Origin of the sequence: Photobacterium sp. SKA34 (genome assembly GCF_000153325.1) — a bacterium.
GTDB lineage: Bacteria > Pseudomonadota > Gammaproteobacteria > Enterobacterales > Vibrionaceae > Photobacterium.
Map to the genome: position 1 here is coordinate 522,067 of NZ_CH724143.1, position 57,671 is coordinate 579,737.

Genomic DNA, 57,671 nt, shown 5'->3' on the forward strand with positions numbered 1-57,671 from the left:
AATTCGTGTTCATCTACTTCTTTTGCTTGGGTATGGTGGCGTATAAAAACAACATCTACATTTTTATAGGTACGGTTTAAAAAGAGATAAAGCAAAATATAAAAACGTTTAGCAATATCTTTTGTGGCTTGATCCATCGAGCCTGATACATCCATCAAACAAAACATTACCGCTTGGCTTGATGGTTGTGGTCGGCGTTCATAATTTTTATAGCGAAGATCAAAGGTATCAATAAATGGTGTTCTATTTATTTTTTGTTTCAATGACTCAATTTCTCGCTTTATCCTTTCTTCTTCAAAAGGTTGAGCAGGTTCGGTGTTAAATAATAAAGTGAGCGCTTGCTCTAAATCACGCAGTTTTCTTCTTTTTCCTGCGGTCATTGCGGTACGTCTCGCTAATGAATTTTGTAAGGTTTTCACAATGGCAATATTTGCGGGAACACCTTGTGATTTATAGCCTGAACGGAAGGTTTTCCACTCGACTATTTTGTTCATTTGTTTTTTTTGTAAATTGGGTAATTCAAGATCTTCAAATAAAAGATCAAGATATTCATCTTTAGATATTTGGAAAACAAATTCATCATTGCCTTCGCCATCAGGACTTGCATCTCCTTTACCAGCCCCACCTTGACCAGCCCCACCAGGCGGTCGCTCGATACGATCGCCTGGTGTGAATTGGTCGTTGCCAGGGTGGACAACATCACGTTGTCCACCTTTACCTTGATGAAAGCTAGGTTCTCGGATGTCACGTGATGGGATAGTGATATCTTCACCACTATCAACATCCGTGATCGAGCGTTTATTTACCGCATCAGCAATAGACTCTTTAATTTGCTGCTTATGGCGGCGTAAAAAGCGCTGGCGATTCACCGTACTTTTATTTTTACCATTGAGCCTGCGGTCGATAAAATATGCCATAGCTCCCCCTTATCTCATTTGCAGCTGGTTTACGACGATTTACGTACGCGTAAATACCATTCAGACAATAAACGTACTTGCTTGCGGGTATAGCCTTTTTCCATCATACGAGCGACGAAATCATCATGTTTCTTTTGCTCATCTGTTGATGTTTTAGCATTAAATGAAATAACAGGAAGTAGCTCTTCAGTATTAGAGAACATCTTCTTCTCTATTACTGTTCTAAGTTTTTCATAGCTGGTCCAGTTAGGGTTTTTGCCTGCATTATTTGCTCTAGCACGTAAAACGAAGTTAACAATTTCATTTCGGAAATCTTTAGGGTTACTGATCCCCGCCGGTTTCTCTATTTTCTCTAATTCGTTATTGAGTGCTTCGCGATTGAAGAGTTGTCCAGTTTCAGGATCACGGTACTCTTGGTCTTGAATCCAGAAGTCGGCATAACTGACATAGCGGTCAAAAATGTTTTGACCATATTCGGAGTAAGATTCGAGATAAGCAGTTTGAATCTCTTTACCAATGAACTCGACATACTTAGGTGTAAGGAAGCCTTTTAAATGTTCAAGGTATTTTTCTGCAATATCTTGTGGGAATTGTTCACGTTCAATTTGTTGCTCAAGTACGTAGAACAAGTGAACAGGGTTTGCAGCAACTTCTGAATGATCGAAGTTAAATACCCGTGACAAAATCTTAAAAGCGAAACGAGTTGATAGCCCATTCATACCTTCATCGACACCTGCGTAGTCGCGATATTCTTGGTACGATTTTGCTTTTGGATCGGTATCTTTTAGAGTTTCACCATCATAGACTCGCATTTTTGAGTATACACTTGAGTTTTCAGGCTCTTTCAAGCGAGAAAGAACGGTGAATCGAGCAAGAATCTCAAGCGTACTTGGTGAGCAAGGTGCGGCTGATAGCTCACTGCTTTCAATTAGTTTTTGATAGATTTTTATTTCTTCAGAAACCCGTAAACAATAAGGGACTTTTACGATATAAACACGATCTAGGAAAGCCTCATTCGTTTTGTTATTTCTAAAGGTTTGCCACTCTGATTCATTAGAGTGGGCAAGGATCATTCCATCGAAAGGTAATGCGGATAGCCCTTCAGTACCGTTGTAGTTACCCTCTTGCGTTGCGGTAAGAAGTGGGTGAAGTACTTTTAACGGCGCCTTAAACATCTCAACAAACTCCATTAAGCCTTGGTTAGCTTTACATAGAGCGCCTGAATAACTATAAGCATCAGGATCGTCTTGAGAAAAATGTTCAAGTTGACGTATATCTACCTTACCAACTAATGATGAAATATCTTGGTTATTTTCATCACCCGGCTCAGTTTTTGCGATACCCACTTGATCAAGAATAGAAGGACGAACTTTCACAACTTTAAATTGTGTAATATCGCCCCCAAATTCATGGAGTCGTTTTGCCGCCCAAGGCGACATGATGGTATTTAAGTATCGTGACGGAATATTGTATTCATTGGCAAGAAGATCACCATCTTCTGATTTATCAAATAAACTGAAAGGGTGATCATTAACAGGACTGCGTTCCCCATTTGCAGTCAGAATATAAATAGGCACTTTCTGCATTAAACTTTTTAATTTTTCTGCTAGCGATGACTTACCACCGCCGACAGGGCCCAATAAATAAAGAATTTGCTTACGCTCTTCAAGCCCTTGGGCTGCATGTTTTAGGTAAGACACGATTTGTTCTATTGCATCTTCCATACCATAGAAGTCTTCAAACGTTTTATAACGAGAGATGACACGGTTAGAGAAGAGACGGCTAAGATATGGGTCTTGTGCGGTATCAATCATTTCTGGTTCGCCAATCGCCATTAATAGACGCTCTGCGGCGTTAACGTAGGCGCTGCGATCGTTACGACAAATATCAAGGAACTCTTGTAATGAAAGTTCTTCATCCTTGGATTCTTCATAGCGATGACGATAGTGGTCAAAAATACTCATGGTATGCCCCCTGAATCGTTCTTTGATCATTTAGACAGGACGAAAATCAACCTCTTTTGCATCCCTTACTCTAAGCCTAGTCCGAACTAATCAATTTGCTGTACTGAGTTAATGATTTTTAAATAAAAATACCTTGTGATAACGGTTTTAAACTGGATGTTTTTCAACCGTATATTTTTACTATCCTCTTATGGGATGGGTTCTGCAAGCGCTTTTGACGCTAAAACATTTTTGTTTTTTGTTGAGGATATGCAAATCCACTGTTAATTATAGTAATTAATGAAGAATCTTGTTTTTATAGGCTATGTTGAAGTAAAAGACCGTAAAAGTTTTTTGTGTTGAATTATTATTTTGATTAATTGTCTTTGTTTGGTTTTATTGGTTTTTTTTTGAAATTTTGATAGAGAAGGATAATTATTGAGAATTTTTTTGTGTATTTGAACCTAAGATATTTTTTTTCCACGAAACAGCTTTCTCTGACATAAGCTGAAAAGAAGTCCTAAAAATTGTATAGGTAGGTGGTTTTATGACAATTTCACGTGTCGATACTGTTTCTATTCCTGTTTCGGATCAAAATCAGGCTTTGAAGTTTTATCGAGATGCACTTGGTTTTGAATTGATCCGAGATCATTGTTCGAATAATCAAAAACGATGGCTGCAATTAGCGCCAAGAGGTGCAGAAACGACAATCAGTTTAGTGACGCCATTTGGTGGAATGAAAGCAGGTACGGTGCAAGGGTTAGTGGTACAAACGGATGATATACAGCTAACGCATAAAGAGCTCAAGCAACGTGGTGTATTATTATCAAGTATTGTTAATTTAGTAGGTGGCAAGTTTGCTACGTTTAATGATCCCGATGGAAATGGCTGGGTATTGATTGAAGCTTCTGCAAAAATGTATGCTTGAACCACGAGCAATAATATTGCTCGTGGTTCGTTTCTAATTAACGGCTAGAAATCGTTGTCGCTAAAGTATGAGACTGTCCTGGCGCTAGTTCAATATTTGGCTGGTGGATTGTTGACTCTACGCATACCATGGTTTCAAAACTATTATCAGCCATATCACTCATACTAATAGATAGCGCTTGCCAAGGGTTCCAAATTACAGCGGCATTGTGACCTTCGTTAGTGACCAAAATTTCACGATTATTGTTTTTATCATTAATAGTGATAGTGGATTCTGGCTGAGTATATACACGATCAGTTTCGCTGGTGAAGGTCAGTGTAGTACCACCTTCACACGCTCTACCTTGTTGTGTACTATCAAGGTAGTTTGGTCCCATTCCTGTAATATCAATATTGTTAATATTGGCAATATCGAGGTAAGTATGCAATGCGCCGCTGTACGACCATGGTTGATTGTCGGTATTCGTTGATGTCAGGCTTACTTTGAGATCTTGACCGACTTCAAATGTTAGGACGTTTTTAAACTTATGCGGCCAAATAGCGTAAGTTTCTTCATTATCTTCCAGTGCTAGACTGACAATAACGACATTTTCGTTTTCACGGTGTTCCAATAATGACCACTGTGATGTGCGGGCAAAACCATGAGAGGGAGTGCCAGCTTGGCCAAACCAAGGCCAACAAATTGGAATACCGCCACGCACCGCTTTTGACTGATCAAAAATGGCTTTTTCACTTAACCAAATAATGTCTTTCTCACCTTGTGGTTTGAACCATAATAGGTGGCCACCATGCAGTGAAATTCCGGCTTCAGCAAGAGGGTGGATCACTCGAATGATATTAATCCCTTGATATTCACAAGCAGTGACGTTGTCGGATAAAGCGTTAACAGTAGAAAGTTGACGTAGATTCATCTTCATTCCTTAAAAGTTAAAAGCAGGAAGTGCTCATTTGTTTAGCGCTTATTAGAGCATTAAGCAATAAACAAAAAAGTACTTATTTTTCGCTTTAAAATATCAAAAAATATGAAAACTAATTTGTGAAGAGTTCTGATTGTTTTTTTATCATTTATACTAGATACAAAAAAGGCGCCGCAAAATGCGCCGCCTTTTTAATTGCTTACATTACTTAGAGATGTGAGCGATTAGGTCTAGAACTTTGTTTGAGTAGCCGATTTCGTTGTCGTACCAAGATACAACTTTAACGAAGTTATCAGTTAGTGCGATACCAGCTTTAGCATCGAATACTGAAGTTTGAGTTTCGCCAATGAAATCTTGAGAAACAACTTGATCTTCAGTGTAACCAAGAACGCCTTTTAGAGCACCTTCTGATGCTTCTTTCATAGCAGCACAGATAGTTTCGTAAGAAGCACCGTTCTTAAGATTAACTGTTAGGTCAACTACAGAAACGTTAGCAGTTGGTACGCGGAAAGCCATACCAGTTAGTTTGCCGTTTAGCTCAGGAAGAACAACACCTACAGCTTTAGCTGCACCAGTTGATGATGGGATGATGTTCTGAGAAGCACCACGACCGCCACGCCAGTCTTTAGCAGAAGGACCGTCAACAGTCTTCTGAGTAGCTGTAGTTGCGTGAACTGTAGTCATAAGACCAGATTCGATACCGAACTTGTCGTTAAGAACTTTAGCGATAGGTGCTAGACAGTTAGTCGTACAAGAAGCGTTAGAAACGATATCTTGACCTGCGTAAGTGTCTTGGTTAACACCCATAACGATCATTGGAGTTGCGTCTTTAGATGGACCAGTAAGAACAACTTTCTTAGCACCAGCAGTGATGTGCTTACGTGCAGTCTCGTCAGTTAGGAAAAGACCAGTTGCTTCAGCAACAACGTCAACGTTGATTGCATCCCACTTAAGATCTTCTGGGTTACGCTCAGCTGTTACACGAACAGTTTTACCGTTAACGATTAGGTTACCGCCTTCAACTTCAACAGTACCGTTGAAACGGCCGTGAGTTGAATCGTACTTAAGCATGTATGCCATGTACTCAACATCGATAAGGTCGTTGATACCAACAACTTCAATGTCGTTGCGCTCTTGCGCTGCACGGAAAACAAAACGACCGATACGGCCGAAACCGTTAATACCTACTTTAATTGTCATTACAGTTGCTCCACAACTTAATTTCTAATGAAAGATAACTGGTAGTAAAATTACATAATACTACGTGACCCTGCAAGCAAAAAAATCGTTTAAATTGCTTAAAATCAAAAAAAAGATCGGATTTTATTTACATTTCGACTACACCGGCGGTAAATCATACAAATATTGTGTGATTTAACAGCGTCGTAATTTTAAACTTTATATTGCTGATAAATACATTAGACGGTTTTTTTTAAAACTGTGAATTTTTAAAACAGGCATATGTGTTAAAATCACTATAAATAAAAATAAGTTTTTAAAATTAATATTGAGGGAAATAAAGGACGGCGGAAATGAAAAATAAATCTGATGCTTATTGGCAAGAGAAATTATCAGAAATGGCTTATCAAGTTTGCCGACAACAAGCGACTGAGCCACCCTATAGCGGCAAATTACTTCATAACCATAAAACAGGTATTTATTCATGTACTTGTTGTGGTTCGTCGTTGTTCTCTTCTGACAGTAAATATGACTCAGGCTGTGGTTGGCCTAGCTTTGATGCACCACTGAATGATGATTGTATCAGCTATATTGAAGATAATAGTCATGGTATGAAACGAATAGAAATTCGATGTAAGTCTTGTGATAGTCATCTTGGACATGTTTTTAATGATGGTCCACAAACAACAGGTGAACGTTATTGTGTGAACTCGATATCATTAATATTTACGGACGAATAAAGCGTATGAGTGACGGTAATATATAATTATTTACCGTCACTGTAATACATATCTAAAATGGTACTTTAAAACAAAATAATTTTAACGATTAAACCCTATATGTATCTATTATAAATTTATTTGATATTTACAATAAAATTTTAATTAATCATATTTCGCTCGTAGCTGCCATTTTGTAAATTATCTAAAATATTGACTGCTTTTTTATTTAAAACCTTCTGTTCATCTTCTGTTAACAAAAATAAGCGGGCAATATTTTTCGCCTTTACTACGGGCATATTCATATCATTAGCAATTAATACCCATATATAAGCTTCTTTCAGTTTTTTTTGCTGTTGAGATAATGTTGCTAATGATTTAATTATATCTTGGTTTACGTTTTCATTTTTCTTATAAAGTGAAAGCGCATGATGGAGTAATTGATAGGTTTTATCTTTATCTTTGCTGATGTAGTAGCTAGCAAGTGCTAACTGAAGATCGGGCGTTTCTAATTCCTTTTTACCTTCGAGAGCGAGAAATTGTTGTTGTGCTTGTTCATCACCTTGACTCCAGCGATAGTAAATAATTTCTGGATCGGTCGACAACGATAGCTCTTTGTTTAAGCGTGTTACATTGTGATAGCTATCGTATAGTGCGTTCATACGAATAGTCTTTCGATCTTTTAGCTCTGTTGGTTCAATACGAGCTGCATATTCCAAGCAAAAAATATACTTTTGCGTCGCTTCAAGTTCTTTAAATTTTTCTTGATCGGTTGGATTTTTCAACACATCATAACGTTGCCAAATTAACCCTGTTCGTTGAATACGGCATTGACCATCATTGACGTTGAGCTGGGTACACAAATCAGGGTAACTTTTACATAAGCTATCTGTGGTACGGTGGCGTTCAAAACAACCAGTTAATAATAAGCTAATACTGATCGTTGTGAGAAGACGTTTAGTACTGTTTAAGAGTAACCTTGTCGGTACTACTCTTTTTGATGTTTCTTTAATTGAGAAGTAATACGCCATAGTGACCTACATGTTGGTTACGAATAATGATAAATATAACGATGTCATGTGTTGTTATCGACGGATGCTCTCGAAAATGGTGAATTTATTTTGATAGACCTATCAACCTGTGATCGCTATTACAGTTTAAGGGGAAAGCATTGACTGTTATTACGTATTTAATAAGCTACAGCGATGTATTTAAACAAGCCTGTTAGTATCAAAATGAGGAGTGGGTATGGATGTGTCGCAATTATTGAAGGCAATGACGCCAGAAGTCTTTGAGCGTATATCAGCCGCAGTAGAAACGGGGAAGTGGCCTGATGGTACAGTATTAACGGCTAATCAAAGAGATTCTGCGATGCAGGCTGTGATGCTTTATCAATCTCGCCATAATAGTGATGCGCAACATATGACGGTTGCGGAGGGTGGCGAAATAAAATTTAAGAGTAAAGCTGAATTAAAACGTGATTTTGCTAATCAAGGTACTCTTGGTGAGTCGCCAGAGATAGCTCGTTTTGAACATGATGATATTTAACGTTAGACCTTCTCATGCAGGTTAGGCAATATCATAGCTTCACAATAGAAGCTTTGTAATTGATGATCTTCTTCTGACACAATATTGGCTATCCATGGCTCTTGCTCTATACGCTGTAGATAGTGGTGTAGAGTCGGGTAATGGGGTTGCAATCGTAACCCTGCCATCCACCCCGTTCTAAAAATACTCCAGATACTTATTTCAGCCATGGATAAATGATCGCCAACATACCCTTGCTCGGGTAGTTGTTCTTCGAGGTATTTCAACACATTGGGCAGGTGGTGAGAAAGGCATTGCTCCACCGCTTCTTCATCACATGGCTTATTTTGCATTTTATCGCGTAATACTTTTTGGTAAAACAAAACGCCACCGAGTAATGATGTCACACGTGTCGCTGCATAGGCTTCAAACCAACGAATTTTTGCACGTTGTTTGGCATCGCCCGGATAAAGTGGGGGAACGGGGTAGGTATCGTCAAGATAATGGGCAATAACAGTTGAATCAATGATTGTTGTATCGTTATGTTCAAGTACAGGGACTTTTCCCATTGGGTGGCGTTTGTGCGCAAGCTCTTTTTCTAAAAAGGGGTTGAGAGGCTGGAGTTCATAACGTATCCCTTTGTAATTAAGTGCCAACATGATTTTTCTGACGAAGGGCGAAATAGAGGCACCATGTAAAATCATCATTGTTCCAACCCATGAAGGTAGATTGCTATTAGCTGTAATTGTAGTTCGGCTGGAAAATTTTTGGGGAGTGGTGTTTTTATTTTATGATAGCTAAAAATAAAAAAGAGCCTGTTCGGCTCTTTTTTTTATTAAACAAGTACTACTAATTACAAGGTTAACTCACCACGGAGATCTTGTTGCATCAGCGTACGCATTGTCTCAATCGGTAAATCTTGGCTGAGTAAGTAATGTAATTTAGCTAATGCCGCTTCAGGTGTCATATCATAGCCACTCAGCACGCCAGCATCAGCTAGCGCACAACCTGTTGCATACCCACCCATATTAACTTTACCTGATAAACATTGGGTTAAGTTCATGACAATCACACCACGATTTGATGCTTCTTTTAACTGATCAAGTAGTTCTTTATTTTGAGGTGCATTACCTACACCAAAAGTTAGTAGGATCATAGCATTAACAGGTTGGCGTAGGGTATTACGTATAACCTCTGGTGAGATCCCAGGATACATGGTGATCACACCAATAGGTTGTGGCGTGATGGTATGAACTTTAAATTCACCATCCGGTTTTTTGTTTAATTCCGTTCCGCTATTAATGGTGATGTTAATGCCTGCTTCTAACAATGGTGGCAAGTTTGGTGAAATAAACGCACCAAAACCATCGGCATGAGCCTTAGTACTGCGGTTACCACGGATCAATTGGTTGTTGAAAAATACCGTCACTTCATTGATTGGGTAATTAGCAGCAATATGTAACGCATTCAATAAGTTGCTTTGACCATCAGAACGAAGTTCAACTAATGGAATTTGAGAGCCGGTTACAATGACAGGCTTATCTAAATTCTCGAACATAAAAGACAAAGCAGAAGCGGTGTACGCCATGGTATCTGTGCCATGAAGGATCACAAAACCATCATACTTATCATAATTATCTTTTATATCGTCTGCAATGCGTTGCCAATCCGAAGGTGTCATATCTGATGAGTCGATTAAAGGCGAATACTCATGGATAGTGAACTCAGGCATTTCTGGGCGATGGAATTCTGGCATGCTAGCTAATTGCTTTTGCATAAAGCCTGATACAGGAATATAGCCGTGATCAGATTTTTGCATACCAATGGTGCCGCCAGTGTAGGCGATATAAATATGTTTTCTTTCCATTTTTCAGCACAGAGTTAACGGTTGGTGTGCGCATTATACGCAAACTGTATGAAGATGCGAGTTAAGGGATTTTTAGAGGGATACTTCTTGCTTTGAAATGTGAACTAAGATTGATGTGCTTATATTTTGAGTTATTGTGGATTTTATCACTGATCTAGATTGGTGGGGTTATTTAAGCATTGTTACATAATAAAAAGCTCGACATATAGCCGAGCTTTTTAACTATTTATTACTGATAACGTTTTTGTTACTAGTTAACAGTGCTGCAATTTAAGCAGAACGCATAACGACCATTAGGATCGTTAAAGTTACTAAGAGAAGTCAGATCTTTTGCAACTTTAGTCACTGGAGCTAATGCATTTGGTGTGTCACCAATAACCATCGCCACAACCTGTGCTTTAACTTCACTCGACATTTCTTTAAAGAATTGCTGGATAGGAGAAAGAGGCTGTTGCATCCATACTAATTGGTAATCATCAATTTTTGCAAGTGACACGGCTTCAGTTATTGCAGTATCAAAATCACCGAGCTCATCGACTAAACCGCGTTCTTTAGCGTCTTTACCTGTCCATACTCGGCCTTGAGCAATTTTATCTGCTTGTTCAAGTGACATGTGGCGGTATTTGCTGACTAAACCAATGAAGCGCTGGTAGCCATTATCAACCCCAAGCTGGAAAACTTTGCCGATATTTTCAGGAAGTGCACGTGTTACGCCGACACCCGAGAAAGGAGTCGTTCCAACGCCATCACTGTAAACGCCTAACTTTTCCAAACTTTTCTCAAATGTGGTTAAAATGGCAAAGATACCAATAGAGCCTGTAATGGTTGTTGGTTGTGCGATGATCTTATCGGCACTTGAAGAAATCCAGTAACCACCTGATGCAGCAACACTCGACATCGAAACAACAACAGGTTTCCCGGCTGCTTTTAAGGCATCGACTTCATTACGGATCACTTCAGAAGCAAAGGCGCTGCCTCCTGGGCTATCGACACGTAAGATCACAGATTTTACATCGTTATCAAAGCGAGCTTTACGAAGTAGTGCTGCAATCGTGTCACCACCTGCTGTACCTTGGCTACTCTTACCATCAACAATAGCGCCACTTGCAACAATGACAGCTACTTTGTTATCGGATGGTTTTTGATCATCAACCAGCATAGATAAGTAATCGTAGTAGCTGATCTGTTTAAAGCTGTGTTCACCATTATCACCAAATTCTTTCATTAAGATTTGGCTTAATTGAGGACGAGTTACCAACTCATCAACAAGACCCATCTTTTTACTCAATTGCGCAAAATCACCATTAACGGCTATAAGTTGTTCAATAAAGCTGTTCATTTCAGGAGTCAGTGTTTTTGCATCGATATTACGATTTTTTGCAACATCAGACGTATAAGCATCCCATAGTTGATCTAACCAAACCGTATTGGCTTCTTTCGCTGGGGTTGACATGCCATCGCGGATATAAGGTTCGACAAATGATTTGTAAGTACCTACACGGAAAACATGCGTGGTGACATCTAGCTTTTCTAATAATGTTTTATAGTAAAGCGTATAGGTGCCATAACCCTTTAACATGATACCGCCATCAGGTGACATAAAGATCTTATCGGCATAACTTGCAAGGTAGTATTGGCTTTGGCTGTAATGACCACCATAAGCATAAACAGGCTTACCAGATGCTTTAAATTCTTGAATGGCTTTTGCAATATAGCGCAGTTTAGTCAGACTCGTTTCAGGCATGTTTTTAAGATTTAATACAAGGCCAGTAATAGAGCTATCGGTAGTTGCAGTGCGGATGGCTTCGACAATATCAAATAAAACGTTTTGCTCAACAGGTGGTTGCCCCATCACATCACTAATAACGCTATCTAATGGATTGTCATAGTTTTTCTGCTCAACAATCGGACCAGATAAATTAAGCACAAGTGCCGATGCCTCTGGTTTTTCAGGACTTTCATCATTGTCACTAAAAGCAAAAATAATGGCACCTACAATCAGTAGGAAAACTAAGTTAAGAATAAACTTACGGGCGAAGTTGATTAACTTCCAGATTGTTCTGAAAAACGCTCCAATCCCTGTGAATATGGCTTTCATGGATGCTCTCTTTAATGATTCTTGAGACATATCGTATCGTACTCATTAACTAATTTCAGTAAATTTACTATTAAGAAGAGATATCAAAACAAGGTATTGAATAAATAGCCGTGTTGTTAGTCATCGAAGTGATAAGAAAAGTGCGCGAAAGCACAATTGTTAACTTAATGTAAACAAATAATTGAAATGGCATAGCAGGGTTAATATACTGGTCAGACCATAATAAAAAGAGAAGCAAAAGCCATGGACAATAAAGCATATCCTCATTTGTTAGCGCCATTGGATCTTGGTTTTACTACCCTACGAAACCGTGTGTTAATGGGCTCTATGCACACAGGGCTTGAAGAATCACGAGATGGATTTAAAAAGTTATCTGCGTTCTATGCAGCACGTGCGCGTGGTGGTGTAGGATTAATTGTCACTGGCGGTTTCTCTCCCAATTTTCGTGGGCGACTACATCCGTTAAGTGCTGAATTTAGTTCATCACGTGCAGCTCGGGCGCATAAAAACATTACAGATGCAGTGCATGATGAAGGTGGAAAGATAGCGCTTCAATTACTACATGCAGGGCGTTATGCAATGTCGCCTTTTGCAGTGAGTGCCTCTGCTATTCGTTCACCTATTTCTAAATTCACACCAAGTGAAATGTCTGAACGTCAGATTTTAAAAACCATCAATGCTTTTGCTAAAAGCTCAGAGCTTGCTCGCGAAGCTGGCTATGATGGGGTTGAGCTGATGGGATCTGAAGGCTATCTGATTAATCAGTTTATCTGTCAGCGTTCAAACTTACGTTATGACGATTGGGGTGGGAGTTATGAAAATCGAATTCGTTTCCCATTAGAAGTTGTGAAAGCGGTTCGTGCGCGGGTTGGACGTGACTTCATAATTATCTTTCGTCTTTCTATGCTGGATTTAGTTGAGCAAGGCAGTACTCATGAAGAAGTAGTGATGCTCGCTAAGGCTCTAGAGCAAGCTGGCGTAACCATTTTAAATACGGGCATTGGTTGGCATGAAGCACGTGTTCCGACGATTGCTACGCAAGTCCCACGTGCCGCATTTGCTTGGGTTACAGAAAGGCTCAAACAAGAAGTCTCTATTCCTTTAGTTACCTGTAATCGTATTAATACCCCACAAGTGGCTGAAGATATTCTATCTTCAGGGCAAGCTGATATGGTATCGATGGCACGACCATTCCTTGCTGATCCTGATTTTGTCGAAAAAGCAGCGCAAGATCGTGCTGATGATATTAATACCTGTATTGGTTGTAACCAAGCCTGCTTAGATCATGCTTTTGTTGGAAAACGTGCCAGTTGTTTAGTCAATCCCCAAGCGTGTTATGAGACAGAACTGGTATTAACTCCGACAGCACAAAATAGAAAAGTGGCGATTGTCGGAGCTGGGCCTGCTGGAATGGCATGCGCTGTTGCTGTTGCAGAGCGAGGTTTTACCGTCGATGTATTTGAGAAAAATGATCACGTTGGTGGACAATTTAACCTTGCGATGCAAATACCAGGTAAAGAAGAGTTTAAAGAAACGATTCGTTATTTTACCCGTCGTTTAGAGCAAACAGGTGTAAACGTAAAACTTGGTTATGCTGCAACAGAAAACGACTTAGCTAAATATGATGAAGTGATCATTGCAACCGGTGTTAAACCACGTATTCCGCCTATTCCTGGCGTCGATAATCCTAAGGTTATCGATTATCAAACTTTGATCAGAGATAAAGTACAGTTAGGACAAAAAGTTGCCGTTATTGGTGCTGGTGGTATTGGGGTGGATGTATCTACCATGCTAACGGAGCCTGAAAATCAAAATCTTGATCAATGGCTTGAAGAGTGGGGGATTGATAAAACATTAACGCATGAAGGTGGTTTATTGCCGCATGATGAATACATTAGCACGCGACAAGTATGGTTAATGCAGCGAAAACCGGGGAAAGTAGGTAAAGGCCCTGGCAGAACAACAGGCTGGATCCACCGTAGAACATTAGAAAAACGCGGTGTTGAACTGCTTGGTGGGGTGAGTTACGACAAAATCGATGACGCTGGTTTGCATATTACCGTTGAAGGACAATCTCGAATATTAGATGCCGATAATATTGTTCTTTGTACAGGGCAAACATCGGTTGAAGAGCTATCCGACAAGCTCATAGAGCAAGGCATTAATGTTCATGTTATTGGTGGGGCGGATGTTGCCGGGGAGGTAGATGCTAAACGTGTAATTCGTCAAGGTGTTGAACTGGCGGCAAAGCTATAAGCTGTAATTAAAGCATTATTGAGCTAACAGGTGAGATTAAAATCTCACCTTTTTTATCTGTCAAAATAAAGAATCGAATTTTAATTATTTTAAGAGGTATGTTACTGGTTTTACTTAATTGTCATGTTGATGTGTTTTTTTTGATTCTAGATTGTATTTAATTGGTTTTTGTGACGTTGGTTCTTAAATGTATATCTATACACTATGCAATATGTTTTTATCATTACTATTTGGTATGGTTGTTGTCTTTATCGATTTATGAATGTTTAAATAATGCCCCTCTATAGATGCAAAGTTTTACAAAATGTATGTTTAGTTACTTTTTTTTGTCTGTTTTTTCTCTCCGGTTGCAGTATGCCTGGAATGCATTTGAATATAAAAAGTAAAGGGCTAAAAAATACTAAAAATGAATCCATTTTGAGCAAGGTAAATGTTTATTATTTAGATAGTAGTGTAATCAATAAAATAAGAAAAAAAGAAGTCAAAGCTAAGACGAATGAAGAATTACAAACTGATATAAATAATTATAGTTATATTGTTGGACCCACAGATGTATTAAATATCACCGTTTGGAATCATCCAGAGCTAACTATTCCTCAGGGACCAGATCGAACGCCCGAAGAATCGGGTACTCGCGTGCATGCTGATGGGCGTATTTTTTATCCTTATGTTGGCTTTATTCATGTTGCAGGACACGAATTATCTTATATACAAAATGTGTTAACAAATAAGTTAGCTAGATACATTGAGATGCCACAAATTGAAGTTTCAGTAGCTGCCTATAAATCAAAGCAAGTTTATGTCACCGGCTCAGTGAAGTGTCCTGGAGAACAAGCTATTACAGATAAGGCATTAACGTTATTGCTTGCTATTAATAAGGCTATGGGGTTTAGTGCTGATGCCGATTGGCATAATGTTACTGTCACAAGAAATAATAATGTTATTCATTTATCGGCTTACGATCTTATTCAAAATGGCGATTTAACCCAGAATATACTATTAAAGAATAACGATATTATACATATAGCTAATAATGACGATTTAAAAGTATTCGTAATGGGGGAGGTGAACAATCCTCAAACGCTTCAAATTGACCGCTCAGGAATGAATTTAACTGAGGCGCTTAGTACTGTTGGCGGGATTAATGAAATCAGTGCTGATGCTGAAGGTGTCTTTGTTATTAGAATGAATAACGAGAATAAAAATAATAAAGTTGCAAATATATATCAACTGAATATGAAAAATGCTGCTGCTATGATTCTTGCCAATCAATTCGAATTAAAATCTCAAGATATTATCTATGTTACCGCTTCACCCATGGGAGGGTGGAATAGAGTGATGACACAGGTTCTACCAACCATTACAAACTTTACCACACTCACTCAAGGTGTGAATTATTATACGGATCTTAAATAACGTAATTAAATTAGGGATGAAATGAAATGGATGGTAACAGTAATTTAAATCTTGATGACATTAATCTAATGGATTTATTTAAATCGCTGCTTGAGTCTTGGAAGCTGATTTTAAGTATCACGTGTTTCTTTATGATATTAGGTGTGCTCTATGTGAAGTCAACACCTTTAACTTATCAGGCTGAAACAAGACTACAAGTAGAAACACAACATCAGCACTTAGATTTTCACGTGAATGATATTTCAAACTTATTTATTTCACAGTCTACAGCAAAGACAGAAATAGAAATTATTAAGTCTCGTATGGTGCTGGGGAGAACTGTTGATAATCTAAACCTAACTTTATATTCATCACCAATATTTACACCTATCATAGGTAAAAAGATCGCGTATTTCTTAGGTAATGTGCCTGAGATTAAAGTTTCATTATTGATAACACCTGAAAATGATAATAAATCAAGTGGCAATAGCGAAGGTAACTATATTGTAAAAATAAGTGATGATAAAAAAGGGTTATACGATTTTTTAAATGAAGACAATAAACTGATTTTCTCTGGTGAAGTTGGAAAACTAGAAAATAAAAATGGATATGAAATACTTATTTCAAAGCTGGATGGAAAGTCTGGGCAGAAGTTTATCATTAAGAAACTTAATCGTTACAATACAATATCATCGCTTAGAAGTCGTTTATCTATAATGGAGCCTGGAAAAGATACAGGTATTTTATATCTCTCATTAAAAGGTAATAATCCTTTACGAATGGAAGCTATTTTAAATGATATCGTTAATAATGAATTGACACAAAATATCGATCATAATGCACTAGAAGCAGCTAAAAGTTTAGTTTTTATTGAAAATCAGTTACCTGAAGTTAAACGGGAGTTGGATATTGCTGAAAATAAACTAAATACATTTAAAGTGTCTAGCGATTCTGTTGATATGGATTATCAAGCTAAGTCGACGCTTAATATTTTAGCATCGGTTGAAAGTAAATTAATCGATTTAGGTTTCAAAGAGTCTGAACTATCTAAGTTATATACTAAAGAACATCCTGCATATGTTGCGTTATTACAACAAAAAAGATCACTATTAAAAAGAAAAGTTGAACTAGAAAATGAAGTTAGCACGATGCCTAAAACAAACCAAAGAATAATTACGTTAAATCGTGACGTAATGGCAGCTCAACATATATATATGTCGTTAATAAATAAAGTTCAACAATTAAGGATAAGTCAAGCAAGTACTGTAGGTAGCGTAAGATTAATTGATTCAGCAGAAGCCTCACCTATTCCGATTAAACCAAAAAAAGCCCTTATCGTTGTTCTCGCTACCTTGTTTGGTGGGATGCTTTCTATTGTAATTGTTTTATTAAAGAAAAATTTTATAAGTGGTATTGATGATCCTCGTCAAATATCATCATTAGGACTCCCTCTTTATGCAACTGTGCCATATTCCGATAATCAAAGTAAATTGCTTAAAAAAAATAAAAACAGTAGTGAATTTAATAAAAAGGGTATGTTACTTGCTTGCCTTTACCCAAATGACTTAGCGATAGAGGCGATTAAATTGTTAAGAACCAGTTTGTATTTTTCAATGTCTACTGCAGGAAATAATATATTAATGATTTCAGGTTCAAGTCCCGAGCTTGGTAAGTCATTTTTATCTGCAAATTTAGCGATAGTATTTTCTCAAGCTAAAAAGAAAGTATTATTCATTGATACTGATATGCGTAGAGGGAAAAGTGCAAAAATATTTGATTTAAAGTGTGAAAGTGGACTCTCTGAATATTTAAGTTATCAATTGGATTTAGATGAAACTGTACAAAATTCGAATATTGATAACTTAGATGTTATTTCTTGTGGCAGTACACCACCTAACCCTTCTGAGTTACTGATGGGCAATAGGTTATCAGACTTAATGCAGTGGGCTAATGAAAATTATGATATTATTATTGTAGATACCCCATCATTATTAGCGGTGACTGATGCAGCATTAGTTGGTAAGTATGCGGGGACCAATTTCTTAGTTGGTCGATTTAAAAAGACATCTGTACATGAAATTGAAGTCGCAAAAGAGCGATTTAATCATGCTGGCGTAGGGATCAACGGCTTTATATTTAACTCGGTAGAGAAAAAAATCAGTAATACCTACGGATATTATAATTATAGCTATGCTGATAAATAAATATTTTTAAATAGTAACGTACTAAATATTCTAAAAAAGGATAAGGTAAATTTCTTATCCTTTATTATTTTACTCTACGGTTACTTTCACATATTTGATGTATGCATTTCTTAAACGTTGAATATTCACTTTAAAGTAAGCAGGAGAAAGTCGGCCACGACTCTCATATTGACGAACAATATTATGTTGAAGATCCGATGAAGCCCCTAAACCAGAGTTTAAGTTATTGTGGCTTTCACCGATGCGTGTTTGCAATGAGTATACAAACTGATCGATACCACGAACTTGTATATAGTCAGGCTTCATATCACGCCAAGGTGTTAATGAGATAGCAATACTCACGGCAACAAAGTCTTCATATTCACTGCTACCTTTTGCTTTGGAGGTCAGGTAGTTAATACTTAATTTAGTATCTCCTAACCAGTGATTAGAAGTTACACGCGCACCAATATCACCTTGGAAATATTCGCCAGCCTGAAGCCCTAATTGCCAATTATACTTTGGAAGTGAATAGGTATAGTTAGCTAATAGACTTTGTTTATCTGTAATCTTTCTTCCTCGAGTATCATATTTATCTTTAGATATGAATTTACTCGCTTCAAAACCCAGCATGTGATCGCCTTGTGGTGAGTACCATTGAGTTTCATTTATTCCCCCCCAGTAACCGCCCATCATGTAGCCACCACTAAATTGAGTAATGATATTTTGTGGTAGTTTAAATGCTTGATGAATAAGTGCGCGATCAAGCTTGTTTTCAAACGCTTGTTGATGCCATAAGCCACCTTGGTCAAAATCGTCACTATTATCAATGGGCGCCATATAACGTAGATCAACAGCAGCACCTTGCCATAGTGGTGTATAAAGGTTGGCAGCAAGTGCTAAAGAATAATCAAAGAAGCCGTATTCTGTTGCAGTTCGGTGATTTAATGCGGGAGATAAGATCACTTGGCTACGACCAAAACCGCTATTCATGGTTTGGTATAACCAAGTCGTTTGGTCAAAGTTAGGCTTTGCACTTATGGTGTTAAAGCTAAGTTGCTTACACGGGATATCTGATTGAATGAATTCACGATAACATTGTGTTTCCGTGTTTACTGCAAACATTGGTAATCCGTTAGTCAGTAAAATTAGCTCAACATTTTGTTCTTGGTTTTGTTGGATGTTAGCTTTGCCATCTGATTTTTTGATGAGTTTAGCAAGATCACTAAAGACGCCATCGCCAGCTTTGCTAGCAATAATACCCAGAGCAACACCCACACCATCTATTTGGTTATGGTTATAACGGCGATTTTCTAACGCAATAACCATTTTATTATTACGATAGCCGACATTTAAATTAACAAAGCCTTCTTCTTTTAACGCATTGATTAAGTTTGCAAGGCTTGCAGTACTCGCCTGCGCTAATTGTTGGTTAATCTTTTTGGCTAATTGCTCATTCTTGTTAATGGTAAGATTAAGTGCTGTATTATCGTTATAACCCATTAAAGGAACAGAAAAATTAACGCCCCATACATCCTGTTTACTGTGTTCATGCCCTGTATAAACTTGGTAATCAAGGCTTAATTGACTGCCCCAAGGTAATAATCCCTGAGGTATAAACAACTTAGCATTGCTATTAAATTCAGCGGCATCGTATTCCGCTGTGAATTGCATAAATGAAAGCGGTTGCCATTCAGCGCCAGCAAAAGGGCCATTCATAATGCCGTTAGAAAGTACTGAACTGCCGTAACCACCACTCAAGCGCAGCGATAAACTGTCAAAGGTTTTATCGGCCACAATATATTTAGTATCAAAGTTATTGGCAGCGCCACCAATATCTTGCGCACCAACAGCGACATTGAAACCTGTAAAGTCATAAACATAAGGTAATTGAAATTTTGCTGACGCCGATAAATCACGGATCCCACCGTCTTTTTCTGTATATAAATTAGTATCGTAAGTTTTGGTAACAATACGGCCGCCTACTTCTAAATAAGGAAATAATCCTGTAGCAACGAACCAGTTATCGAGCTGGCTAATGGACTGACGATAAGGCACACCTTGGTGGAAAGAAAGACTAATGTCGCCTGTTTTAATCACTTGAGCATTAGGTGTAAACATTAAGCCAGTATAACCTTGGCTTGATGGGAGAGTATCAACAGATGAAGCGTGAACCTTTGGTGAGGCGAATGCTGCCAATATGCTTAATGTTAATAATGAATGAGGTAGAAAAGGGAGTGAATTCATGATCGACTTCCGTGTAGCAAGATAAATATATCGCATATAAAAGAAACAACAAAAGGCACCCGAAGGTGCCTTACTTTTTTATAGTAATGATTAGTTACCAGTACCACCGCCTGATGAACCGTCACCACCGCCAGTACCACCGCCAGTACCACCGCCAGTACCACCGCCAGTACCACCGCCAGTACCACCAGTAACGGGTTCACCTGTTTCTGGATCTCGTTCTTTGCCAGTACTTGGGTTAGTTACTTTATCTTTTAAAGTATCAGGCAGTTGTTGTTCAGGATCTGCAATTATCTCAAAACTACTTTTCAAGTCTGATACAAAACTATCATTAATTAGCTGTCCATTACTCGAAGACTTAGGAAAATTTGGATGTGCAGAAATTAATGCTTCCGTGATTTTCTTTGTTGCTATTGCCATATCTTTGATGGTTGATGTTTTACCCTTTTGAGATGTTAATACATCAGAAAGAACAAATATTTTAGCTAATAAATCTTTGTGAGCATCAGGAGCAGCGGTCGCTAATTTTTCTAATGCAGCCTTAGGGGATTGCAAAAATTCAATGATATTTAAATTGTTTGTATCAATCTCTAATAGGCTAAATACTTCAGAAGCTGTTGAGTTATCAAACTCTGCAATTTGATTATCTTTCATATATTTTGCTATTAAAGAAGAAATCGGTGTTGCAGCAGCAGGTTTACCCGCAGCCATTAATCCTTTTGGAATTGAATAGCTAACGTTAGACATATCCTTACTGTTAGACATGTCGATAGCTCCCGAGGTCGGGATAAACTCGACAGTACATTTTTCAGGCTCTGTTGATAGTGTGTTATTTGAAACGTCAGAATTACCATAACCATTAGTCTTAGCAACTTTTCCAGTTTCACCATTGGCACAACTAAATGTCCCTTCAATACCTTTAACGGCACCATCGAAAGCTTGCAAGGTATATGTTTTCACTTTAGGCGTTGTAACGCTGTTGTCATTGTCACTACCGCAACCAGCAATAATTAGGCTTGCAATAATTGTCGATAATAATTTGATCTTCATATCTATTCCTTATTTATGAAGTGATACATTTAATTAAATGAGTAATGGGATTATTCCGTAATTACTTGCGTTGAAGTTTCAATATCAAGCGATGGCGAAATAATGTCGACACGGCGGTTCTGCGAACGACCATCCTCGGTTTGATTTGATGCAACAGGATCGGATTCACCACGGCCTTGAGCAATAATGCGTGAGCTATCCAGATTTAGATGCTGGCGAAGTGTGTCTGCAACAGCTTCTGCACGTTTTTCTGATAAGGTCTGGTTATAAGATTCAGATCCACGACTATCGGTATGACCGACCACATAAATTTTTGCCGTATCTTGCTCTTTTAAGCGCTGTTCAAAAGGCGCAAGTTTTGCTGCGTCATCCGTTGTGATGGTGCTGCTATCAAAAGCGAAAGGTACTGTCAGCCTAAGTTCTTCAAGCGTGACTATAGTGACTTGATTAACATTGATTGTTTCTTTAATTTCAACGGTTGCTGGCGCGCCCCAATGAAAAGCTAAACCTAAACCTGCAAAGTGAATATCAGGGCCAGCAACATCGTTGTAGTATTGGTACTCTAAACGAGTCGAAAAGCTTTTATTAATAAAATACTCAAGGCCAGCTCCCGCTGTAGATGACCAACCGTTATCACTTTTGATTACACCAGAACCAATTGCATTCCAGTCGTAATAAAAAGCCCCCGCTTTAGCGAAAATATCAACGTTATCAGAAATTGCATAAGAGAACTTAGTAACAAGGTCAGCACCTTGCGCTTCATAACTCCCCTGCTTGTTATCTAGTTTGGCATTACCTAAATGGGTGTAGCCCGTTTCTAAAGCAAACCAGGGTGTGACTTGATAACCCGCAAACACACCACCTGTAAAATTTGTATCTTGAATTTCGGATACAGAGGTCACAGCGTCATCCATGTTAGTCAGGAAGCTAGCACCAGCGCGAGCACCTATATACCAAGGGTTATCTGTTGATGCGTGTACGGAATTAGATACAGAAAATGCAAGTGGAATCATCAAGAAGATTTTTTTCATTATTGCCACCGTATTTGAAAAACAAATAAATAGAGAGATAGTTATTAATGCGGGAGTATATATTTGTTGCATATGGTGGTGTATGTATTTTTTTGCTGTTAATCATTTTTTACTAAAAAGTGATATATGAATCACAGTAGAAAACTGTATGTAACGTAGGTTAATTAAAGTGTAACAAACTGTAATGTTTTTTATTTTGTTTTCATGTCAATGCTTTAGGTGTGAGTTGATTTATTAAAATATTAAAAGTGTGAAGTGAAACGCGTTTGTTTGATTTAATTGATCTTTGTTTTCTCTTGTGTGTGATTATGAATTAATATGCGCCAAAAATTCTATTTTATTGATTAAGTGGGTGTAATAACTTTATTTAATCATCATTTATAGCAAATGAGGGGCTGTAACCTTAGGGCGGTAGCTTGCCCTTTTGCCTACTTGCCTACTTGCCTACTTGCCTACTTGTCTAGGCCTTTATCTTTTGCTATTGCCTATAATCTAGCTGTGAGCTAAGCATGACTTTATCAATAAAAATAATATCGACAGTATCCATTTCACTACTTCTTTCTGGTTGTAGTGTTCCAGGTTCTAATATCAATATAGATAATAAACAAGTAATAACTGCAGGAACTGAAGATTCTTCGCTAGATAATATTAATGTTTATCCCTTAACGGCTTCGACTGTTTCCCAATATAAGAAAGCGCCGATTTCTGCTCAGGTTAACAGTAATCATTGATAATGAGCTGAAAGATTATGAATACCATATTGGTGTTGGTGATATTTTAAATATTACTATTTGGGATCACCCTGAACTAACAATACCTGCGGGCTCTTATCGTAGCGCAAGTGAGGCGGGTAACTGGGTACATGCTGATGGCACTATTTTCTATCCTTATATTGGTAAAGTGAAAGTTATAGGTAAAACTGTTACCCAAGTACGTAAGGAAATTGCCCGTCGGTTAGCCGCTTACATTGAAGCACCGCAAGTCGATGTTAACGTAGCCGCTTTTCGTTCCCAGAAAGTATATGTTACAGGTGAAGTTAACAAACCTGGTCCTGAAGCTATAACCAATATTCCACTAACATTATTAGACGCTATTAATAGAGCTGGTGGTTTGGCGAAAGATTCTGACTGGCGAAACGTAACTTTAACTCGCAATGGTAAAGATCAGAATATATCTCTATATGCGCTAATGCAGCGCGGTGACTTAAAACAAAACCGATTACTAGAAGATGGCGACATTGTTCATGTTCCTCGTAATGATTCACAAAAAGTGTTTGTGATGGGCGAAGTGAATAAGCCACAACTGCTTAAAATCGATCGTGCAGGTATGAGCTTAACTGAGGCGTTAAGTGATGTGGGCGGTATTAATGAGTTAGAGGCTGATGCAACAGGCGTATTTGTTATTCGTTCTAAAGATTCTCAAAAAACAAGTGATCCAATTGCTGATATTTACCAATTAAATATCAAAGATGCGACAGCGCTGGTGATAGGCACCGAATTTGAATTACAGCCTTATGATGTTGTTTATGTAACCGCAGCACCAATTACACGTTGGAACCGCGTAATCAAACAGTTATTACCAACTATCACTGGGTTTAATAATTTAACTGAAGGTGTTCAACGTTTTGTCGATTTAAAGTAGACAAGATTTTATCTTAATAATTATTGAATAAAATATGACTGAAATGGAATATTATTCATGAGTTTAACTCAAAATTTAACGAACAAAGCAGCACCTAATAATAGTGATGAAATAGATCTTGGTAAGCTATTTGGCATCTTAGTTGATAACCGTTGGAATATTATTGTTATCACCTTATTCTTTACTTTTATTGGTATTGCTTACGCACTTCTCGCTACACCAATTTATAAAGCCGATGCCTTAATTCAAGTTGAACAAAAAAGCACAGGAATGCCAGCCCTTGGTGGTGACATGGCTGATCTTTTCTCTTCTGAATCAACCGCCACTACTGAAATCGAAATTATTAAGTCTCGTATGGTATTAGGTGAAACCGTCGATAAACTAAATTTAACGATTGTTGCTACCCCTAATTACATGCCCGTTATCGGAAAAGGCTTGGCAAGACTTACAGGAGACAGCGAATCCATTGCTGTTTCTCGATTCCTTTTACCTGATTCAGCGCTACAAAATGGTTATGTATTAACGGTTACTAACAGTAAAGACGGTGATTACACGTTAGCAAATAAAGATGGCCGAGATGTATTAAAAGGACAAGTCGGTAAGCTGGCTGAAAATAAAGGTATTAGCTTACTAGTCACCGATGTGAACGCAAAAAATGATGCGACGTTTACCTTAAGCAAAATTAGCCGATTGGATGCGATTCAAGGTTTACAACGTGATTTATCAGTGAGCGAGCGAGGAAAGCAAACTGGTATTCTTCAGCTTTCAATGACAGGCGAGAATCGCACTAAAATAAAAGAGATATTAAATGACATCAGTCAGAATTACTTTTTACAAAATGTAGAGCGGAATTCCGCCGAAGCTGAAAAAAGTTTAGTGTTTCTAAAAAAACATTCACCTGAAATTAAAAACCAATTAAATAATGCTGAAGATAAACTTAATCATTATCGTCAATTAAATGAATCAGTGGACCTTAATTTAGAAGCGAAATCAGCATTAGAAGTGATGGTGAATGTTGAATCACAATTAAACGAATTAACCTTTAAAGAAAGTGATATTTCACAGCGATTCACGAAAGAGCACCCAGCATACATCGCTTTATTGGATAAGCGTAAAACCTTGTTATCAGAGAAAGCACGCTTAAATAAACGTGTAGAGAAACTACCGAAAACACAGCAAGAAATTTTACGCTTAACCCGTAACGTTGAAGTAAATCAGGAAATTTATGTTGAATTGTTAAACAAAGTTCAAGAGCTGAGCATTGTAAAAGCGAGTACTGTGGGTAACGTGCGTATTCTAGATTCAGCACAAAGCTATTCACAGGCAGTGAAACCGAAAAAAGCCTTAATTGTTGTTCTTGCAACACTACTAGGTGGCATGTTGTCGGTTACTATTTCTTTACTTAGCGCAGCGTTCCATAAAGGGGTTGAAACGCCAGATCAAATTGAAGAAATTGGCTTACCTGTTTATGCTTCAATCCCATTATCTGACTCACAAACCGAGCTACTGAAAAAGCAAAAAGGTAAAAACTTAACGGTAGAGCAAACCTTGTTAAGTGTTTATAACCCCGCAGATTTATCGGTTGAAGCACTGCGTAGTTTACGTACAAGCTTGCACTTTGCGATGATGGAAGCAAAAAATAACGTGCTAATGGTATCTGGCCCGAGCCCTGGTATTGGTAAATCGTTTGTATCTGTAAACCTTGCCTCAGTGATTGCAAAAGCAGGGCAAAAAGTTTTAATTATTGATGCTGATATGCGAAAGGGCCGAATGGAAACACAATTATGTACTGACAATAAACCGGGTTTATCTGATTACTTATGTGGCAAACAAGACTTTAGCCATGTTGTCCGTGAAACAGGTGTGAGCGGTTTAGAATTTATACCTCGTGGTGACACGCCGCCAAACCCATCAGAGTTGATAATGCATCCGCGTTTTAAAGCATTAATCGAGTGGGCAGGTCAGCATTACGATATGTTGATTGTGGATACTCCCCCTATATTAGCTGTAACAGATGCTGCTATTGTTGGCGCCCATGTAGGAACCACCTTATTAGTGGGACGATTTGAGCAAAATACCGTTAAAGAAATCGAGGTTGCTAAACAACGCTTTGAACAAAATGGCATTGAAGTGAAAGGCTTTATTCTTAACGCCATTGTCCGTAAAGCAAGTAGCACCTACGGCGGAAATTACGGCTACTATAATTACAGCTACGACAGTAAGTAACTTTTTAATAGCTTTAGAAAGTCGCTAGTTGTTGTTGTCTTAGTATGGTTAATATCAGTTTGAAAAATGAACGTTCAAATAGAGTTATCATGTGAAAAGAATGACATAACTATCACTTACAGATAGGATACCTTTCCTGATTGGAAATGATATAATACTCTTAAAAATACGACTGGAAAGATTTAGCTGCTAATTGGTAATAGCATATAACCAATGGGCGGTAGCGTGTCTGTATCAGGCTAATTGGTGGTATTTCTAGCCTAGAAATGTTGTAGTATGATATATGAGTTAGATTGATTATGATTTTTAGGATCTATTCCCTTAAAAGCACTAAATCTCAGCCTTTATATGATTTTTCAAAACATTAGCTTATAAAGCTAGTGTTTTTTTTATGCCTCAAAATTGGCAAAAATCGTCTCATGGCAATCAAAAGTCTGACGATAAAGAGTTAAAAATTCAATTCAATTATAGAATGGAAATAACAATGAAATATTCTTTAGAGAATACAAAAATTGGTATCATAGGCCTAGGTTATGTTGGATTACCATTAGCCGTTGAATTTGGTAAAAAACAGCAAACATTAGGCTTTGATATTAATGTAAAGCGTGTTGCTCAACTTCTCGATGGCAATGACTTTACATTGGAGTGTACATCTGAAGAGTTATCAGAAGCTACCTTACTTGAATACAGCGCTAATATTGAAGATCTAAAAAAATGTAATGTTTATATTGTAACGGTTCCAACACCGATTGATGAATATAAACAACCAGATTTAACACCTTTAGTTAAAGCTTCTGAAACGTTGGGTAAAGTGTTAAAAGTGAATGATGTCGTCATTTATGAATCTACGGTTTACCCTGGCGCTACAGAAGAAGTATGTATTCCTGTGTTAGAAAGTGTTTCTGGTTTAACTTTCAATAAAGATTTTTATGCAGGTTATTCACCTGAACGTATTAACCCTGGAGATAAAGAGCATCGTGTTACGACAATCAAAAAAGTAACATCAGGATCAACACCTGAAATTGCAGAATATGTAGATGCGATTTATCGCCAAATAATAGTTGCTGGTACTCATAAAGCATCTTCAATTAAAGTTGCTGAGGCAGCAAAAGTTATTGAGAACACGCAGCGTGATTTGAATATTGCTTTAATTAATGAGCTTGCAGTAATTTTTAATAAACTTGGTATTGATACTGAAGAAGTATTAAAAGCGGCAGGAACTAAATGGAATTTCTTACCGTTCCGCCCAGGATTAGTTGGCGGACACTGTATTGGTGTTGACCCTTATTACCTTACTCATAAGGCGCAAGCTATTGGTTACCATCCTGAAGTTATTCTAGCTGGACGCCGTATTAACGATAGTATGGGGTCTTATGTCGTTTCTCAATTAGTAAAAGCGATGCTGCAAAAGTCGATACTTGTTAAAGGTGCAGACATTCTTATTATGGGTTTGACGTTTAAAGAGAATTGTCCTGATCTTCGCAATACTCGAGTGGTTGATATTATCAGTGAGCTTTCTGAATATAATACCAATGTTGATATTTATGATCCTTGGATTTGTCCTAAAGAAGCAAAGAATGAATACGATGTCGATGTGTTAACTGATAAACCAAATAAGCAATACGATGCTGTAATTGTTGCGGTTGCACATGATAAATTTAAAGCTATGACTATTGAAGAATATCAAGCGTTAACAAAAAAAGAGTCCGTAATTTATGACCTTAAATACGTACTCGATACTTCAGTTTCTGATATTCGTTTATAATATTAATTAATAATAGGTAGCCATTTAAGTAATTAAATGGCTTTTTATCATGACAAAATACGAACAGATTAATAAAGAATTATTAGCGTCACCAAAGACGTGGTTAATAACAGGTGTAGCTGGTTTTATCGGCTCAAACTTATTAGAAAAATTGCTTAAACTTAATCAGACTGTGGTAGGTCTAGATAACTTTGCAACAGGCCATCAACACAACTTAGATGAAGTAAAAAGCTTAGTTACAGAACTCCAATGGGATCGCTTTACCTTCATTGAAGGTGACATTCGAGATTATAAAACATGTCAATTAGCTGTTAAAGATGTTGATTATGTATTACATGAAGCGGCATTAGGTTCTGTTCCTCGTTCGATTAATGATCCTCTGACTACTGATTCTGTAAATATCGGTGGTTTTTTGAATATGCTAACCGCATCTAAAGAAGAACAAGTAAAAAGCTTTACTTATGCTGCATCTAGTTCAACATATGGCGATCACCCAGCATTACCTAAAGTTGAAGAAAATATTGGTAATCCACTATCTCCGTATGCGGTTACTAAATATGTAAATGAACTTTATGCTGGCGTATTTGCACGAACATATGGTTTTAAAACTATTGGATTACGTTATTTTAATGTATTCGGAAAGCGCCAAGAACCAAATGGCGCTTATGCTGCGGTTATTCCTAAATGGACATCTGCCATGATTAATAATGAAGAAGTTTTTATTAATGGTGATGGTGAAACTAGTCGTGATTTTTGTTTTATCGAAAATACAGTACAAATGAATATTTTGGCAGCAACAGCGTCTGAAGAAGCTAAAGATAGTGTATATAACGTAGCTGTAGGTGATCGTACTACACTTAATGATTTATATCGTTCAATTCAATCTGCGTTAGCTGAAAATAATATTTCACATACGATTGAACCTACTTATCGTGATTTCCGTGCTGGCGATGTCCGCCATTCTCAAGCTGATATCACAAAAGCAACAAATCAGCTTGGCTATCAGCCTGAATATCGAATATTTGCAGGGATTAGCAAAGCAATGCCTTGGTATAAAAAGTTCTTAGGATAATTATTGATATGAAAATTTTAGTTACTGGTGGTGCTGGTTTTATTGGCTCGGCTGTAGTTCGTCATATTATAAATAATACCCAAGACAGTGTTGTTAACGTTGATAAATTAACTTACGCAGGTAATTTAGAATCATTACTTACTGTTGAAAATAATAATCGTTATGAATTTGAGCAAGTAGATATTTGTGATCGTTCTGAGTTAGATCGCGTGTTTGCTGAGCATCAACCCGATGCAGTAATGCATTTAGCCGCTGAAAGTCATGTTGACCGTTCTATTGATGGTCCTGCGGCATTTATTGAAACTAATATCGTTGGTACCTATACCATCCTAGAAGCCACTCGTGCTTACTGGGGTCAGTTAGACCAAACACGTAAGACTACATTTCGTTTTCACCATATTTCTACTGATGAAGTGTATGGTGATTTGGAAGATACTAATGATTTGTTCACTGAAACAACGTCGTATGAGCCATCAAGCCCGTATTCAGCCTCGAAAGCATCAAGCGATCATTTAGTGCGTGCATGGTTACGTACTTATGGCCTTCCATCAATTGTGACTAATTGTTCAAATAACTATGGTCTGTACCATTTCCCTGAAAAACTGATCCCTCTTATAATTTTGAATGCTCTAGATGGAAAAAATCTACCCGTCTACGGTGATGGTGCGCAAATCCGAGACTGGTTATACGTAGAAGATCATGCATCAGCACTTTATACAGTAGTAACTAAAGGTGAAGTTGGTGAGACTTACAATATTGGTGGCCACAATGAAAAAGCCAATATTGAAGTTGTTAGAACTATTTGTTCTCTACTCGAAGAGTTAGTGCCAAATAAACCTGACGGTGTTGAGCAATACCAAGATTTGATCATTCATGTCAAAGATCGTCCAGGTCATGATGTTCGTTATGCAATCGATGCATCCAAGATTGAACGTGAATTAGGTTGGAAGCCAGCAGAGACATTTGAATCGGGGATTCGTAAAACTGTTGAGTGGTATTTGAATAATAAAACATGGTGGAGCCGAGTATTAGATGGCTCATACAGTTTTGAACGTTTAGGCACAACAGTTAATAAGGAAGTGAACTAAATGAAAGGAATCATTTTAGCTGGTGGATCTGGCACTCGTCTTTACCCTATTACTCGAGGTGTTTCTAAACAGCTATTGCCAATTTACGACAAACCAATGGTTTTCTATCCGCTATCTACACTGATGTTAGCAGGTATTAAAGACATCCTTATTATTACAACGCCTGAAGATAATAATAGCTTTCGTCGCTTGTTAGGTGATGGTTCTGATTTTGGTATCACTTTAGAATATGCTATTCAACCTTCTCCTGATGGTCTAGCACAAGCATTTTTAATTGGTGAAGACTTTATTGGTGATGATAGTGTCTGCCTTGTTCTTGGTGATAATATTTTCTATGGCCAATCTTTTAGTAAAACCTTGTTAAACGCAGCTGCTCGTGAAAATGGAGCTACGGTATTTGGTTATCAAGTACATGACCCTGAACGTTTTGGTGTCGTTGAATTTGATAGTGAAATGAAAGCTATTTCAATTGAAGAGAAGCCAGCGGAACCAAAATCAAACTATGCTGTTACTGGGTTATATTTCTATGATAATCGAGTTGTTGAAATGGCTAAAAAAGTTAAGCCATCACATCGTGGCGAGCTTGAAATTACTACCTTAAATGAAATGTATCTAAACGATGGCTCGTTGAATGTTGAGTTGTTAGGGCGCGGTTTTGCTTGGCTAGATACGGGCACGCATGAAAGTTTACAGCAAGCTTCTTCTTTTGTTGAGACAATTCAAAATGTTCAAGGTTTAAAGGTTGCTTGCTTGGAAGAGATTGCTTGGCGAAATGGCTGGCTAACGACTGAACAGGTACAAGAGTTAGCAAAACCAATGATGAAAAATGAATACGGTCAGTACTTGATACGTATAACTTCTGAAATTAAATAAGAGTTGATTTCTTGTGAAAGTATTAATTACTGGTAGCAATGGTCAAGTAGGAAGCTGTTTAGTAAAACAGCTACAAAACTGCACCAATACCGAAATTTTAGCTGTTGACCGAACAGAATTAGACATCACTTCAAAATCTGATGTTATAAAAATAGTTGATGAATTTAAGCCTAATATTATCATCAATGCTGCAGCTCATACTGCTGTAGATAAAGCTGAAACAGAAATTGAGTTATCTTTTTCGATTAATCGTGACGGTCCATTATATCTAGCACAAGCTGCTGAAAATATCGGTGCTGCGTTATTACATATTTCGACTGATTATGTTTTTGCTGGAGACAAAGAGGGGACTTATTCTGAAACTGATACTGTTGATCCGCAAGGCGTGTACGGTACAAGTAAGTTAGCTGGTGAAATTGCCGTTCTTGAAGCATGTTCACGTACAATTATATTGCGAACAGCTTGGGTATTTGGTGAAAAAGGGAATAATTTTGTTAAGACCATGCTTCGATTAGCACAACAGCGAAATGAATTGAGTATTGTTGATGATCAATTTGGCGGCCCTACTTATGCTGGTGATATTGCCGGAGCGCTAATTATTATAGCTAAGAATATAATGATTCAAGGTGCTGATTTCGATAGTAGTAAGTATGGTATTTATCATTTTTCTGGTTTCCCTCACACAAGTTGGTGTGGGTTTGCTCAAAAGATTTTTAATAAGGCTGTTGAGCAAGGAGTATTGAATAAAGCGCCGTTGGTTAAAGGAATTAACACTGCAGATTATCCAACACCAGCTAAGCGACCAGCAAACTCAAAGCTTGATACGAAAAAAATTATTGAGATATTTTCTGTTCAAGTCAGTGATTGGGAACGAGCTTTAAATAAGTTATCTAATTACCAATAATTATTAGAGAAGAAATAACATGAAAGTAATTGAGACAGAAATCCCAGATGTGAAAATTATTGAGCCCAGTGTCTTTGGTGATGAGCGTGGTTTTTTCATGGAAACATGGAACCAAAAGAAATTTGAAGAATTAGTGGCAGGCAGACCAACAAGATTTGTACAAGATAACCATTCTAAATCTAAAAAAGGTATTTTACGCGGCCTACATTATCAGACAGAGAACACTCAAGGTAAATTAGTGCGCGTTGTCTCTGGTGAGGTATTTGATGTGGCAGTCGATATCCGCAAAGATTCAGCAACATTTGGTAGATGGGTTGGAGTGTATCTATCTGCTGAAAACAAGCGCCAATTGTGGGTACCAGAAGGTTTTGCTCATGGGTTTTATGTTACCAGTGATGAAGCGGAATTTGTTTATAAGTGCACTGATTATTATAATCCATCTGCTGAACACTCTATTTTATGGAACGATAATTACCTTAAAATAGAATGGCCTATAGAAGGTGAAGTTATTGTATCTGAGAAGGATAAGGCTGGTAACTATTTTGACGATGAGCATATTAAATGTCTTTAGTGAAAAATAGCTTATGGACTATGTCATCAATAGTAATACCTACAATAGTTGTTATCCCTACTTTAGGTGTTATTGCTAGAATCCTTGGAGTTGAATTATTTGGTATATATACACTAATATTTGCAATCTATGGTTATGCTAGTTTATTTGATCTTGGACTATCAAGATCACTTGTTAGGTGTGTATCTATAAATAGAGATTCATTAATAGATACAAAAGAGTATGTGTATACAGCAGGTTCTTTTGTGTTTTCTTTAGGGCTCGTAATTGGTTTATCCTTGTATTTTAATTCTGATACATTAACAGAACTACTAAACGTAAATAAGGATTATTATCATCAGGTATCTTTATCAATAAAGATTATGAGTGTATTTATTCCATTCTTACTATTAAATTTGATTGTTATATCTTATTTAGAGGGAATGGAAAGGTTTAAAGAATTAAGTATCTTAAAAACTATAATTAATATTTTACTATCATTATCACCATTTTTATTTATATTGAAAACTAGCTCAATTGTTTATGGTATTTTGGGGCTATGTTTAGCTAGAGTTATAAGTTTAATTATTGTATATATCTATATTAAGAAAGATTTTAAAAATATAAAGGTGAAGTTTTTTGATTTGGTAAAATTTAAAAAGTTAATTTTCTTTGGTGGATGGTTGACTATAAGTAATATTATTAATCCTATAATGACATACTTTGATAGATTTATTTTATCCTCATTAGCTGGTTCTAATTATTTAGCATTGTATATAGCTCCATCGGAAGTTGTATCTAAATTACTACTAATTCCTAACTCTGTTGGTAGGGTGTTATTTCCTAAATTATCTAGAGATAATGACTTTAATTTGAATGATATATATATGTATATGTCATTGATCTCTATTTTTGTAGCACTTCCATTTTTTATTTTCCCAACTGAAATAATTTCAATTTGGTTAGGAAGTGGGTATGAAAAAACAGGATTAACATTACGTATATTATTAATTGGATTTGTTTTTAATGCAATATCCCAAATACCATATAGTTTTATTCAAGCTAAAGGTTATTCAAAATTAACGGCAAAAATACATTTATGTGAGGTATTGCCATATCTTTTATTATTATATTTTTTAGTTAAATCTTATTCTTATAATGGCGCAGCAGTAGCGTGGTGTTTAAGAGTTACTATTGATTTTTTTATATTAATATATTTTTATAAGAAGTTAAAATAACAATAAAGATAAAAAACCGTTTATTATAGACACTTAGTTATAGATTTATTTTTACTTAATTTTATATTATTAAATATAAATTAAACATTCCTATAGTTAGACTTTTTATTAAGTAAACTTAAAGTGACTTATTCCAAAAAACTTAGTTGTAATTAAACTAAAGTTATTCAATATATTGATTATTTGATTATTTGATTATTTGATTATTTGATTATTTGATTATTTGATTATTTGATTATTTGATTATTTGATTATTTGATTATTTGATTATTTGATTATTTGATTATTTGATTATTTGATTGTAACTATTTAAATTTTATATTAATCGGGTTTAGGTATTATCTTTGTAAAATTATTTCTTCAGATTGAGTTTTTATTTTTAGTATCAATATTTTTAGCGCAATAAAAAATTCTATTAATTCATATTTGTATAGTTATCTGATAGGTTAGATTGTACTGGCTATTATAAATATTATTACGTTATGAGATTTGATTTATATGTTATATTCGTTAGCTGGTTTTTGTATACTATCATTATACTTTTTATTTATAACTAGAATAATTAAAGATAAGCTATCACCACCATTTGTTTTTACTGGAACTTGGGTTGTATGTTTGTTTTTTCTTTCTTTTATCATGCCTTACATGGGTTTTTATGAAATAAGTTCATTCTCTGTAGTTCTATATATTTTAGGTAGTATTATTTTTTCTACCGTAAGTATTATAACTATTAAAACATGCAATAATGTTAAGTTTCCTGTCTTTTTTGATATTGATACAATCAACTTTAGAAGGTTATTGATTTTTTTTGTTTTTGCTTCTTCTTTAACACTTCCATTTATATATTTAGATGTGACTAAGTATGGTTCTAATCTAGTTGAAATAGGACAAAATATAAGATTTGAACGTATTCATGGTTCCGGGAGTGTAATATCACCAATTTTACAGAACTGGTATTTGTTATCGTTTTTAATTATTTTTATATTGATTTACGCTGTACTGAAGCAAAAAATTAAGTCCAAATGGTTAGTATTACCTGTTGTGTTCACTTTACTTCCATACTTAATTTTAGAAGGGCGTTCTGCGATTATTATTCAAATTTTATGTTGGTCTTATTTATATGTACACGTTAATAAAAAAATAAGTATTAAAGCCGTTATCTTCAGTGGGCTGATATTATTGTTTTTTATTGTTTCAGGCTCTTACTTAGTGTCGAAAGTTAACGTATCAAACTCATCATTGATTGATGATATCACATTATATACTCGACATATCTTATCATACCTCTATCAAGGACCTATTTTATTTGATAGATATTTTTCTTTACATGATAAGGTTGCTGAGAATTGGAATACATTAAATAGTTTTTACTATGTTATGTCAAAATTAGGGTTGTATTCAGGAGAGATAATTCAAAATTTAGAATTTAATCGATTTGGATATGATAGTGAAGATTTAGGGAACGTTTATACATTATATTTTTCTTTATACCCTCATTATTCATATTTAGGAGTTGCCTTCTTCTTATCCTTTTATTCTTTTATTATTTCACTACTATATATAAATTCTAAAAAAGGTAGTGTGTTCTCTTTATATATGACATCAGTGTTTTTTTCTTCCATGGTTTTATCTGTTTTTATGGATGGCTTTGGTTATCAATTTTATTTCTTATTAAAAATGCTTTTTTTCTGTATTTTAATAAAATTCTTTTTTACTAAAAGATAGGTCGTTTATGTTTGAAAAAAGATTTAATTTTATATGTGTTAATTATAATGGAGCACACTTTTGTGAAAAATTACTAGATAGTTTAGAAAAACTATTAGTTTTAAATGATCAAAAAGTAAGATTGATAATTGTAGATAATAACTCAAAAATCGAAGATAAAAACGTTCTGAATGAGTTGATTACTCAAAGTAGCAATGTAGAGATTCAAATATTATACCTTCCTGAAAATATAGGCTACTTCCCAGCTATGAACAAAGGTATTAATTTTATTGAATATAATAATAATGAAGTTGTTATTATCGGTAATAATGATTTAGAGTACTCAGATGATTTTTTAATAGAGTATGAGAAGCTAAATCTAGATAAAAATACTTTAGTAATATCACCAAATGTGATAACTATTGATGGTAAGTATCAGAATCCAATATCAGTTAGAAAACTGTCTAAAATTGAATTTTTAATTGAAGAGATATACTACTCAAATTATTATGTTTCTCGTCTGATGATTAAATCTAAAGCCTTATTTAATAAGGTGTTTAAAAAAGAAAAAAATATTCTTAATGAAAAACCACATCGAGGGATTATTAAACGGGGGATTGGAGCTTGTTATGTCCTAACTGATAATTTCTTTAAATTTTACAATGAGTTAGATGCTCCTGTTTTTATGTGGGGAGAAGAAGCTATACTCTCAAATCAAGTTAATAAGGCCGAAGGTCATATAATGCTTGAACCTACTTTGCTAGTTACACATGCTGAAAGTGGTACTGTTAAGAAAATTCTTAATAAAACTAGATATGAAATGGTTAGAGCATCTTTTAAAATTTACAAAAAATATTTATGAGTATTTAAATGTTTAAAAATAAAACGCTGTTAATTACTGGTGGCACAGGTTCTTTTGGTAATGCTGTATTGGATCGCTTCTTGGATACCGATATTGGTGAAATTCGTATTTTTTCTCGTGATGAAAAAAAACAAGATGATATGAGAAAAAAATACAATAATCCAAAATTGAAATTTTATATTGGTGATGTACGAGATTATAACAGTATCTTAAGTGCTACTCGTGGAGTTGACTTTGTCTATCATGCAGCAGCTCTCAAACAGGTTCCATCTTGTGAGTTTCACCCTATGGAAGCGGTTAAAACAAATGTTCTAGGTACTGAGAATGTTTTAGAAGCTTGTATTGTTAATAACGTTTCTCGCGTTGTTTGTTTAAGTACAGATAAAGCTGTTTATCCAATTAATGCGATGGGTATATCAAAAGCCATGATGGAAAAAGTGATTGTTGCTAAATCACGTAATGTTGATCCATCTAAGACTGTCATTTGTGCTACTCGTTACGGTAATGTAATGGCATCTCGTGGTTCAGTTATTCCTTTATTTGTTGACTTAATAAAAGAAGGAAAGCCATTAACAATTACAGATCCAAATATGACGCGTTTCATGATGACTCTTCAAGATGCAGTGGATCTTGTTTTATTCGCATTCGAGCATGGTACAAATGGTGATATTTTTGTTCAAAAAGCTCCTGCTGCTACAATTCAGGTTTTAGCTAAGGCTTTAACTGAAATGCTTAATGTTCCTGAACATTCAATTGATGTTATTGGCAGTCGTCACGGTGAAAAGTTGTATGAAGCACTTTTGAGCCGCGAAGAGATGGTTGGCGCTCTTGATATGGGGGATTATTATCGAGTAATGCCTGATAATCGCGATTTAAACTATGGTAAATATGTAGAACAAGGTGATTTACGTATCACTGAAGTTGAAGATTATAACTCTCACAATACTGAGCGTCTCGATGTTGAAAGCATGAAAACATTGCTTTTAAAACTTGCCTTTATTCGCGCTCAGATAGCTGGTGAAGAATATGTATTGGAACACTAATATGAAGATTTTAGTTACAGGCGCTAATGGCTTTATTGGAAAAAATCTATGCTTGAAGTTATCTGAGTTGGGTTATCAAGATGTCATTAAAATTGATCGAACGAATAGTGATTCAGAACTGAATCTTGCCCTAAAAGAAGCAGATTTTATCTTTCATCTTGCAGGTATCAATAGACCAAAAACAGAAGAAGAATTTTATATCGGTAATAGTGGTTTAACTGAAAAAATAACAGCAACATTAGAGTCTCTTGGTCGTGCTACACCTATTTTGTTAACTTCATCTATTCAAGCTGATAGAGATAATGCTTATGGTTTGAGCAAAGCTTCGGCAGAGCAAGCAATTAGTGCTTACCAAAAGAAACTAAATGCAGATGTGTTTATCTACAGGTTACCAAATGTTTTTGGTAAATGGTGTAAGCCTAACTACAATTCGATGATTGCGACTTTTTGTTATAATGTTGTAAATGATCTACCGATTGAGATTCATGACGGCAGTACTTTAGTTAATTTAGTGTACATTGATGATGTATGTGAACAATTTTGTTTGCACTTAACTCAAGCTAATGTTGATACTGTTGTTGAACCTGTTTATAAAAAAACTGTTGGTGAAGTTGCTGAGCAGTTAAATAAGTTTAAACATTCAAAAGATAGCTTAATTACTGAAAACGTTGGTAAAGGATTTACTCGAGCGTTATATTCAACGTATCTTAGCTACTTTGAACCTGAGCAGTTTTTCTACGATGTCCCTGCCTATACTGACCCTCGAGGCACTTTCTGTGAAATGTTGAAGACACCAAATGCTGGACAGTTTTCATATTTTACAGCCCATCCAAGTATAACACGTGGTGGACATTACCATCATACAAAAAATGAAAAATTTTTAGTCATAAAAGGTAAAGCAAACTTTAGGTTCGAAAATGTTCTTTCAGGGCAAAAAGAAGAACTTATTGTTTCAGCAGATCAACATAGAATTGTTGAAACAGTACCAGGCTGGTCTCATGATGTAACAAATATCGGTGATGAAGAGTTGATTGTAATGTTGTGGGCCAATGAAATTTTTGATCGCGAAAAGCCAGATACTATTACAAAGGAAATTAAATGAAAAAGTTAAAGGTGATGTCTGTTGTAGGAACTCGACCAGAAATTATCCGTTTATCACGAGTACTGGCAAAACTTGACGAGTATTGCGAACATGTCATTGTTCATACTGGTCAAAACTACGATTTTGAGCTCAATGAAGTTTTTTTCAATGATTTAAGTGTACGTAAACCTGATTATTTCTTAAATGCGGCTGGTAAAAATGCTGCGGAAACTATTGGGCAGGTGATCATTAGTGTTGATCAGGCTTTAGAGGAGATTCAGCCTGATGCTATGTTAGTTCTTGGTGACACTAATTCTTGTTTGGCTGCAATTCCAGCGAAACGTCGTAAAATTCCTATTTTTCACATGGAAGCTGGAAATCGATGCTTTGATCAACGTGTACCTGAAGAAACTAACCGTCGCATAGTAGATCATACTGCCGATATTAATTTGACCTACAGCTCTATTGCTCGTGACTATTTGTTGGCTGAAGGTCTTCCTGCTGATCGAGTTATTAAAACAGGAAGCCCTATGTTTGAGGTTCTTAATTATTACATGCCTCAGATTGATTCCTCGGATGTATTGGTTCGTTTGGGACTAGAAAAAGGGCAATTTTTTGTTGTTAGTGCTCACCGTGAAGAAAATGTGGATTCTCCTAAGCAATTAGTTAAGTTAGCTGAAACATTAAATACGGTTGCTGCCCATTATGATTTGCCCGTAATTGTCTCAACACATCCTAGAACTCGTAATAGAATTGAAGCTCAAGGGATCACGTTCCATAATAATATACAATTATTAAAACCACTTGGTTTCCATGATTATAATCATCTTCAAAAGAATGCTAAAGTAGTACTATCTGACAGTGGAACTATCAATGAAGAATCATCAATCATGAATTTTCCTGCATTAAATATGAGAGAAGCTCATGAGCGTCCTGAGGGGATGGAAGAAGCATCTGTGATGATGGTTGGACTTGGTGTGGAGCGAGTAATGCAAGCTTTGCAAGTTCTTGATACTCAGCCTAGTGGTGCCGAACGATTATTACGCCCTGTATATGATTACTCAATGCCAAATGTTTCAGATAAAATGGTTAGAATTATTCACTCATATACTGATTATGTAAAGCGTGTTGTTTGGAAAAAATATGAGTAATATAAAAAAAGTATATTATATTGGACCATTCTCATTTCCTGATGGTGGGGCTGCAGCTAGGAGGATTCTGGGTAACATAGAATCTTTGAATCAAGAATGTATCGTAATTGATGGTAAGGATGAAGTTTTAAAATCTTCTTATCAAGGTATTGAAATTATTAGTTGCGCAGAAAGACCTAATAAAGAGTCCAGCTTTCTTACAAAATTAAAGAAGTATTTTAATATATCAAAAAATACAATTTCTTATATAAATGAACAAGAAGAGTTACCTGATACAATTATTCTATATAGTGGATATTCTCCTTATCTTTTTAGATTAATTCCATTTTGTAAAAAGAATAATATAAAACTTATATTTGATTGTGTTGAATGGTACCAACCTAAAAGCAAAATAGAATATCTATATAAGCCATATTATTGGAATATAGAATTGTCTATGAGATATTTGTTAAAGAAATGCGATTATATAATATGCATTAGCAAATATTTAGAAAATTATTATAAAGCATCAGGGAGTGGAGTCGTTAGAATTCCGCCAACAATTAAATTTAATAAAAATATTATTCCAGTTCCAAATGAAATTGAAAATAATAAAATTAAACTTGTTTACGCTGGTAACCCTGGCCATAAAGATTTACTTAATGATATTATTGAAGCAATTAATGGTTTAGAAGATTATTTTGAACTACATATTGTAGGTGTATCCGGAGTGAATCAAAAATCTATTTACTATTACGGCTACCTTCCACACTATAAATCCTTAAATATTGTAAAAAGTTGTCATTTCTCTATATTGCTTAGACCGAATAACAAAGTATCTAATGCTGGATTTTCTACAAAAATAGTCGAGAGTATGTGTAATGGAATTCCTGTTATAGCAAATAATACTGGTGATATAAAAGACTTTGTTAATAAGGAAAATGGATTTTTATTCGAAGGTGAAGATTCATCTGCACTTCATGTTATTTTGAAAAAAATATCAAATATAAGTGATGCGAATTATAATAAATTATCTAAAAATGCATTTATGACTGCTGTTGATTTTTTTCATATTGATTGTTATAAAAAAGTATTGAGAGATATTGTATCATGACGAGGATAGTTAATTTAATAAAAGGTGTTTTATGGCCTTTTATTTGCTGAGGTATTTGCTTTAATAAAATAAAAATATCTAATATTAAATGTTGCTTAAACTCATCAGTTAATATTTCTAATAGTACTTTTTATATAGGTGGCTCTTTTATAACTAGGCCGTTGAGTAATATTAATATAATGGCGGTTCTATTATTATAGGCGGTTGGCTCAAGAATTAATTAAATGAATGGGCAGAACAGTTATTAGATTTTTATAAAATAAGTTCTTAAGGCTACTTAAATCTAGAATTAGTGATGCAATTATGGAATGAGCATCTATCTGGAAAAAGGAATTGGGCTTCCGTTTTATGGAGTATTCTAATGTTCCAATCTTGGTTAGAGAAACGACGATAATGAAGTTATTATATATAGTTAATGTTGATTGGTTTTTTATTTCTCATCGATTACCTATTGCTTTAACTTTAATAAAGAATGGATATGAAGTACATATTGCTTGTGGGATAACAGATAGAAAAAATGAATTAGAATCTTTAGGGATTATAGTTCACCCGTTATCGATAACTCGAAGTGGGACAAGTTTTTTCAAAGAAGTCAAAGTAATTAAAGAAATAAATACAGTTGTTAATGAAATTTCACCTGATGTTGTTCATTTAGTAACAATTAAAGGTGCTATTTATGGTGGTTTAGTTACTAGAAATAAAAATATTAAAAAAAGAATTGTTTCTATATCAGGTTTAGGTTTTGTATTTATAGATGAAGGTATAAAAGCTCGACTTATTAGATTTATTGTAACTAAATTGTATAGGTTAGCTCTAAATACTCAGAATACTAAAATTATATTTCAGAATGAGACTGATAAGAACACATTTATTGAAAATAAAATAATTAATTATAAACAATGTGTTCTTATCAAAGGGTCTGGAATTGATCTAAATGTTTATAAGTATATACCAGAGCCTCAAGGTGAAAAGGTCGTGATGTTTTTAGCTCGGTTGCTAAAAGATAAAGGTCTTATAGAGTTTTGTGAAGCTGCAGTTATTCTGAGAAAATCGGGGTTTACAGGTAGATTTGTCTTAGTTGGCGATATCGATCTAGATAACCCAAATTCTATTTCTCAAGTTGAATTAAATAATTATATTGATTCTGGTGTTGTTGAGCATTGGGGGTTTTTACGTAACATCCCAGATGTAATATCTAAAGCAAATATTATGGTTCTTCCATCGTATCGCGAGGGTTTACCAAAAAGTTTAATTGAAGCTGCTGCTTGTGGACGAGCAGTTATAACTACAGATGTTCCTGGATGTAGAGATGCGATAATCCCCAATGTTACAGGTGTTTTAGTTCCAGCTAAATCCTCAGAAGAGTTACAAAATGCTATTTTGTCTTTATGTAATGATGATAAAATGAGAATTAAAATGGGAAAAGAAGGAAGAAAACTTTCTGAATTATCTTTTGATATAAAAGATGTCATTAATACTCATATGAATTTATATAAAGGGAATATATGAAGATTGCTATTACAGGTAGTAGTGGTTTTTTAGGTAATCATTTAATTAAATCTATTTCAAAAGAAAATTTAGTTATTTTAGGCCGTAATGATTTAAATATACCTAATGTATCATTTCATAAATGTTCGATTGATAATCGATCTAATTTTTATGAAGCATTAGATTCAGTATCTGTTGTTATTCATTGTGCAGCACGTGTACATATAATGAATGATAACTCTACTAACCCTCTTGATGATTATCGAGAAGTTAATACTGAAGGGACATTAAATTTAGCTAAACAAGCAGTAGAAGCTGGCGTTAAACGATTTATTTTTATCAGTTCGATTAAAGTAAATGGTGAATCAACTCAATTAGGAACACCTTTTAGATTTGATGATCAACATTCCCCTGAAGATTTTTATGGTCAATCTAAATCAGAAGCTGAAGAACAACTATTACAACTTGCTGAAAAAACTGGTTTACAGGTTGTTATTATTCGTCCTACATTAGTTTATGGGCCGGGGGTTAAGGCTAACTTTGCATTACTTCTAAATTTAGTATCAAAAGGGTTACCACTTCCTTTTGGATGCATTAAGGATAATAAGCGCAGTTTAGTATCGGTTGATAACTTAGTTGATCTTATTGTTACTTGTATTGCTCATCCAAAGGCTGCAAACCAAGTATTTCTTGTTTCTGATGATAATGATGTTTCAACCAATGAAATGGTTCAGCAGATGGCAAAGGCTCTGGGTAAATCACAATGGCAATTACCAATACCTAATGCTTTTTATCGTTTAGTTGGAAAGGTTGCTGGTAAAGAAGATGTAATAAATCGTTTGTTAGGCTCTCTTCAAGTTGATATTACTCATACTAAAGATACGTTAGGATGGAAACCGCCTCAAACTCTTGAAGATGGTTTCAAACAAACAGCGGATTTTTTTCTTAAAAGTAAATTAAAGGATTAAAATTAATGTTTCGGTTAATTGACTTTCTAGCTGCATTTTTCGGTTTATTATTTTTATGGCCGATACTGTTAATTGTAGTGATTATTGGCTTGTTTGATACGGGATCACCTGTGTTTATTCAAACTCGCGTAGGTAAAAACAAACAACCATTTAAATTAATTAAATTTCGCACTATGTCAGTTGATACTAAATCAGTGGCTAGTCACTTAGCTAATAATGCATCTATTACTAAGTTTGGATCTTTTTTAAGAAAAACAAAAATTGATGAGCTACCACAATTGATTAATGTCGTTAAAGGGGATATGAGTCTCGTTGGTCCAAGACCTAATTTATTTAATCAAGAAGATTTAATCGCTGAGCGTGATAAGTTAGGTGTTTATAATGTTCTTCCTGGAATTACTGGTTTAGCTCAAGTTCAAAATATCGATATGTCTACACCAGAACTACTAGCTAGAACAGATCGTGAGATGATTGACACATTGAATATAAAAAAATATTTTAGGTATATCCTTAAGACCGCAACAGGCAGTGGTAGCGGTGATGCTGTTAAGTAAGGTATACGGAAAATTAAGTAGCGGCATTTGCCGCTACTTTCATTTTGGGACTTATAAATTATTTTATGTATAATCCCACCCTAATATAGATATTTTATAGTTTTATCGAGGGTTTATGTCGTTCATAGATGCATTTTTCTCAATACCGCGCGTATATAAAAGACTTGTGAGCGTGTGTGTTGATCTATTGTTTGTACAAATTGCTTTTTGGGGGGCTTTTTGGACACGATTGGGTGACTTTGATGAACTCTATAAAGCTGAATACTGGTATCTTGTTGCTTTTCTTTCTGTAGTAACCATTTTTTGTTTTAGTCGAATTGGTTTTTATCGCGCAATTCTTCGATATCTAAGTATAAATGCTTTATTTACATTGATTACTGGTGCGTTAGTCTCGACTGTAGTCTTTGTGCTCACTTCTTATTTCTATAGTATTTGGTTACCAAGATCTGTTTCTGTAATTTATTTTGGCTATCTTTTCGTACTCACTGGCGGAGCTAGAGTATCTATTCGCATGCTTTTTGCTCAGAGGAGTATGAAACGAAAACCAAATGTGATGATTTATGGTGCGGGCGTAGCAGGTCGTCAATTAGTAAATTTACTACGTCAAGGCGATGAGTTAAATCCAATCGCTTATATTGATGATAATAAGAAATTACAAAACTCCGTAATTCAAGGCTTAAATGTTTATCATCCATCAAAGTTAGCGCGTGTGGTTAATAAAGGTGATGTTAAACAAATCTTATTAGCTATTCCGAGTGCTAGCCGTTCCCAACGCCGTGCGATTGTTGAGTCATTAGTTAATTTACCTGTAGAGGTGCTTTCTATACCGAATCTTGATTCTATTATTCATGATAATGTATCTCTTGATCAATTAAGAGATGTCGCTATTGAAGATCTTTTAGGGCGTGAATCGGTTAAACCTCGCGAAGATTTAATGTCAGCGAATATAACTGATCAGGTTGTTATGGTTACAGGTGCCGGTGGTTCTATTGGTTCAGAGCTATGTCGTCAGATTGTCAAGTGCAAGCCTAAGACATTATTATTATTTGAGCTTTCTGAGTTTGGTTTATACAGTATTGACAAAGAGTTATCTGAGTATATTTCGAAACGCGGATTAGACGTGGAAATCGTACCTTTAATGGGTTCTGTTCAGCGTATCAACCGCTTAGAAACAATAATGAAAACTTTCCATGTTGATACTGTTTATCATGCTGCTGCATATAAGCACGTCCCTATGGTGGAGTATAATGTTGTTGAGGGTGTTAGAAATAACGTTTTTGGTACTTTTTACACAGCAAAAGCAGCAATTAATGCGGGCGTATCTTCTTTTGTTTTAATATCAACAGATAAAGCTGTACGTCCTACTAATGTAATGGGTACAACAAAACGTATGGCAGAGCTTGGTCTTCAAGCATTAGCTTCTGAGGAAGCTAAGAAATCATTTGGCACACGTTTTTGTATGGTACGATTTGGTAATGTTCTCGGTTCTTCTGGTTCAGTTATTCCACTCTTTAAGCGTCAAATTAAAGAAGGGAGACCAATTACGATTACCCATCCTGATATTATTCGTTACTTTATGACAATACCTGAAGCAGCTCAACTTGTTATTCAAGCTGGTGCTATGGGGAAAGGTGGTGATGTTTTCGTTCTGGATATGGGGGAGCCAGTTAAGATTGTCGACTTAGCTGAGAATCTAGTGAAGTTATCTGGACTAGAATTGAAGACTGAAGATAATCCATTTGGTGATATTGAACTGAAATATACTGGGCTTCGACCTGGCGAGAAATTATTTGAAGAATTACTTATTGGGGATAATGTAGGCGAAACCAGTCATAGTCGAATCATGACGGCTAATGAGTGTTTCTTATCTTTAGATGAGTATCAGCATATTCTAGATTTACTGGATAAAGCTTGTCATGACTTTAAACATGAAGATATTCGTCAGATCTTGCTTGATGCTCCAACTGACTTTAAGCCAACAGATGGTATTGGTGATGTAGTCTGGAAACGAAAGCAACAGAATTGTTAACTTTTGACATCTTCATTTATATGTTCAGTTCTGTCACTATTGAATAGAAAGGCAGAAGTATAATTATATAATCTAGCCTAAATAAAACAGCCTGATATTATTTAATGATATCAGGCTGTTTTGTTTTGGGCGTAAACTCGGTTTAATTACGCTATCCGATTCCGTTATGGTGATCAGCGTTAAACACATAAAGGGCATATGTGTCTAAGTAATTGTGAGATATGAAGTGTAAGCGCTCAATCAGGCTTTATCGGCTTGGAAGTTTCAGGAATAAGATTAGTACGATTCGTAAGATTAAGTGGATTATGATTGATAGTAATGGGCAGCAAGTCCGAGACGGGTTGCAAGTAGACGATCACGCAAAAACTGGCGAGACTTATAATATTGGTGGTAACAATGAACAAACAAATATTGCTGTTGTTCATGCTATTTGCGATGTATTGGAGAGCTTAGTGCCTAATAAATCGCAAGGGGTTAAGACATACCGTGATTTGATCACTTATGTAGATGATCGCCCAGGTCATGATAAACGTTATGCGATTGATTCCGCGAAAATTGAGCAAGAACTTGGGTGGAAGCCGCAAGAGAGTTTTGAGTTTGGTTTAAGAAAAACGGTTGAGTGGTACTTAGCCAACCCATCGTGATGCTTAATAATAGCTACGAATTAATTTGTGAGAAGCTAGATTACTATTTGTTCTTCCTTGTATTTTTAACTGAATCTAACCTGAAATATGTGTTTTTTTATAAGAGTCAAATTCATAATAAATATGCTTTGTGAGTATAATCACAATTCGATGTAATGTGAATTGTTAGCATTTCATCATCTTATTTCTCATTAGAGCGTTTTTCAGAAATTGCTATGACAAATACAAACCGCAACCTTCTGACATGGCTCAGTTTTTTATCTTATGCGCTAACTGGCTCACTGATTATTGTCACAGGTATTGTGATGGGCGATATTGCCAAGTACTTCGACTTACCAATATCAAGCATGAGTAATACCTTCACTTTCTTAAACACAGGTATTTTGATCTCTATTTTCCTCAATGTGTGGTTGATGGAAATTGTACCTTTGAAACGCCAGCTTATCTTTGGCTTTTGTCTCATGGTATTGGCGATTTTAGGGCTAATGTTTGGGCATAACTTGGCGATTTTCACTGGCTGCATGTTTGTATTAGGTGTGGTGAGTGGTATCACCATGTCGATTGGTACCTACTTAATCACCCATATCTATGAAGGTAAGCAACGCGGTTCTCGTCTTCTGTTTACCGACTCTTTTTTTAGTATGGCAGGGATGATTTTCCCAGTGATTTCAGCGGCAGTGTTAGCGCATCATCTTGAATGGTACTGGGTGTATGTCGCTATCGGCGGTATCTATTTAGCGATTTTTGTTTTGACGTTAATGGCTAAATTCCCTGTACTGGGTAAAAAAGACGAAGAAGAATTTGAAGTTATCCCTGAAAAAGAGAAATGGGGCTTAGGCGTTGTGTTCTTGGCGATTGCGGCCCTATGCTACATTCTTGGTCAACTAGGCTTTGTTTCTTGGATCCCTGAATACGCGATAAAACAGCTTGGTATGTCAATCACCGATGCAGGTCACTTAGTCAGTTACTTCTGGGGCGCATACATGGTTGGTATGTGGATCTTCAGCGCTATTTTGGAAAAGTTCGACTTGCAGCGACTTGTGATGGCGTTATCGGCATTAGCGACGGTATTAATGTATTTGTTTAATAAAGATACTGATGCGAAAACATTACTGTATGTGATCTCTATTCTTGGCTTCTTTAGTAGTGCTATTTACACCTCTATTATTACGCTAGGCTCACAGCAGACTAAGGCATCATCACCGAAGTTAGTGAACTTCATTTTGCTTTGCGGCACAATAGGCACTATGTTGACATTTGTGGTAACCAGCCCAATCGTGAAGAGCATTGGTACGCATGCGGCATTAGTTACCGCGAACGGTTTGTATGCGGTTGTTTTCTTGATGTGTTTCTTAGTCGGGTTTGTCACTAAACACCGTATCTATGGTCACACTGACGCGGTATAAAACCTAAGATTCAAATTAAAGCCACCGCATATCAAAGTGCGGTGGCTTTTTTATTTTAAGCTATACCAAATTATATAGAATCGCAGAGATAGCAATTAAACCAATAATAGTAATGAAAATATTACTTATCTTTCCACGATATTTCTTCATTGATTCAACATTTTTAATCGCATACATCGGCAGAATAAATAAAATCAGGGCGATCACAGGGCCTGAAAAGGTTTCCATAATACCCAGCACACTTGGATTTTTTACTGCGGCATACCAAACAGAGAAAAATAAAATACCAATGGTGAGTTTATTAACCACGTTAGGTTTTAGGTTGGTGTGCTTGGCAATGATCCCGTCTAAACTTTCTCGTCCACCAAGGAAGTGACCAAAGAACGATGAGATGATCGCAATACAAGCAATGAAGGGACCAAATGACGCAATCAAGCCGCTTCCTGTTACATTTGCAAGGTAAGATAAAATAGAAATATTTTGTGCCTTAGCTTCGGCTAACTGAGCAGGAGTTAAGCTTAGCGCACAAGAGAAAACAAAAAACAATACAAAGGTGATTAACATCATCGATGTGTGTTTTAAGATAAAGTCGACACGCTTACCAGCCTGATCTCCGTAATGTCTTTTCTGGGCAACAGAAAAACTGGAAATAGCTGCTGTGTGGCTGAAGGCAAAAATAGTGGTAGGAATAGCGAGCCATAGGGTTTGAGTAAATGTTTTTGCATCTGGTATTTCAGCAAAGTTTGGCATTTGCCAGTTAGGGATCATGTAAAGCGAGATCCCAAATAAGATGAATACTAATGGATAAACAATTACTTCAAAGGCACGTAATACGGTTTTCTCACCTGCCGTCATAATACCAATCATTGCAGCAACCAGTACACCCGACAAAATAATGCGTGGTGGCGCTGCCATCCCCATTTGATTGACTATATAACTTTCAACTGTATTGGTTAATCCCACCCCATAAATCATTAAAATCGGAAAAATAGATAAGAAGTAGAGTAGTGAAATCAGAAACCCGAAGCGATGACCAAAGTGCTCTTCAACAACATCGGTGAATTCTGCTTTCGGGTTATTTGATGACAAAATAAATCGTGCCAAACCACGGTGGGCTAAAAATGTCATTGGGCCAGCTAATAGAGCCATGGTGATCAAAGGCCATAAACCGCTGACACCGATATTAATGGGTAGGAATAAGATCCCTGCGCCAACGGCTGTGCCAAATAGGCTTATGATCCAGGTTTTATCGTGTTTGTTGAGGGTAAGTTTTTGTTCTATGTTATTGGAAACTTCAATGTTATTGGAAAACGACATGTGACTGACCTTATTGGTTAATGTATTTGTTATAGGTTTTTTCATATCGGATACAATGCTAACAAATTGATAACCATTGCAATATTCCCATTAAGAATACTTGCTACTTAGATCGCATTAAACTGTTTATTAATCTATTTTTTTTGAAGTTTTATTTTGATTTGTTTATTTATAATGGTGGTTTATTTTGAGTGAGTGGGTTTTGCGGGGGAGTAAAAACTCCTGCTGGAGAAATGAATTAGATAACCAGCAGGAGGAAAGCGGGGGGAATGTTATGAATTATGCGATAGCAGAGTCTGCATCAACGTAAGGTAAATCCAGTGATGCTGCTACGCTTTCACAAGTGATTTGTCCACGGTAAACATTTAGACCATTTAATAGATGCTTATCGTCTTGTAACGCTTTTTTGTAGCCTTTATTGGCAAGGTTAACAATGTAAGGCAGTGTTACATTGTTAAGTGCCACTGCTGATGTACGAGCAACTGCCCCCGGCATGTTTGCAACGCAGTAGTGAACCACATCATCAACAATGTAAGTAGGCTCGCTGTGAGTTGTAGCATGAGATGTTTCTACACAGCCACCTTGGTCGATAGCAACATCAACAATTGCAGCGCCTGGCTTCATTTTCTTGATCATCTCAGCAGTAACCAGTTTCGGAGCCGCAGCACCGACGACGAGAACGCCACCGATAACAAGATCTGCTTCAAGCACATGTTTTTCAATTGAATCATTGGTTGAGTAAACCGTTTTCAGTTGACCATTGAACTGTGCATCTAGTTGGCGCAGTACATCGATATTACGGTCAATAACAGTAACATCAGCTTGTAGACCTAATGCCATTTGTGCTGCATTTGCGCCTACAACACCACCACCAATAATGACAACTTTTGCTGGCTCAACACCCGGTACGCCGCCAAGTAACATGCCACAGCCGCCACGAGATTTTTCTAGTGCGAATGCGCCAGCTTGGATTGACATGCGACCAGCCACTTCTGACATTGGTGCAAGTAGTGGTAAACGACCGTTTTTATCTGTTACGGTTTCGTAAGCAATACATACGGCTTTGCTATTAATTAGATCATGCGTTTGCTCTGGATCCGGGGCTAGGTGTAGGTAAGTAAATAGAATTTGCCCTTCGCGAAGCATGGCACGCTCAACAGCTTGAGGCTCTTTTACTTTAACAATCATTTCTGCTTCTGCAAAAACGTCAGATGCTGTTGCTAGGATTTGTGCGCCTGCATCAATATAGTCTTGATCGCTAAAACCAATACCTGTACCTGCGTTGGTTTCGACATAAACACGATGACCATGAGAGACCACTTCTTTAACTGACGCTGGGACCATACCTACGCGGTATTCATGTGTTTTGATTTCTTTAGGGATACCAATGATCATAATTTAAGCCTTAATATCTGTTGTTTTGTTTATTACTTGTTATTGGAATGATTAATAGGTTAAACAATATCATTTGAAATGTGTCACTCTTTTTTAACTAATATCCAACAAAAGAAACCAGTTTTTTGTTTTTTTCTGGTGTTAAAAACCAAATTAGATCTATGTCACAGTTGAAAGTTTTACATTTTTGGTTGTTTATTGGTTCTAATGACTGGTTTTTATTTAATATTGCAGTGTTTAGGTCTTTTATTGATTTAACTTTTAGTTTTTATGACTTATTGTAGTTCTGTTTTTTGTGTTTTTGATGTCATTTGTTACTTTTAAAGAAAATGTCGTTTTTTAATGTTAAAAAATAACGTTAATTAGTTTTATATTCTGATTGGGTAGGTGAGGATTTAATTTTTTGTTGATATAACAGAGGATTGTACTTTTAGGGATGAGCTTTTTCGCAGGTTTTTTCGTGAAGAATAGGGCAAAATTAAATGAGTGAAGGTGAAGGTTGAAAGAAATAAAGAGAAGGCAATAAAGAACCTCGCTGCTTGTACAGCGAGGTTGCTCATTTGTTAAAACATATAAGTAAGAGCTGCTTGAGCAAAGATGCCCAATGCGATAGTGGCAAAAGCACTGACACTGATCACTGCAGTTGAACCAAACTCTACGCTTTCAACATCCGTAGATTGGCTGTGGTGGTGATATTCCTCTTTAGCGAAAAAGGCCAGTAGGATACGAAGGTAGTAAAATACAGATACTGCAGAAGCTAATGCTGCCAGTACAACCATGCCTAAATATCCGTTGCCAAGTACACTCGAGAACAAGAAGAACTTGGCAAAAAAGCCAGCAGTAGGGGGGACGCCCGCCAATGAAAGCACAGCAATCGCCATCGCAACACCGGCGAGTGGGTAACGTCGACCTAAACCGCGGTAACCTTTTAATTCACCCGTTGGGTTATGTTTGTTTAGCATTGCAATCACAGCAAACGCGACCAGATTCATCACGGCATAACTCAGCCCATAATAAGCGGTAGCATGAACCGCTTCTGATAATGAGGCGCTACTGTTCGGGATCACACTAGTTAGTGCCATGAGTGCGTAGCCGAAGTGGGCAACGGATGAATAAGCCAGAATACGTTTAATATTGGTTTGGCGGAAAGCCAACAGGTTACCAAACACAATGCTAAATAATACAAAGCCCCAAAGCACAAACGAGATTTGATCCCAAATTGGTTCAATCTGAATCACGAAGTGAATAACAAATGTCAGCATTGCAATTTTGGCGATACTACCAATAAATGCCATCACAGGCGCAGGTGAGGCTTGAAGAGTATCAGCCAGCCAGCTATGAAATGGCGCTAAAGCCAGTTCAAAGCATATGCCTACAAATAGCATCATAAAGCCGATCAATGCGACCATCGGCATCGCGTTAGCACTGGTGAGCGCTTTTGGTATTTCACTAATAACGATGGTGCCCGCACCAAAATAGATCAGTGCAATACCAAACATAAAGAATGCTGCAGCAACAGTGGCTGTAACAGCATATTTTAGCCCCCCTTCGATAGCTCCTTTACGTTGAGGGTTCCATGCGATTAGCGCAAACATTGGAATGGCAATGGTTTCCATTCCTAGGAATGCAGCTAACAAGTTACTTGCTGAGGCCAAGATAAATGTACCGAGTACAGCTATCAGGATCAGGGCGTAAAACTCTTCTGCAACATGCTTGTTGAGGGCGGGGTAGTTTTTAGCCAGTAATATGGTTGCCAATCCACCTGCTGCGAATAATTCAAAAGCAACGAGTGTGAAGTGATCAATAACCACAAAGTTTTCAATATTTGCACGGTGTCCGAATAAAGAAACCACTGACAACATGGTCGCTAATAGCACCACAATAGATCCCATATAAGGGAGTTGTTGGTTGTTCTTACCCGGCAGAACACCTAATAGTAGGACACCTAAAGCACCTAGTCCTAGGATGGCAAAGGGTATTGCACTAATTAACTCATGAGATGACATTGATAACCCCTTCAATCAATGAATATGAACCCGAATGAATGGATGCCAGTGTTTTGGTTGATGACATCATAAGTTGCAGTAAATAGTTCGGCTCTAAGCCAACCCAGAACAACCCAATTACAATGATGGATGCTGTTAGCTTTTCTCGTGCTGTCAGATCAATCAATTTACGTTGTTCATTGTCGTCAGAGATTGGCCCTAAGAATGCCAGTCCATAGGCTCTTAAAAAGTAAACCACACCTAACACTATCGAGAATGCAGCCAAACTTGTCCAAAGAGGTGAGACAGAGAAACTACCTGCGAGTAGTAAGATCTCACCTGCAAAGTTACCTAATCCTGGAATGCCCACACTTGCTGCAACAATGAATAGTAGGAAGACGCCAATACCCGGGAGGACTTTATATAAGCCGCCCATCTCATCAAACTTACCGCTAAACCCGCGAGCTTGAAGCATACGTACAACAGCAAACAAACCTGCCACTGAAAGGCCGTGGGCAATTAATTGGATCACTGCACCATTCAATGCTTGTAGTTGCCATGCAAAAATCGCCAAGACCACTAAGTTCATATGGCTGATACTTGAGTAAGCAATCACATTACGGAGATCTTTTTGACGGAAAGCGAGTAGGGCGGCGTATAAGCTACCTATTGCACCCAGTGCCATACCGATATACATCATTTGATGCATGGCTTCAGGGAAGATAGCTAAACAGAAACGCAAGATACCGTATGCGCCGACGTTAGCCATAACACCTGATAGCAGTAGTGATACCGCAGGTGCTCCTTCGCGGTAGGTGTCAGGCGCCCAAAAGTGAAATGGGAAACCTGGGATCTTAATTAAGAAGGCAATTAAGAACCCACATACAACTGGAATAGCCAGTTCGCCCATGATTGGATGGGAGGCTAAGTAGAAGTAATCAAATGTCCATACACCTGTATTGTTACCATTTATGATGTAAAGGGCTACAAGCGATACAAGCATTAATAAAGAACCTGTGATGGTCACAAGAACAAATTTTAATGCTGCTTGCTTGGTGCCTTTACCGCCCCAGAAACTCAACATGAAATAAATTGGAATTAACATGAGTTCCCAAAATACGTAGAAGAGCATGAGATCAAGAGCAAGAAATGCCCCCATAATGCCACTGAGTGTTAATAGCATTAGTGGGCCAAAAGCCTGCCAACGATTCACTTGGTGCCAAGCAACAAGCATTGCAACGATGAACAAGGTACAGGTTAAACCAATCAGGCTTAAGCTGATCCCATCCATGCTGACTAAATATTTAATGCCAAAATCAGGGATCCAGTTGAGGCTTTCTGTCATGGAAAAACCATGAACTTGATGAGTGATAAATATCCAAGCCACTAACATTGACTCAATAACGAGTGTGGTTAATGTCATGGATCGGGCAATAAATGGTAGCTTACGGCAACTTGAGCCGATAAGTAGTGCAGCTACCATGGGTAAGAAAATCAATAAACTAAGCATATATCAAACCTAAATAGCTCAAACCAAGTAAAAAAGCAGAAGAACAGAACCTGCAATCATCATAATGACATAACGAGAAAGCTGGCTGCCTTGTACATCACTAACGGCTTCGCCTGAGTGAGATAACATTGCCGCGATCCCTTTCACAATGGCCTGATTCAGCACCCATCGTTCAATAACCGTTTCGAGTAGTGCGGAAAGACCTTTGAAGCCACGAATAATTGTCAGTTTTGACAGGTCGTCGATATACCATGCTGAGTTCAGGAATTGACAATTAGCAATGCCATGCCCCTGTTTAAGCTCTTGTTTTACTAAGATGTATGCAATCCATACCCCAGCAATAGCGACTAATGAGCCGACTACTTGCAGCATAAGACCTGCAGAGGTTGCAATCTCTGGCGCTGTACCTAATTGGCTATCAATCCACGGAAGGAATAGGTGAGGACCAAAAGACCATTCGTTAGGAAACTGCATCCAACCAATAGCGATTGAGCCAACGGCTAAAATACCCGTTGAAACTTTCATCTGCCAAGGAAGACCATTATTTTTCAGGTAGCGAGGTTCACTAAACGCAGTGCGGTTTTCACCATTAAAGACCATAAAGTACATACGGAAGCTGTAGATACTGGTAAATAATGCACCCGCTAAACCAAGTGCACCCAGTAACCAACCTAAATGGCCAGTTTCCGTTGCTGCTATGATGGCATCTTTTGAGAAGAAGCTTGCAGTGATGACAGGCAGTGCCGCTAAACTTGCAGAGCCTGCAAGGTAGGTCCACTTAAGCCAAGGAAGTCGTTTGCCGAGACCGCCCATTTTGCGAATGTCATGATCGTGATTAAACATATCGATAATGACACCAGAGCTGATAAATAGCAGTGCTTTAAAACATGCATGAACAATTACGTGGAAAATAGCTAAATCATAAGCACCCACACCTAGCGCAGCGAACATATAGCCAATTTGGCTGATGGTTGAGTAGGCGAGAATACGTTTGATGTCGTTCTGCGCCAGCGCACATGTCGCTGCATAAAACGCCGTAAATGCCCCCACAAGTGATACCCACCATGTGACATCAGGGACTAAATTAAAGAGCACATGATTACGAGCAATCAAGTACACCCCAGCCGTTACCATGGTTGCTGCGTGGATCAGTGCCGATACCGTAGAAGGACCAGCCATTGATTCAGGAAGCCAGACATGGAATGGGAACTGGGCTGATTTCGCCATTCCGCCGAACAAAAATAAAAGACAAATCGCGCCAATTAACCATAAGTTCATCGATTGCTGGCTGGCAATAGTATAAATCTCGTTAAGGTTAACGGTTTTGAACACGGTAAATGCCAGTAAGATACCAATCGCAAGTAAGGTATCGCCAATTCGTGTTACGACGAATGCTTTACGCCCTGAGTAAACATTCTTTTCTTTGTTGTAGTAATGAGAAATCAGTCCGTACGAACATAGCCCCATGATTTCCCAACCTGTGTATAGCAGGATTAAATTATCCGCCATCACAAAGAACAACATGCCAGCAACGAATAGATTTAAATAGCAAAAGTAGCGTCTTTCACCAAAATCACGTCGCATGAAGGGAACGGAGAACAAGTGGATAAGAAATCCCACCCAGCTTGTCACTGTTATCATTACTAGCGAGAGGCGATCAACCGATAAACCAATGTTGACGTTCCAATCACCAACGGCCATCCATGTCCATAATTGCTGGTGGAAAGCTGGGTTAAAATCACTTGATAGCCATAGCATGCCTGTGAGTACAGCCGACACTAAGACGGAGAGCGAAGCGAGTATACCGCTTGCACGAGTCGGAAAGTGCTTGCCAAATAAGACAATTAAGGCGGCGCTGAAAAGCGGAGCGGCAGGAATTAACCATAACCATGTATTCATTACAGTTCTCCCTTACTAATTAATGTATTGCTAAGCTGGTTAAGTTGGTCGATACGGGTTGTTTTTAGGTGCTTGTACGACAACATAGCGAGCATCAAGACAACAGAAAGCTCACAGCCTGCCGCAATCATTAAAAAAATAGTAATGATTTGTCCTGTTGGATTTCCCCAATGTTGACCGGCTTCAACCGCGGCTAACGCAACGCCATTAAGCATGACTTCGATACCCATAAGAACGAACAACAGCTGTCGGCGAACAACAACAATGAGTAGGCCAATAATGAACATGGCAAAGGATAAAATTAAAATAGTCAGTGGACTCATGCGTAATCCTCCACTTTCTTATCAGTCTCTGAGTGGCGAACTTTCATTTGTGCCGCGAGATAAATCACAGCGACTAATGCGCCAAGTAAGAGCGTTGATAGTGCTTCTATTGCGAGTTTGTAATGATTAAATAAATCAGCACCGACAGCTTTAGGACTGATGGTTTTGATCGTTTCAATTGCGTAGAACTGATGACCGTGATTTAGAACGATGAAAGCCTCAACTAACATAACGGTGAGTAAGATCACCGGTAAAATGACAGTGCGATTGGCCGTGAGTGGGAAGGTGCGGCTTGCCGGACTCAACATAATGAAGAAGACAAACAACACCATGATTGCCCCGACGTACAAAATAATTTGTAATGCGGCAATAAATGGCGCACCCAATAAATAGAAAATAACAGCCAGTGCGAGAAGCGATGTGGTTAAATACACCGCACCATGCATAGGCTCTTTGACAAACAGTAAACTGATTGCCGCCAATAGCATGATGGCACTACTGGCATAGAAAATAATATTCCAAGTTAACATGAATGATGATGTCCTTATGGCAGCAGAGAGTACACATCGATTGGTGGTTTTTCATTTTCACCATCGCCGATAGCTTTACCTGTAATTGCTACACCTGCTTGCTTGTAGTAATTAAAGTCTGGGTGTTTACCTGTGCCATCAATGAGTAAGTCTTCTTTTTCATAAAGCAGCTTGTCACGAGAATATTTACCCATTTCAAAATCAGTGGTGCATTGAATCGATAGGGTTGGACATGCTTCTTCACACATTCCACAGAAAATGCAGCGACTGAAATCAAGCTCGAATGTTTTGGCATATCGACGCTCATCTTCTCGCTCAGCACCTTGAATAGTGATTGCATTGGCAGGGCATACTGAAGAGCATAAATAACAAGCAACACAACGTTCATCACCGTCAGGATCGCGCGTTAATACAATGCGACCGCGCCAGCGTTCAGGTAAGTCTGGTTTTACCTCTGGATAACAAACCGTGTCGCGTGGTGCCCAAACGTGCTTAATGGTTGCCGCAAAAGCCCCTGTGACCTCTTGTAAAATCTGTATAACTTTCATGATTGTCTCTCTCTAATGTTGGGGGGCTACATCCAGAATGTACCGACAAGAGCGGTCACAATGATGTTGACGATGCCGATTGGAAGTAAGAATTTCCAACCAAATGCCATGAGCTGGTCGTAACGCGTTCGCGGCAAACTTGCACGCATCCATACAAAGAAGAAAACTAATAGGAAGGTTTTCAATACAAACCATAAGACGCCAACAAGCGGATAGACTTCAGCCCATGGTCCGTGCCATCCACCGAGGTACAAGGTTGTTGCCATTGCACCGACTAAGATCACACCGAGGTATTCACCAAGGAAAAACATCGCAAAAGGCATACCGCCATATTCGGTATTGAAGCCAGCATTAAGCTCGTTTTCGGCTTCAGGCATATCGAATGGCAAGCGGTGAGTTTCTGCAATACCTGCGATTAGGAATACAAGGAAGCCAACCGGTTGAAGGAGGATATAGGGTGTCGTTTGTGCATCAACAATTTGCGTTAAGCTAAAGCTGCCAGCAAGCATAACCACACCCAATACAGCC

46 protein-coding genes and 2 pseudogenes (2 of these 48 only partly in view) are annotated in these 57,671 nt (G+C 37.1%); 28 read left to right on the top strand and 20 right to left on the bottom strand.

From position 1 onward, the window contains the following. A protein-coding gene (locus SKA34_RS15320) for a YeaH/YhbH family protein (protein WP_006646442.1) crosses the window boundary here: on the bottom strand, window positions 1-917 show its 5' portion. The gene continues 355 nt to the left of window position 1, outside the view; 917 of the gene's 1,272 nt are visible here — the first part of the coding sequence; its start codon is at window positions 915-917; its stop codon lies beyond the left edge, outside the window. A gap of 29 nt (window positions 918-946) precedes the next feature. Further along, the gene (locus tag SKA34_RS15325) at window positions 947-2,881 is read right to left on the bottom strand and encodes a PrkA family serine protein kinase (RefSeq protein ID WP_006646443.1); all 1,935 of its coding nucleotides are present in this window, start codon (window positions 2,879-2,881) and stop codon (window positions 947-949) included. Between the two features lie 526 nt (window positions 2,882-3,407). Between SKA34_RS15325 and SKA34_RS15330 the strand changes: the two genes are divergently transcribed. Next, complete coding sequence (locus SKA34_RS15330; protein ID WP_006646444.1) at window positions 3,408-3,788, top strand: VOC family protein; 381 nt, start codon at window positions 3,408-3,410, stop codon at window positions 3,786-3,788. 37 nt (window positions 3,789-3,825) lie between these two features. Here the strand turns inward: SKA34_RS15330 and SKA34_RS15335 are convergent, their stop codons facing one another. Further along, on the bottom strand, window positions 3,826-4,698 hold the full coding sequence (locus SKA34_RS15335) for a D-hexose-6-phosphate mutarotase (RefSeq protein ID WP_006646445.1): 873 nt from the start codon (window positions 4,696-4,698) through the stop codon (window positions 3,826-3,828). A 210-nt stretch (window positions 4,699-4,908) separates the two neighbouring features. Beyond that, window positions 4,909-5,904 (bottom strand): type I glyceraldehyde-3-phosphate dehydrogenase, encoded by a 996-nt coding sequence (gene gap / locus SKA34_RS15340; protein ID WP_006646446.1) that lies wholly within the window; start codon window positions 5,902-5,904, stop codon window positions 4,909-4,911. Between the two features lie 332 nt (window positions 5,905-6,236). Between gap and msrB the strand changes: the two genes are divergently transcribed. After that, the gene (msrB, locus tag SKA34_RS15345; protein ID WP_006646447.1) at window positions 6,237-6,623 is read left to right on the top strand and encodes a peptide-methionine (R)-S-oxide reductase MsrB; all 387 of its coding nucleotides are present in this window, start codon (window positions 6,237-6,239) and stop codon (window positions 6,621-6,623) included. Window positions 6,624-6,763: 140 nt separating this feature from the next. On the opposite strand, the gene SKA34_RS15350 is transcribed toward msrB, so the two are convergent. After that, window positions 6,764-7,633, bottom strand: coding sequence for a DUF2989 domain-containing protein (locus tag SKA34_RS15350; RefSeq protein ID WP_006646448.1), 870 nt, complete (start codon window positions 7,631-7,633; stop codon window positions 6,764-6,766). Window positions 7,634-7,850: 217 nt separating this feature from the next. Between SKA34_RS15350 and SKA34_RS15355 the strand changes: the two genes are divergently transcribed. Beyond that, window positions 7,851-8,150: a YeaC family protein gene (locus SKA34_RS15355; protein ID WP_006646449.1), complete on the top strand. Its 300-nt coding sequence runs from the start codon at window positions 7,851-7,853 to the stop codon at window positions 8,148-8,150. Between the two features lie 2 nt (window positions 8,151-8,152). On the opposite strand, the gene SKA34_RS15360 is transcribed toward SKA34_RS15355, so the two are convergent. The 3 genes from SKA34_RS15360 to sppA all read right to left on the bottom strand — a co-directional run bounded on the left by SKA34_RS15360 (window position 8,153) and on the right by sppA (window position 12,094). Further along, window positions 8,153-8,836 carry a glutathione S-transferase family protein gene (locus SKA34_RS15360; protein WP_006646450.1) on the bottom strand — a complete coding sequence of 228 codons (684 nt, stop codon included), beginning with the start codon at window positions 8,834-8,836 and terminating at the stop codon, window positions 8,153-8,155. Window positions 8,837-8,982: 146 nt separating this feature from the next. Further along, entirely contained in the window at window positions 8,983-9,996 is a 1,014-nt protein-coding gene (gene ansA / locus SKA34_RS15365) for an asparaginase (RefSeq protein ID WP_006646451.1), read from the bottom strand. Window positions 9,997-10,246: 250 nt separating this feature from the next. After that, window positions 10,247-12,094, bottom strand: a complete 1,848-nt coding sequence (gene sppA / locus SKA34_RS15370; RefSeq protein WP_006646452.1) for a signal peptide peptidase SppA — start codon at window positions 12,092-12,094, stop codon at window positions 10,247-10,249. Between the two features lie 243 nt (window positions 12,095-12,337). Between sppA and SKA34_RS15375 the strand changes: the two genes are divergently transcribed. The 3 genes from SKA34_RS15375 (at window position 12,338) to SKA34_RS15385 (ending at window position 17,949) form a co-directional block, all read left to right on the top strand. Continuing rightward, window positions 12,338-14,350, top strand: coding sequence for an NADPH-dependent 2,4-dienoyl-CoA reductase (locus SKA34_RS15375; RefSeq protein ID WP_006646453.1), 2,013 nt, complete (start codon window positions 12,338-12,340; stop codon window positions 14,348-14,350). A gap of 273 nt (window positions 14,351-14,623) precedes the next feature. Then, window positions 14,624-15,766 carry a polysaccharide export protein gene (locus tag SKA34_RS15380; RefSeq protein ID WP_039860619.1) on the top strand — a complete coding sequence of 381 codons (1,143 nt, stop codon included), beginning with the start codon at window positions 14,624-14,626 and terminating at the stop codon, window positions 15,764-15,766. A 26-nt stretch (window positions 15,767-15,792) separates the two neighbouring features. Next, on the top strand, window positions 15,793-17,949 hold the full coding sequence (locus SKA34_RS15385) for a polysaccharide biosynthesis tyrosine autokinase (RefSeq protein ID WP_006646455.1): 2,157 nt from the start codon (window positions 15,793-15,795) through the stop codon (window positions 17,947-17,949). A 69-nt stretch (window positions 17,950-18,018) separates the two neighbouring features. Here the strand turns inward: SKA34_RS15385 and SKA34_RS15390 are convergent, their stop codons facing one another. From SKA34_RS15390 to SKA34_RS15400, 3 genes are all read right to left on the bottom strand, one after another. Beyond that, window positions 18,019-20,175 (bottom strand): YjbH domain-containing protein, encoded by a 2,157-nt coding sequence (locus SKA34_RS15390; RefSeq protein WP_006646456.1) that lies wholly within the window; start codon window positions 20,173-20,175, stop codon window positions 18,019-18,021. A 90-nt stretch (window positions 20,176-20,265) separates the two neighbouring features. Further along, a complete protein-coding gene (locus tag SKA34_RS15395; protein ID WP_006646457.1) occupies window positions 20,266-21,225 on the bottom strand; it encodes a hypothetical protein in 960 nt (319 codons plus the stop codon). A 50-nt stretch (window positions 21,226-21,275) separates the two neighbouring features. Further along, entirely contained in the window at window positions 21,276-22,256 is a 981-nt protein-coding gene (locus tag SKA34_RS15400; RefSeq protein WP_006646458.1) for an OmpA family protein, read from the bottom strand. A gap of 509 nt (window positions 22,257-22,765) precedes the next feature. Between SKA34_RS15400 and SKA34_RS15405 the strand changes: the two are divergent. From SKA34_RS15405 to tsgA, 22 genes and pseudogenes are all read left to right on the top strand, one after another. Beyond that, a pseudogene (locus SKA34_RS15405) lies at window positions 22,766-23,897 on the top strand (polysaccharide export protein). A 57-nt stretch (window positions 23,898-23,954) separates the two neighbouring features. Continuing rightward, window positions 23,955-26,123 carry a polysaccharide biosynthesis tyrosine autokinase gene (locus SKA34_RS15410; RefSeq protein WP_006646460.1) on the top strand — a complete coding sequence of 723 codons (2,169 nt, stop codon included), beginning with the start codon at window positions 23,955-23,957 and terminating at the stop codon, window positions 26,121-26,123. A gap of 484 nt (window positions 26,124-26,607) precedes the next feature. After that, window positions 26,608-27,888, top strand: a complete 1,281-nt coding sequence (tviB, locus tag SKA34_RS15415) for a Vi polysaccharide biosynthesis UDP-N-acetylglucosamine C-6 dehydrogenase TviB (RefSeq protein ID WP_039860622.1) — start codon at window positions 26,608-26,610, stop codon at window positions 27,886-27,888. Window positions 27,889-27,937: 49 nt separating this feature from the next. Beyond that, a complete protein-coding gene (locus SKA34_RS15420; protein WP_006646462.1) occupies window positions 27,938-28,960 on the top strand; it encodes an NAD-dependent epimerase/dehydratase family protein in 1,023 nt (340 codons plus the stop codon). 8 nt (window positions 28,961-28,968) lie between these two features. Continuing rightward, complete coding sequence (gene rfbB, locus SKA34_RS15425; protein ID WP_006646463.1) at window positions 28,969-30,048, top strand: dTDP-glucose 4,6-dehydratase; 1,080 nt, start codon at window positions 28,969-28,971, stop codon at window positions 30,046-30,048. Continuing rightward, window positions 30,049-30,921: a glucose-1-phosphate thymidylyltransferase RfbA gene (gene rfbA, locus SKA34_RS15430; RefSeq protein WP_006646464.1), complete on the top strand. Its 873-nt coding sequence runs from the start codon at window positions 30,049-30,051 to the stop codon at window positions 30,919-30,921. A 13-nt stretch (window positions 30,922-30,934) separates the two neighbouring features. Then, a complete protein-coding gene (gene rfbD, locus SKA34_RS15435; protein ID WP_006646465.1) occupies window positions 30,935-31,825 on the top strand; it encodes a dTDP-4-dehydrorhamnose reductase in 891 nt (296 codons plus the stop codon). Window positions 31,826-31,844: 19 nt separating this feature from the next. Further along, window positions 31,845-32,396 (top strand): dTDP-4-dehydrorhamnose 3,5-epimerase, encoded by a 552-nt coding sequence (rfbC, locus tag SKA34_RS15440; protein ID WP_006646466.1) that lies wholly within the window; start codon window positions 31,845-31,847, stop codon window positions 32,394-32,396. Then, entirely contained in the window at window positions 32,387-33,613 is a 1,227-nt protein-coding gene (locus SKA34_RS15445; protein ID WP_006646467.1) for a flippase, read from the top strand. The genes rfbC and SKA34_RS15445 overlap by 10 nt, the downstream gene beginning before the upstream one ends. Before the next feature lie 498 nt (window positions 33,614-34,111). Further along, the gene (locus SKA34_RS15450; protein WP_006646468.1) at window positions 34,112-35,338 is read left to right on the top strand and encodes an O-antigen polymerase; all 1,227 of its coding nucleotides are present in this window, start codon (window positions 34,112-34,114) and stop codon (window positions 35,336-35,338) included. Between the two features lie 7 nt (window positions 35,339-35,345). Beyond that, window positions 35,346-36,179: a glycosyltransferase family 2 protein gene (locus SKA34_RS15455; protein WP_006646469.1), complete on the top strand. Its 834-nt coding sequence runs from the start codon at window positions 35,346-35,348 to the stop codon at window positions 36,177-36,179. Between the two features lie 8 nt (window positions 36,180-36,187). Continuing rightward, window positions 36,188-37,222, top strand: a complete 1,035-nt coding sequence (locus SKA34_RS15460) for a polysaccharide biosynthesis protein (protein WP_006646470.1) — start codon at window positions 36,188-36,190, stop codon at window positions 37,220-37,222. Window position 37,223: 1 nt separating this feature from the next. Next, a complete protein-coding gene (locus SKA34_RS15465) occupies window positions 37,224-38,324 on the top strand; it encodes an NAD-dependent epimerase/dehydratase family protein (RefSeq protein ID WP_039860627.1) in 1,101 nt (366 codons plus the stop codon). Further along, complete coding sequence (wecB, locus tag SKA34_RS15470) at window positions 38,321-39,454, top strand: non-hydrolyzing UDP-N-acetylglucosamine 2-epimerase (RefSeq protein ID WP_006646472.1); 1,134 nt, start codon at window positions 38,321-38,323, stop codon at window positions 39,452-39,454. Before SKA34_RS15465 ends, wecB begins: the two co-directional genes overlap by 4 nt. After that, window positions 39,447-40,547 (top strand): glycosyltransferase, encoded by a 1,101-nt coding sequence (locus SKA34_RS15475; protein ID WP_006646473.1) that lies wholly within the window; start codon window positions 39,447-39,449, stop codon window positions 40,545-40,547. Before wecB ends, SKA34_RS15475 begins: the two co-directional genes overlap by 8 nt. Before the next feature lie 295 nt (window positions 40,548-40,842). Next, on the top strand, window positions 40,843-40,941 hold the full coding sequence (locus SKA34_RS23925) for a hypothetical protein (RefSeq protein WP_157044501.1): 99 nt from the start codon (window positions 40,843-40,845) through the stop codon (window positions 40,939-40,941). Continuing rightward, a complete protein-coding gene (locus SKA34_RS15480) occupies window positions 40,896-42,056 on the top strand; it encodes a glycosyltransferase family 4 protein (protein ID WP_006646474.1) in 1,161 nt (386 codons plus the stop codon). Before SKA34_RS23925 ends, SKA34_RS15480 begins: the two co-directional genes overlap by 46 nt. Then, a complete protein-coding gene (locus tag SKA34_RS15485; protein ID WP_006646475.1) occupies window positions 42,053-43,003 on the top strand; it encodes an SDR family oxidoreductase in 951 nt (316 codons plus the stop codon). Before SKA34_RS15480 ends, SKA34_RS15485 begins: the two co-directional genes overlap by 4 nt. 5 nt (window positions 43,004-43,008) lie before the next feature. Next, entirely contained in the window at window positions 43,009-43,557 is a 549-nt protein-coding gene (locus tag SKA34_RS15490) for a sugar transferase (protein WP_006646476.1), read from the top strand. A gap of 115 nt (window positions 43,558-43,672) precedes the next feature. Then, window positions 43,673-45,586, top strand: a complete 1,914-nt coding sequence (locus SKA34_RS15495) for a nucleoside-diphosphate sugar epimerase/dehydratase (protein ID WP_039860628.1) — start codon at window positions 43,673-43,675, stop codon at window positions 45,584-45,586. A 317-nt stretch (window positions 45,587-45,903) separates the two neighbouring features. Further along, window positions 45,904-46,221 (top strand): annotated as a pseudogene (locus SKA34_RS15500) (GDP-mannose 4,6-dehydratase); the annotation flags it as partial. A 224-nt stretch (window positions 46,222-46,445) separates the two neighbouring features. Then, window positions 46,446-47,636 (top strand): MFS transporter TsgA, encoded by a 1,191-nt coding sequence (gene tsgA / locus SKA34_RS15505; protein WP_006646479.1) that lies wholly within the window; start codon window positions 46,446-46,448, stop codon window positions 47,634-47,636. Window positions 47,637-47,696: 60 nt separating this feature from the next. Here the strand turns inward: tsgA and SKA34_RS15510 are convergent, their stop codons facing one another. From SKA34_RS15510 to nuoH, 9 genes are all read right to left on the bottom strand, one after another. Then, the gene (locus SKA34_RS15510) at window positions 47,697-48,953 is read right to left on the bottom strand and encodes an aromatic amino acid transport family protein (protein WP_006646480.1); all 1,257 of its coding nucleotides are present in this window, start codon (window positions 48,951-48,953) and stop codon (window positions 47,697-47,699) included. A gap of 279 nt (window positions 48,954-49,232) precedes the next feature. After that, on the bottom strand, window positions 49,233-50,348 hold the full coding sequence (gene ald, locus SKA34_RS15515; RefSeq protein WP_006646481.1) for an alanine dehydrogenase: 1,116 nt from the start codon (window positions 50,346-50,348) through the stop codon (window positions 49,233-49,235). Between the two features lie 563 nt (window positions 50,349-50,911). Beyond that, complete coding sequence (locus SKA34_RS15520) at window positions 50,912-52,354, bottom strand: NADH-quinone oxidoreductase subunit N (protein WP_006646482.1); 1,443 nt, start codon at window positions 52,352-52,354, stop codon at window positions 50,912-50,914. Beyond that, window positions 52,341-53,843: a NuoM family protein gene (locus tag SKA34_RS15525; protein WP_006646483.1), complete on the bottom strand. Its 1,503-nt coding sequence runs from the start codon at window positions 53,841-53,843 to the stop codon at window positions 52,341-52,343. The genes SKA34_RS15520 and SKA34_RS15525 overlap by 14 nt, the downstream gene beginning before the upstream one ends. Before the next feature lie 18 nt (window positions 53,844-53,861). Beyond that, a complete protein-coding gene (nuoL, locus tag SKA34_RS15530; RefSeq protein ID WP_006646484.1) occupies window positions 53,862-55,742 on the bottom strand; it encodes an NADH-quinone oxidoreductase subunit L in 1,881 nt (626 codons plus the stop codon). Next, a complete protein-coding gene (nuoK, locus tag SKA34_RS15535; protein ID WP_006646485.1) occupies window positions 55,742-56,065 on the bottom strand; it encodes an NADH-quinone oxidoreductase subunit NuoK in 324 nt (107 codons plus the stop codon). Before nuoK ends, nuoL begins: the two co-directional genes overlap by 1 nt. After that, window positions 56,062-56,595: an NADH-quinone oxidoreductase subunit J gene (locus SKA34_RS15540; protein ID WP_006646486.1), complete on the bottom strand. Its 534-nt coding sequence runs from the start codon at window positions 56,593-56,595 to the stop codon at window positions 56,062-56,064. Before SKA34_RS15540 ends, nuoK begins: the two co-directional genes overlap by 4 nt. A 14-nt stretch (window positions 56,596-56,609) precedes the next feature. Then, window positions 56,610-57,146 (bottom strand): NADH-quinone oxidoreductase subunit NuoI, encoded by a 537-nt coding sequence (gene nuoI, locus SKA34_RS15545; RefSeq protein ID WP_369750685.1) that lies wholly within the window; start codon window positions 57,144-57,146, stop codon window positions 56,610-56,612. Window positions 57,147-57,169: 23 nt separating this feature from the next. Then, window positions 57,170-57,671, bottom strand: partial view of an NADH-quinone oxidoreductase subunit NuoH gene (gene nuoH, locus SKA34_RS15550; protein WP_006646488.1) — the 3' portion only. 476 nt of this gene lie beyond the right edge of the window; the window shows 502 of its 978 coding nt (coding positions 477-978); its start codon lies off the right edge, out of view — the gene reads right to left on this strand; its stop codon occupies window positions 57,170-57,172.

What these genes read in the sequence shown, in the direction of transcription:
- SKA34_RS15325 (WP_006646443.1), bottom strand. Translation starts at nt 2,881, where the DNA reads ATGAGTATTTTTGACCACTATCGTCATCGCTATGAAGAATCCAAGGAT.
- SKA34_RS15330 (WP_006646444.1), top strand. Translation starts at nt 3,408, where the DNA reads ATGACAATTTCACGTGTCGATACTGTTTCTATTCCTGTTTCGGATCAA.
- SKA34_RS15335 (WP_006646445.1), bottom strand. Translation starts at nt 4,698, where the DNA reads ATGAATCTACGTCAACTTTCTACTGTTAACGCTTTATCCGACAACGTC.
- gap (WP_006646446.1), bottom strand. Translation starts at nt 5,904, where the DNA reads ATGACAATTAAAGTAGGTATTAACGGTTTCGGCCGTATCGGTCGTTTT.
- msrB (WP_006646447.1), top strand. Translation starts at nt 6,237, where the DNA reads ATGAAAAATAAATCTGATGCTTATTGGCAAGAGAAATTATCAGAAATG.
- SKA34_RS15350 (WP_006646448.1), bottom strand. Translation starts at nt 7,633, where the DNA reads ATGGCGTATTACTTCTCAATTAAAGAAACATCAAAAAGAGTAGTACCG.
- SKA34_RS15355 (WP_006646449.1), top strand. Translation starts at nt 7,851, where the DNA reads ATGGATGTGTCGCAATTATTGAAGGCAATGACGCCAGAAGTCTTTGAG.
- SKA34_RS15360 (WP_006646450.1), bottom strand. Translation starts at nt 8,836, where the DNA reads ATGATGATTTTACATGGTGCCTCTATTTCGCCCTTCGTCAGAAAAATC.
- ansA (WP_006646451.1), bottom strand. Translation starts at nt 9,996, where the DNA reads ATGGAAAGAAAACATATTTATATCGCCTACACTGGCGGCACCATTGGT.
- sppA (WP_006646452.1), bottom strand. Translation starts at nt 12,094, where the DNA reads ATGAAAGCCATATTCACAGGGATTGGAGCGTTTTTCAGAACAATCTGG.
- SKA34_RS15375 (WP_006646453.1), top strand. Translation starts at nt 12,338, where the DNA reads ATGGACAATAAAGCATATCCTCATTTGTTAGCGCCATTGGATCTTGGT.
- SKA34_RS15380 (WP_039860619.1), top strand. Translation starts at nt 14,624, where the DNA reads ATGCCCCTCTATAGATGCAAAGTTTTACAAAATGTATGTTTAGTTACT.
- SKA34_RS15385 (WP_006646455.1), top strand. Translation starts at nt 15,793, where the DNA reads ATGGATGGTAACAGTAATTTAAATCTTGATGACATTAATCTAATGGAT.
- SKA34_RS15390 (WP_006646456.1), bottom strand. Translation starts at nt 20,175, where the DNA reads ATGAATTCACTCCCTTTTCTACCTCATTCATTATTAACATTAAGCATA.
- SKA34_RS15395 (WP_006646457.1), bottom strand. Translation starts at nt 21,225, where the DNA reads ATGAAGATCAAATTATTATCGACAATTATTGCAAGCCTAATTATTGCT.
- SKA34_RS15400 (WP_006646458.1), bottom strand. Translation starts at nt 22,256, where the DNA reads ATGAAAAAAATCTTCTTGATGATTCCACTTGCATTTTCTGTATCTAAT.
- SKA34_RS15410 (WP_006646460.1), top strand. Translation starts at nt 23,955, where the DNA reads ATGAGTTTAACTCAAAATTTAACGAACAAAGCAGCACCTAATAATAGT.
- tviB (WP_039860622.1), top strand. Translation starts at nt 26,608, where the DNA reads ATGAAATATTCTTTAGAGAATACAAAAATTGGTATCATAGGCCTAGGT.
- SKA34_RS15420 (WP_006646462.1), top strand. Translation starts at nt 27,938, where the DNA reads ATGACAAAATACGAACAGATTAATAAAGAATTATTAGCGTCACCAAAG.
- rfbB (WP_006646463.1), top strand. Translation starts at nt 28,969, where the DNA reads ATGAAAATTTTAGTTACTGGTGGTGCTGGTTTTATTGGCTCGGCTGTA.
- rfbA (WP_006646464.1), top strand. Translation starts at nt 30,049, where the DNA reads ATGAAAGGAATCATTTTAGCTGGTGGATCTGGCACTCGTCTTTACCCT.
- rfbC (WP_006646466.1), top strand. Translation starts at nt 31,845, where the DNA reads ATGAAAGTAATTGAGACAGAAATCCCAGATGTGAAAATTATTGAGCCC.
- SKA34_RS15445 (WP_006646467.1), top strand. Translation starts at nt 32,387, where the DNA reads ATGTCTTTAGTGAAAAATAGCTTATGGACTATGTCATCAATAGTAATA.
- SKA34_RS15450 (WP_006646468.1), top strand. Translation starts at nt 34,112, where the DNA reads ATGTTATATTCGTTAGCTGGTTTTTGTATACTATCATTATACTTTTTA.
- SKA34_RS15455 (WP_006646469.1), top strand. Translation starts at nt 35,346, where the DNA reads ATGTTTGAAAAAAGATTTAATTTTATATGTGTTAATTATAATGGAGCA.
- SKA34_RS15460 (WP_006646470.1), top strand. Translation starts at nt 36,188, where the DNA reads ATGTTTAAAAATAAAACGCTGTTAATTACTGGTGGCACAGGTTCTTTT.
- SKA34_RS15465 (WP_039860627.1), top strand. Translation starts at nt 37,224, where the DNA reads ATGAAGATTTTAGTTACAGGCGCTAATGGCTTTATTGGAAAAAATCTA.
- wecB (WP_006646472.1), top strand. Translation starts at nt 38,321, where the DNA reads ATGAAAAAGTTAAAGGTGATGTCTGTTGTAGGAACTCGACCAGAAATT.
- SKA34_RS15475 (WP_006646473.1), top strand. Translation starts at nt 39,447, where the DNA reads ATGAGTAATATAAAAAAAGTATATTATATTGGACCATTCTCATTTCCT.
- SKA34_RS23925 (WP_157044501.1), top strand. Translation starts at nt 40,843, where the DNA reads ATGCAATTATGGAATGAGCATCTATCTGGAAAAAGGAATTGGGCTTCC.
- SKA34_RS15480 (WP_006646474.1), top strand. Translation starts at nt 40,896, where the DNA reads ATGGAGTATTCTAATGTTCCAATCTTGGTTAGAGAAACGACGATAATG.
- SKA34_RS15485 (WP_006646475.1), top strand. Translation starts at nt 42,053, where the DNA reads ATGAAGATTGCTATTACAGGTAGTAGTGGTTTTTTAGGTAATCATTTA.
- SKA34_RS15490 (WP_006646476.1), top strand. Translation starts at nt 43,009, where the DNA reads ATGTTTCGGTTAATTGACTTTCTAGCTGCATTTTTCGGTTTATTATTT.
- SKA34_RS15495 (WP_039860628.1), top strand. Translation starts at nt 43,673, where the DNA reads ATGTCGTTCATAGATGCATTTTTCTCAATACCGCGCGTATATAAAAGA.
- tsgA (WP_006646479.1), top strand. Translation starts at nt 46,446, where the DNA reads ATGACAAATACAAACCGCAACCTTCTGACATGGCTCAGTTTTTTATCT.
- SKA34_RS15510 (WP_006646480.1), bottom strand. Translation starts at nt 48,953, where the DNA reads ATGTCGTTTTCCAATAACATTGAAGTTTCCAATAACATAGAACAAAAA.
- ald (WP_006646481.1), bottom strand. Translation starts at nt 50,348, where the DNA reads ATGATCATTGGTATCCCTAAAGAAATCAAAACACATGAATACCGCGTA.
- SKA34_RS15520 (WP_006646482.1), bottom strand. Translation starts at nt 52,354, where the DNA reads ATGTCATCTCATGAGTTAATTAGTGCAATACCCTTTGCCATCCTAGGA.
- SKA34_RS15525 (WP_006646483.1), bottom strand. Translation starts at nt 53,843, where the DNA reads ATGCTTAGTTTATTGATTTTCTTACCCATGGTAGCTGCACTACTTATC.
- nuoL (WP_006646484.1), bottom strand. Translation starts at nt 55,742, where the DNA reads ATGAATACATGGTTATGGTTAATTCCTGCCGCTCCGCTTTTCAGCGCC.
- nuoK (WP_006646485.1), bottom strand. Translation starts at nt 56,065, where the DNA reads ATGAGTCCACTGACTATTTTAATTTTATCCTTTGCCATGTTCATTATT.
- SKA34_RS15540 (WP_006646486.1), bottom strand. Translation starts at nt 56,595, where the DNA reads ATGTTAACTTGGAATATTATTTTCTATGCCAGTAGTGCCATCATGCTA.